The sequence below is a fragment of the Stenotrophomonas sp. FR010 genome (assembly GCF_047520755.2).
Taxonomy (GTDB): domain Bacteria; phylum Pseudomonadota; class Gammaproteobacteria; order Xanthomonadales; family Xanthomonadaceae; genus Stenotrophomonas; species Stenotrophomonas sepilia.
In genome coordinates, this window is the sequence record NZ_JAXBQT020000020.1 from 1 (window position 1) to 57,671 (window position 57,671).

45 protein-coding genes (1 of these 45 running past the window's edge) are annotated in these 57,671 nt (G+C 67.2%); 30 read left to right on the forward strand and 15 right to left on the reverse strand.

Features of this window, described 5'->3' with window-relative positions; genetic code table 11:
• Positions 1-371: 371 nt before the first annotated feature.
• The 6 genes from ACM0PK_RS16520 (at position 372) to ACM0PK_RS16545 (ending at position 10,292) form a co-directional block, all read left to right on the forward strand.
• Complete coding sequence (locus tag ACM0PK_RS16520; RefSeq protein ID WP_111201762.1) at positions 372-2,837, forward strand: GH92 family glycosyl hydrolase; 2,466 nt, start codon at positions 372-374, stop codon at positions 2,835-2,837.
• Positions 2,838-2,933: 96 nt separating this feature from the next.
• A complete protein-coding gene (locus ACM0PK_RS16525; protein WP_005416345.1) occupies positions 2,934-3,983 on the forward strand; it encodes a LacI family DNA-binding transcriptional regulator in 1,050 nt (349 codons plus the stop codon).
• 60 nt (positions 3,984-4,043) lie between these two features.
• Positions 4,044-5,357 carry an L-fucose:H+ symporter permease gene (gene fucP / locus ACM0PK_RS16530; protein WP_414607487.1) on the forward strand — a complete coding sequence of 438 codons (1,314 nt, stop codon included), beginning with the start codon at positions 4,044-4,046 and terminating at the stop codon, positions 5,355-5,357.
• A 7-nt stretch (positions 5,358-5,364) separates the two neighbouring features.
• Positions 5,365-6,360 (forward strand): carbohydrate kinase family protein, encoded by a 996-nt coding sequence (locus ACM0PK_RS16535; protein ID WP_111201761.1) that lies wholly within the window; start codon positions 5,365-5,367, stop codon positions 6,358-6,360.
• Positions 6,357-7,583, forward strand: coding sequence for an AGE family epimerase/isomerase (locus ACM0PK_RS16540; RefSeq protein ID WP_065177594.1), 1,227 nt, complete (start codon positions 6,357-6,359; stop codon positions 7,581-7,583). Before ACM0PK_RS16535 ends, ACM0PK_RS16540 begins: the two co-directional genes overlap by 4 nt.
• Before the next feature lie 90 nt (positions 7,584-7,673).
• Positions 7,674-10,292, forward strand: a complete 2,619-nt coding sequence (locus ACM0PK_RS16545) for a beta-mannosidase (RefSeq protein ID WP_111201760.1) — start codon at positions 7,674-7,676, stop codon at positions 10,290-10,292.
• Positions 10,293-10,373: 81 nt separating this feature from the next.
• On the opposite strand, the gene mtnC is transcribed toward ACM0PK_RS16545, so the two are convergent.
• The 5 genes from mtnC to ACM0PK_RS16570 all read right to left on the reverse strand — a co-directional run bounded on the left by mtnC (position 10,374) and on the right by ACM0PK_RS16570 (position 15,901).
• Positions 10,374-11,069 (reverse strand): acireductone synthase, encoded by a 696-nt coding sequence (gene mtnC, locus ACM0PK_RS16550; RefSeq protein ID WP_061479251.1) that lies wholly within the window; start codon positions 11,067-11,069, stop codon positions 10,374-10,376.
• Positions 11,070-11,072: 3 nt separating this feature from the next.
• Positions 11,073-11,630, reverse strand: coding sequence for a 1,2-dihydroxy-3-keto-5-methylthiopentene dioxygenase (locus tag ACM0PK_RS16555; RefSeq protein WP_065177596.1), 558 nt, complete (start codon positions 11,628-11,630; stop codon positions 11,073-11,075).
• 92 nt (positions 11,631-11,722) lie between these two features.
• Positions 11,723-12,364: a methylthioribulose 1-phosphate dehydratase gene (locus tag ACM0PK_RS16560; protein WP_111201759.1), complete on the reverse strand. Its 642-nt coding sequence runs from the start codon at positions 12,362-12,364 to the stop codon at positions 11,723-11,725.
• A gap of 551 nt (positions 12,365-12,915) precedes the next feature.
• Positions 12,916-14,343: an amino acid permease gene (locus ACM0PK_RS16565; RefSeq protein WP_053500013.1), complete on the reverse strand. Its 1,428-nt coding sequence runs from the start codon at positions 14,341-14,343 to the stop codon at positions 12,916-12,918.
• Positions 14,344-14,431: 88 nt separating this feature from the next.
• The gene (locus ACM0PK_RS16570) at positions 14,432-15,901 is read right to left on the reverse strand and encodes an amino acid permease (protein WP_111200478.1); all 1,470 of its coding nucleotides are present in this window, start codon (positions 15,899-15,901) and stop codon (positions 14,432-14,434) included.
• A gap of 132 nt (positions 15,902-16,033) precedes the next feature.
• Here ACM0PK_RS16570 and ACM0PK_RS16575 point away from each other — a divergent pair, with 132 nt between their 5' ends.
• Complete coding sequence (locus tag ACM0PK_RS16575; protein ID WP_111008329.1) at positions 16,034-16,648, forward strand: NUDIX hydrolase; 615 nt, start codon at positions 16,034-16,036, stop codon at positions 16,646-16,648.
• Between the two features lie 94 nt (positions 16,649-16,742).
• Here ACM0PK_RS16575 and serA read toward each other — a convergent pair whose 3' ends face one another.
• Positions 16,743-17,984 carry a phosphoglycerate dehydrogenase gene (gene serA / locus ACM0PK_RS16580; RefSeq protein ID WP_033833465.1) on the reverse strand — a complete coding sequence of 414 codons (1,242 nt, stop codon included), beginning with the start codon at positions 17,982-17,984 and terminating at the stop codon, positions 16,743-16,745.
• Positions 17,985-18,153: 169 nt separating this feature from the next.
• Here serA and ACM0PK_RS16585 point away from each other — a divergent pair, with 169 nt between their 5' ends.
• The 3 genes from ACM0PK_RS16585 (at position 18,154) to ACM0PK_RS16595 (ending at position 21,741) form a co-directional block, all read left to right on the forward strand.
• The gene (locus ACM0PK_RS16585) at positions 18,154-19,542 is read left to right on the forward strand and encodes a D-2-hydroxyglutarate dehydrogenase (RefSeq protein ID WP_049441183.1); all 1,389 of its coding nucleotides are present in this window, start codon (positions 18,154-18,156) and stop codon (positions 19,540-19,542) included.
• A gap of 62 nt (positions 19,543-19,604) precedes the next feature.
• On the forward strand, positions 19,605-19,904 hold the full coding sequence (locus ACM0PK_RS16590; protein WP_065196996.1) for a DUF2388 domain-containing protein: 300 nt from the start codon (positions 19,605-19,607) through the stop codon (positions 19,902-19,904).
• 40 nt (positions 19,905-19,944) lie between these two features.
• Positions 19,945-21,741 carry a DUF7844 domain-containing protein gene (locus ACM0PK_RS16595; RefSeq protein ID WP_414607486.1) on the forward strand — a complete coding sequence of 599 codons (1,797 nt, stop codon included), beginning with the start codon at positions 19,945-19,947 and terminating at the stop codon, positions 21,739-21,741.
• Here ACM0PK_RS16595 and ACM0PK_RS16600 read toward each other — a convergent pair.
• Positions 21,719-22,795 (reverse strand): ATP-binding protein, encoded by a 1,077-nt coding sequence (locus tag ACM0PK_RS16600; protein WP_065177603.1) that lies wholly within the window; start codon positions 22,793-22,795, stop codon positions 21,719-21,721. The genes ACM0PK_RS16595 and ACM0PK_RS16600 overlap by 23 nt on opposite strands.
• Positions 22,795-23,511: a response regulator gene (locus ACM0PK_RS16605; protein ID WP_005416361.1), complete on the reverse strand. Its 717-nt coding sequence runs from the start codon at positions 23,509-23,511 to the stop codon at positions 22,795-22,797. The genes ACM0PK_RS16600 and ACM0PK_RS16605 overlap by 1 nt, the downstream gene beginning before the upstream one ends.
• A 129-nt stretch (positions 23,512-23,640) precedes the next feature.
• Here ACM0PK_RS16605 and ACM0PK_RS16610 point away from each other — a divergent pair, with 129 nt between their 5' ends.
• The 4 genes from ACM0PK_RS16610 to ACM0PK_RS16625 all read left to right on the forward strand — a co-directional run bounded on the left by ACM0PK_RS16610 (position 23,641) and on the right by ACM0PK_RS16625 (position 29,124).
• Positions 23,641-24,789, forward strand: a complete 1,149-nt coding sequence (locus tag ACM0PK_RS16610) for an efflux RND transporter periplasmic adaptor subunit (RefSeq protein WP_065196766.1) — start codon at positions 23,641-23,643, stop codon at positions 24,787-24,789.
• 36 nt (positions 24,790-24,825) lie between these two features.
• Positions 24,826-27,975 carry a multidrug efflux RND transporter permease subunit gene (locus tag ACM0PK_RS16615; RefSeq protein ID WP_414607485.1) on the forward strand — a complete coding sequence of 1,050 codons (3,150 nt, stop codon included), beginning with the start codon at positions 24,826-24,828 and terminating at the stop codon, positions 27,973-27,975.
• Positions 27,956-28,348 (forward strand): nuclear transport factor 2 family protein, encoded by a 393-nt coding sequence (locus tag ACM0PK_RS16620; RefSeq protein ID WP_065184948.1) that lies wholly within the window; start codon positions 27,956-27,958, stop codon positions 28,346-28,348. The genes ACM0PK_RS16615 and ACM0PK_RS16620 overlap by 20 nt, the downstream gene beginning before the upstream one ends.
• Before the next feature lie 83 nt (positions 28,349-28,431).
• Positions 28,432-29,124: a COG3650 family protein gene (locus tag ACM0PK_RS16625; protein WP_414607484.1), complete on the forward strand. Its 693-nt coding sequence runs from the start codon at positions 28,432-28,434 to the stop codon at positions 29,122-29,124.
• Between the two features lie 162 nt (positions 29,125-29,286).
• Here the strand turns inward: ACM0PK_RS16625 and yeiP are convergent, their stop codons facing one another.
• The 5 genes from yeiP to ACM0PK_RS16650 form a co-directional block, all read right to left on the reverse strand.
• The gene (yeiP, locus tag ACM0PK_RS16630; protein ID WP_005409468.1) at positions 29,287-29,853 is read right to left on the reverse strand and encodes an elongation factor P-like protein YeiP; all 567 of its coding nucleotides are present in this window, start codon (positions 29,851-29,853) and stop codon (positions 29,287-29,289) included.
• 48 nt (positions 29,854-29,901) lie between these two features.
• A complete protein-coding gene (locus ACM0PK_RS16635; RefSeq protein WP_065196763.1) occupies positions 29,902-30,672 on the reverse strand; it encodes an SDR family oxidoreductase in 771 nt (256 codons plus the stop codon).
• A gap of 100 nt (positions 30,673-30,772) precedes the next feature.
• On the reverse strand, positions 30,773-31,669 hold the full coding sequence (locus ACM0PK_RS16640) for a hydroxymethylglutaryl-CoA lyase (protein WP_414607483.1): 897 nt from the start codon (positions 31,667-31,669) through the stop codon (positions 30,773-30,775).
• Positions 31,666-32,067, reverse strand: a complete 402-nt coding sequence (locus ACM0PK_RS16645) for a VOC family protein (RefSeq protein WP_072169000.1) — start codon at positions 32,065-32,067, stop codon at positions 31,666-31,668. Before ACM0PK_RS16645 ends, ACM0PK_RS16640 begins: the two co-directional genes overlap by 4 nt.
• A gap of 2 nt (positions 32,068-32,069) precedes the next feature.
• Complete coding sequence (locus ACM0PK_RS16650; RefSeq protein ID WP_414607482.1) at positions 32,070-32,858, reverse strand: enoyl-CoA hydratase/isomerase family protein; 789 nt, start codon at positions 32,856-32,858, stop codon at positions 32,070-32,072.
• 119 nt (positions 32,859-32,977) lie between these two features.
• Here ACM0PK_RS16650 and ACM0PK_RS16655 point away from each other — a divergent pair, with 119 nt between their 5' ends.
• Genes ACM0PK_RS16655 through ACM0PK_RS16665 form a run of 3 tightly spaced genes read left to right on the forward strand, consistent with a single transcriptional unit; the run spans position 32,978 to position 35,339 of the window.
• Entirely contained in the window at positions 32,978-33,232 is a 255-nt protein-coding gene (locus tag ACM0PK_RS16655) for a FeoA family protein (protein WP_049464336.1), read from the forward strand.
• Positions 33,229-35,094, forward strand: coding sequence for a ferrous iron transporter B (feoB, locus tag ACM0PK_RS16660; RefSeq protein ID WP_414607481.1), 1,866 nt, complete (start codon positions 33,229-33,231; stop codon positions 35,092-35,094). The genes ACM0PK_RS16655 and feoB overlap by 4 nt, the downstream gene beginning before the upstream one ends.
• Complete coding sequence (locus ACM0PK_RS16665; protein ID WP_065177612.1) at positions 35,094-35,339, forward strand: DUF6587 family protein; 246 nt, start codon at positions 35,094-35,096, stop codon at positions 35,337-35,339. Before feoB ends, ACM0PK_RS16665 begins: the two co-directional genes overlap by 1 nt.
• Before the next feature lie 87 nt (positions 35,340-35,426).
• On the opposite strand, the gene ACM0PK_RS16670 is transcribed toward ACM0PK_RS16665, so the two are convergent.
• Positions 35,427-35,888 (reverse strand): DUF4304 domain-containing protein, encoded by a 462-nt coding sequence (locus ACM0PK_RS16670; protein ID WP_072168998.1) that lies wholly within the window; start codon positions 35,886-35,888, stop codon positions 35,427-35,429.
• A gap of 143 nt (positions 35,889-36,031) precedes the next feature.
• Between ACM0PK_RS16670 and dapB the strand changes: the two genes are divergently transcribed.
• The 5 genes from dapB (at position 36,032) to ACM0PK_RS16695 (ending at position 42,974) form a co-directional block, all read left to right on the forward strand.
• Positions 36,032-36,751 carry a 4-hydroxy-tetrahydrodipicolinate reductase gene (gene dapB / locus ACM0PK_RS16675; protein WP_414607480.1) on the forward strand — a complete coding sequence of 240 codons (720 nt, stop codon included), beginning with the start codon at positions 36,032-36,034 and terminating at the stop codon, positions 36,749-36,751.
• A gap of 308 nt (positions 36,752-37,059) precedes the next feature.
• Positions 37,060-38,187, forward strand: coding sequence for a glutamine-hydrolyzing carbamoyl-phosphate synthase small subunit (gene carA / locus ACM0PK_RS16680; protein ID WP_111176715.1), 1,128 nt, complete (start codon positions 37,060-37,062; stop codon positions 38,185-38,187).
• Positions 38,188-38,336: 149 nt separating this feature from the next.
• On the forward strand, positions 38,337-41,579 hold the full coding sequence (gene carB / locus ACM0PK_RS16685; protein WP_414607479.1) for a carbamoyl-phosphate synthase large subunit: 3,243 nt from the start codon (positions 38,337-38,339) through the stop codon (positions 41,577-41,579).
• Positions 41,580-41,587: 8 nt separating this feature from the next.
• The gene (greA, locus tag ACM0PK_RS16690; protein WP_026347191.1) at positions 41,588-42,052 is read left to right on the forward strand and encodes a transcription elongation factor GreA; all 465 of its coding nucleotides are present in this window, start codon (positions 41,588-41,590) and stop codon (positions 42,050-42,052) included.
• 4 nt (positions 42,053-42,056) lie between these two features.
• Complete coding sequence (locus tag ACM0PK_RS16695) at positions 42,057-42,974, forward strand: phosphoglycerate mutase (RefSeq protein WP_065184938.1); 918 nt, start codon at positions 42,057-42,059, stop codon at positions 42,972-42,974.
• 95 nt (positions 42,975-43,069) lie between these two features.
• Here ACM0PK_RS16695 and ACM0PK_RS16700 read toward each other — a convergent pair whose 3' ends face one another.
• On the reverse strand, positions 43,070-44,110 hold the full coding sequence (locus tag ACM0PK_RS16700; protein WP_065196760.1) for a DUF1176 domain-containing protein: 1,041 nt from the start codon (positions 44,108-44,110) through the stop codon (positions 43,070-43,072).
• Positions 44,111-44,268: 158 nt separating this feature from the next.
• On the opposite strand from ACM0PK_RS16700, the gene recJ reads away from it, so the two are divergent.
• The 8 genes from recJ to rpfG form a co-directional block, all read left to right on the forward strand.
• Positions 44,269-46,026, forward strand: a complete 1,758-nt coding sequence (gene recJ / locus ACM0PK_RS16705; protein ID WP_065185237.1) for a single-stranded-DNA-specific exonuclease RecJ — start codon at positions 44,269-44,271, stop codon at positions 46,024-46,026.
• Between the two features lie 143 nt (positions 46,027-46,169).
• Positions 46,170-49,082 (forward strand): DUF2135 domain-containing protein, encoded by a 2,913-nt coding sequence (locus tag ACM0PK_RS16710; RefSeq protein WP_414607478.1) that lies wholly within the window; start codon positions 46,170-46,172, stop codon positions 49,080-49,082.
• A 252-nt stretch (positions 49,083-49,334) separates the two neighbouring features.
• A protein-coding gene (prfB, locus tag ACM0PK_RS16715) for a peptide chain release factor 2 (RefSeq protein WP_111008336.1) occupies positions 49,335-50,460 on the forward strand; the annotation gives its coding sequence in 2 pieces (ribosomal slippage) (positions 49,335-49,409 and positions 49,411-50,460; 1,125 coding nt in all).
• A gap of 153 nt (positions 50,461-50,613) precedes the next feature.
• A complete protein-coding gene (locus ACM0PK_RS16720; RefSeq protein WP_414607477.1) occupies positions 50,614-51,396 on the forward strand; it encodes a helix-turn-helix transcriptional regulator in 783 nt (260 codons plus the stop codon).
• A gap of 859 nt (positions 51,397-52,255) precedes the next feature.
• Positions 52,256-53,641, forward strand: coding sequence for an NAD-dependent succinate-semialdehyde dehydrogenase (locus ACM0PK_RS16725; protein WP_414607476.1), 1,386 nt, complete (start codon positions 52,256-52,258; stop codon positions 53,639-53,641).
• A gap of 63 nt (positions 53,642-53,704) precedes the next feature.
• Positions 53,705-55,345, forward strand: coding sequence for an acetolactate synthase large subunit (locus tag ACM0PK_RS16730; protein ID WP_111200496.1), 1,641 nt, complete (start codon positions 53,705-53,707; stop codon positions 55,343-55,345).
• A 146-nt stretch (positions 55,346-55,491) separates the two neighbouring features.
• Positions 55,492-57,003 (forward strand): lysine--tRNA ligase, encoded by a 1,512-nt coding sequence (gene lysS / locus ACM0PK_RS16735; protein WP_053499438.1) that lies wholly within the window; start codon positions 55,492-55,494, stop codon positions 57,001-57,003.
• A 204-nt stretch (positions 57,004-57,207) separates the two neighbouring features.
• Positions 57,208-57,671 carry the start of a cyclic di-GMP phosphodiesterase response regulator RpfG gene (rpfG, locus tag ACM0PK_RS16740; RefSeq protein ID WP_049435901.1) on the forward strand. The gene runs 682 nt beyond the window's last position, so the window shows 464 of its 1,146 coding nt (coding positions 1-464); it begins with the start codon at positions 57,208-57,210; its stop codon lies off the right edge, out of view.

Consider the following 57,671-nt stretch of genomic DNA (forward strand, 5'->3'; position numbering starts at 1 on the left):
GGCGGCGCCAGCCGGAATGACGGCGGCGGCCAAGCCCCCAGGGACGGGTTTACGGCGTCCCCCGCAACCGGACCCACCCCGACTCCCCACAGGAAACCGGCTTCTGCTGTTGCTTCTGCTGTTGCGGTTGCTGTTGCTCCAGCTCGTAGCAGGTGCAGGGCGCAGCCCTGCCGAACACCCCCTCTCATGCTGCGCCGCAGAATGCATTCGGCTGAACCTGCATGCTCTACTTGAATCGATCTAAATTCACGGTCTGGTGGGTCGGGCGTCATTCCAGGGGGAGCTCTCTGCAGGTCAGGGCAGGGCTCAGCGGAACGGTGCCGAACGCCCCCGGCCGTCTGCCTCCGCGTCATCGACTACAGGAACCCGACATGCGCCCAGTGCCGTCCGCTCCCGCCGTCCCATTGTCCTCGCGCCCGCTGGTGCGCCTGGCCTGCCTGCTCGCGCTGTCGTCAGTGCCGGTGCTGCTGCAGGCTGCCCCGGCAGCGCTGGAGCGCGAGGTCAACACCTTCATCGGCAGCAAGGACGACGGCAATACGTTCCCGGGTGCGTCGGCACCGTTCGGCCTGATCCAGGTCAGTCCGATCGGCAGCCACTACTCGGGCTGGCGCTATGACGACGAGAAGATCCGCGGGTTCGGCCACTCCTTCCTGTCCGGCGCGGGTTGCTGGGAACAGGGCGGGCAGGTGTCGGTGCTGCCGGTGACCGGCTCGATCGGTCCGGGTGGCGATTTCGATACCGGCAACGCCAAGCAGTTCGACCACAAGGCCTATGCGTCGGCTTACACCCACGATGGCGAGGTCGGCCAGGCCGGCTACTACAAGGTGCGCCTGACCAGCTACGGTGGCATCGATGCCGAGGCGACCGCGCGTACCCGTGCCGCGGCCGAGCGCTACACCTTCAGCCAGCGCAGCGGCGATGGCCACGTCCTCGTCAACGTCGGCCAGGCCAACGAGCGCCATTCGGTGATCGGCAGCGTGGTCGATGTGGTCGGCGATCGTGTGGTGGAAGGCAAACTGGTCACCAAGAGCTTCTGTGGCGGCCACCAGTACACCACCTGGTTCCGCATCGAGTTCGACCGTCCCTTCAAGGCGCATGGCACCTGGGGTGAGGGCGGTGGCCTGCCGGGCGCGCGCCACAGCATGGAAGGCGAGCAGAAGCCGAACGGCGCCTGGCTCAGCTTCGACCTGGCCAAGGGCCAGTCGGTGACGGCGGTCAGCGCGATCTCGCACGTGGATGCCGAAGGCGCGCGCACCAACCTGCGCGCAGAAGGCATGCAGAATGGGGTGCTGCTCGGCTTCGACCGCATGCGTGCGCTGTCCCAGCAGTCCTGGCGCGAGCAGCTGGGCCGGGTGCGTGTTCAGGGCGGCACTGCCGACGACCGCGCGGTGTTCTACAGCGCGGTCTATCACGCACTGCTGCAGCCGATGACCGGCAACGACGCCGACGGCCGCTACCGCGGTTATGACGACGGTATCCACCGCGCCGATGGCTGGACCTATTACGAGTACTTCTCGCTGTGGGATACCTACCGCGCGCAGAACCAGTGGCTGGCGCTGACCCGCCCGGACGTGGCGCGCGACATCGGCCGTACCCTGCTGGCGATCGACGAACAGGTCGGTTGGCTGCCGCGCTGGGGTTATGCCAACTTCGAGACCAACATCATGACCGGCGATCCGGTCACGCCGTTCATGGTCGACCTGTGGCGCTTCGGCGCGCTCAAGGGCCGTGAATCGCAGGCCTGGGATGCACTGCGCCGCAATGCCTTCGGCACGCCGCCACTGAACTCGCGCATGGCCGGACGCTCCGGCAACCCGACCTACCTGGACAAGGGCTATGTGGCCTACGACCGCGCGTTCCCGTCCAAGGGCATGGATGTCGATCCACACCATGGTGGTTCGGCCACGCTGGAATATGCGTTGGCCGACTGCGCGCTCTCGCAGATGGCCGATGGCCTGGGCCATGCGCAGGATGCGGCGACGCTGCGTGAGCGTGGCCGCAACTGGCGCAAGGTGTGGGACCCGCAGGTCCGGGATGCCGAGACGGGTTTCACCGGCTTCCCGCGCCCGCGCACCGAGGATGGCCAGTGGTACACGCCGGCCGATGGCCACTACAGCCCGCGTTCGCACCACGGTTTCCATGAGGGCACGGCGTGGCAGTACCAGTGGCTGGCGCAGCAGGACGTGCCGGGCCTGGTCGAAGCGATGGACGGCCGCGAACAGGCCGGTCGCCGCCTGGATGCGTTCTTCGCGATGGACGCGCTGCAGGCCGATCCGCTCAATGCCGCCCGCAAGGCGTGGGTGGTGGGGCCGTACAGCTACTACAACCAGTTCCGCTACAACCCGAACAACGAGCCGGACCTGCACTCGCCGTGGCTGTACACGCTGATCGGCCAGCCGTGGAAGACCGCCGCCGTGGTGCGTGCCGCGCAGCAGTTGTTCACCAATGCCCCTAATGGCGTGACCGGCAACGATGACCTCGGCACGATGTCTGCCTGGTACCTGTTCAGCGCCATCGGCGTGTACCCGGCGGTGCCGGGCAGCGGCCAGTTCCTGCTGCACACGCCGCGCTTCAGCAAGGTCGAAGTGGATATGGGCAATGGCCGAACCCTGCGCATCGACGCGCCGGGTGCCGATGGCCGCCGCCTGCAATACGTGCAGGGTGTGCGGGTCGACGGCCAGGCGCATGCACCGGTGTGGCTGGACTGGGACCGCCTGCAGCAGGGCCCGCGCCTGCAGTTCGCGCTCGACGCGAAGGCGCCGGAGCAGGGCTGGGGCACCGCGGTGAAGGACCTGCCGGTGTCCTGGTGCGCGGCACCGGGCAGCCAGCTGCGCTGAGCCGGACTGTGCCGTTCGCGCTGACCCAGCGAACGGCACGGCACGACACGGCCCTGATCCATTAGGCTTGAGCCTCCAGCGGAGTCCGGGAAGACGATGAACGACAACGGCAACAGTCCCAGCAAGCGCGCCGGCAAGGCGGTGACGGTGACCGACATCGCGCGCGCGATCGGCGTGTCACGGGCAACCGTGTCGCTGGTGCTGCGTGGGAGCCCGCTGGTCAACGTCGATACCCGCGCCAAGGTCGAGGCCGAACTGCGCCGCCAGCGTTACGTCTACAACCGCGCGGCGGCCAACCTGCGCCGTCGTACCTCGTCGAGCATCGCGCTGGTGATCAACGATCTCTCCAACCCGTTCTTCGCCGAGTTCGCATCGGGCGTGGACGAGGCGTTGGGCGGGCGTGGCTACGTGACCCTGCTCGGCAGCACGGGTGAATCGCCGGAGCGGCAGCAGGCGGTGCTGTCCACGCTGATGGAGCACACCCCGGCCGGCCTGATCCTGTCGCCGGCCGAGGGCAGCGATACCGCGCAGCTGCGGCAGGCACTGGGTGCCAATGCCAACGTGCTGCTGTTCAACCGCGAACTGGCCGGGGCCGACTGGGACTTCCTGACCCTGGACAACCAGCACGGCGCCTATCTGGCCACGCGCCACCTGATCGAGCGCGGCCACCGCCAGATCGCGTTCTTCGGGGGCCACGCCGCATCCAGTTCCTGCCACCAGCGCCGCGCGGGTTTCCAGCAGGCGCTGGCCGAGGCCGGTCTTTCGCTGCCGCCGGGCTGGATGATCGAGTCGGCCCCGAACCGCCTGGAAGCGGCAGCGCGCACCGATGAACTCTTCGCCGACGGTCATCGGCCGAGTGCGGCGGTCTGCTACAACGACACCGTCGCGCTGGGCCTGATGCTGGGCTTGAACTCGCGCGGCATCCGTCCGGGCGGCGATTTCGCCGTCACCGGCTTCGATGATATTTCCGAGGCGGCGGTGGCCGTACCGCCGTTGACCACGCTCACCGCCGACCCGCGCGAGCGTGGCCGCCAGGCTGCGGCGCTGCTGTTGCAGCGGCTGGACGAACCCGACGCGCCGCCTCGGCGCACGGTCGCGCCGGTGCAGTTGCGCATCCGCGAAAGCAGTGCCGCACGACCGAACTGATTCCTTCCGCATACCCCTTCCACGCAACAACGACCTTCCGCGCATCGAGGCGCGTACCGCATGCCGATCTCCGCAACGCCCCGTCCATCGGGTTCTTCGGGCAACGCACCCGCCGTCACCAACGGCAAGGCGTTGGCTGTCGTGACCACGATCTTCTTCATGTGGGGCTTCCTGACCTGCCTCAATGACATCCTGATCCCGCACCTGAAGGCGGTGTTCGAACTGAACTACGCCAAGGCGATGCTGGTGCAGTTCACCTTCTTCGGTACTTACTTCCTGATGTCGCTGCCGGCGGGCCGCCTGGTGGCGGCGCTGGGCTACAAGAAGGGCGTCGTGGCTGGACTGGTGATCGCCGGCATTGGCGCGCTGGGCTTCTGGCCGGCGGCCGAACTGCGCGTGTACGGCGCCTTCCTCGGTGCGTTGTTCGTACTGGCCACGGGCATTACCGTGCTGCAGGTCGCCGCCAACCCGTACGTCGCGCTGCTGGGCCCGGAACAGACCAGTTCCAGCCGCCTGACCCTGGCGCAGGCGCTGAACTCGCTGGGCACGGCCATCGCGCCGATCTTCGGCGGCATGCTGATCCTGTCCAACACTGTCAAGAGCGCTGACGACATCGCGGCGCTGCCGGCGGCCGAGCAGCTGGCCTACCGTGCCGCCGAGGCGCAGGCCGTGCAGGGACCGTACGTGGGCCTGGCCGTGGCGCTGGTGCTGCTGGCGCTGTTCGTGTTCCTGTTCCGCCTGCCGGCGCTGAGCGACGCCACCGAGCAGGCCGACCAGGGCCACCACCACAGCTACCTGGATGCGCTGCGCAAGCGCCACCTGCTGCTGGGCGTGCTGGGCATCTTCTTCTACGTCGGCGCTGAGGTGTCGATCGGCAGCTTCCTGGTCAACTACCTGTCGATGCCCAACATCGGTGGCTTCAGCGAACAGGAAGCCACGCACTACGTGTCGGCCTACTGGACGATGGCGATGATCGGCCGCTTCGCGGGTTCAGCGCTGCTGGCGCGCTTCTCGCCCAGCCGCCTGCTGGCGATCTTCGCGCTGGTCAACGTGGCGCTGCTGGTCACGACCATGCTGAGCTCCGGCAACATCGCGCTGTACTCGGTGGTGGCGATCGGCCTGTTCAACTCGATCATGTTCCCGACCATCTTCGCGCTGAGCATCGAGCGCCTGGGGCCACTGACCAACAAGGGCTCCAGCCTGCTGATCATGGCCATCGTCGGCGGTGCCGTGGTGCCGTACCTGCAGGGCGTCCTGGCCGACCACATCGGTGTGCAGGCCAGCTTCATCCTGCCGCTGCTGTGCTACGGCTACATCATTTTCTACGGACTGGTCGGCGCGCGTACGCCGGCCTCCGCAACGCAGGGAGGCTGAGTCCGGAATGGGTGCCATCGTTTGCTTCGGCGAAATTTTGATCGATCTACTAGCGCAGCCGCCGGCCTCGGCCGACACGCCGCGCGCCTTCCTGCAGTACGCCGGTGGTGCACCGGCCAACGTTGCCGTTGCGGCCGCACGGTTGGGTGCGAAGACGCAGTTCGTCGGCACGCTGGGCCGCGACATGTTCGGCGACTTCCTGGCCGACAGCCTGGTCGAGCACGGCGTGGGCACGGATTACATCGTGCGTACCGATGCGGCCAAGACCGCACTGGCCTTCGTCGCACTGGATGCCAGCGGCGAGCGCAGCTTCAGCTTCTATCGCCCGCCGGCAGCCGACCTGCTGTTCCGTGACAGCGACTTCCAGGCGGCGTGCTTCGACAGCGCACAGTGCTTCCATGTCTGTTCCAACAGCCTGACCGAAGCGGCCATCGCCGAGGCGACCTTCGCCGGCATGGATCGCGCGCGTGCGGCTGGCGCGGTGGTCAGCCTCGACCTCAATCTGCGTCCGGCGCTGTGGCCGGCGAACGAGGACCCGACACCGCGCCTGTGGCAGGCGCTGGAACGCGCCGACCTGGTCAAGCTGTCGCGCGAGGAGCTGGACTACCTGGCCGCGCCGCTGGGTGCCGATGGCGAGGCAGCGGTACTGCGGCGCCTGCTCGCTTCGCGCGCGCGCTGGGTGATCGTCACCGACGGTGCGGCCACGCTGCACTGGTACACGCGCGACAACCACGGCACGATCACAAGCTTCCGCGTGGCTACCGTCGACACCACGGCGGCTGGCGATGCTTTCGTCGGTGGCGTGCTGGTTGGGCTGCTGGAGCGCGGCGGCGCCGGTGCCGGTTTTGCCGCCTTCTGCAAGGACCCGGAGGCGATCACCGCCACGCTGCGCTTCGGTGCTGCGGTCGGTGCGCTGGCTGTTACCCGCAAGGGCGCGTTCGCCGCGATGCCCTCGCTCGATGAAGTGCAGCAGCTGCTGCAGGCCCAGGACATTACCGCATGAGCACCTCCCCCGACTTCCGTTCGCCCGCGTTCCTGCGCGCGCACATCGCCGACACGATGGCGTTCTACCACCCGCGCTGCATCGACCCGAACGGTGGCTTCTTCCACTACTTCCGTGACGACGGCAGCATCTACGACGCCAACCATCGCCATCTGGTGAGCAGCACGCGTTTCGTCTTCAACTATGCGATGGCCTACCGCGAATTCGGCAACGCCGAATACCGTGAGGCAGTCGAGCACGGCGTGCGCTACCTGCGCGAGGTGCACCGCAACCCGGCCACCGGCGGTTACGCCTGGACCCTGCGCGATGGCAAGGTCGAGGATGACATGAACCACTGCTACGGCGTGGCGTTCGTGCTGCTGGCCTACAGCTGCGCACTGAAGGCCGGTCTCGAACAGGCCCGCGCATGGATGGACGAGACCTGGCAGCTGCTGGAAGCGCGCTTCTGGGAGCCGCAGCACGGCCTCTACAAGGACGAAGCCGATGGGCAGTGGAATTTCACCGGCTACCGTGGCCAGAACGCCAACATGCACATGTGCGAGGCGATGCTGGCCGCCTTCGAGGCCAGCGGCGAACAGCGCTATGTGGAGCGCGCGCTGCAGCTGGCCGACAACATGACCCGCCGCCAGGCCGCCAAGGCCGGTGGCCTGGTGTGGGAGCACTACGATTCCAACTGGGAGATCGACTGGGACTACAACCTGGACGACCCCAAGCACCTGTTCCGCCCGTGGGGCTTCCAGCCGGGCCACCAGACCGAATGGGCCAAGCTGTTGTTGATCCTGGACCGCCATGTGCAGGTCGACTGGCTGGTGCCGACCGCGCAGCACCTGTTCGACGTGGCCGTGGCGCGCAGCTGGGACGAGGCGCGGGGTGGCCTGTACTACGGTTTCGCGCCGGAGTCGCGCCGGCAGCCGGGCATGGATGGCGCCCCGATCGGTGGCGACAGTTTCGTCTGCGACGACGACAAGTATTTCTGGGTGCAGGCGGAGACGCTTGCGACCGCCGCACTGATGGCCAAGCGTACCGGCGATGACCGCTATTGGCAGTGGTACGAGCGTATCTGGGCGTATTCGTGGGAACACTTCGTCGATCACCGGTACGGCGCCTGGTTCCGCATCCTCGATGCCGACAATCGCAAGTACAGCGACGAGAAGAGCCCGGCCGGCAAGGTGGATTACCACACCATGGGTGCGTGCTACGAAGTGTTGAACGTGGTGCGTTGAGGTTGGCGCGCCGGGCATGGCCCGGCGCTGCCGTGAACTGGACTTGCAGGTAGCGCCGGACCATGCCCGGCGGAAAGACAGGAGCATCCCGTGCATCGCCTTCCCCTCGTTGTCCGCCTGCTCCTGCTGCTGATCGCGGCGTCCGCCTTCCCGGTCGCTGCCACGCCGCTGCAGGCACAGTGGGAGTTCCGTATGCTGCCCGGCGACGCGCAGGGCGCCGCTCATCCAGGTCTGCAGCAATGGCGGGCGGCGACGGTGCCGGGCAGCGTGCACACCGACCTGCTGGCTCACGAACTGATCCGTGATCCGTATGTCGGCGCACCAGAGGCCGAACTGCAATGGATCGGCCTGGCCGCCTGGGAGTACCGCGCCCGCTTCGACGTGGATGCGGCGACGCTGGCCAAGCCCAATGCCGAGCTGCGCTTCGACGGTCTGGATACCTACGCCGACGTCAGCCTCAACGGCAAGCCGCTGCTGCGCGCGGACAACGCGCACCGGACCTGGCGCGCGCGCGTGAATGGGCGCCTGCGGGCCAGGGACAATGAACTGCAGATCGTGTTCCGTTCGCCTATCCGCACCCTGCTGCCGGGCGTGCAGGCAATGCCGCACAAAATCGCTGGCAACTACCCGTCGCCGTATGGCGATGAGCCGAAGGAGGCGATGGTCGGCAACTTCGCGCGGAAGCCGGCCTACCACTTTGGCTGGGACTGGGGGCCTCGCTATGTCACCGCCGGCGTCTGGCGCGGGGTTGACCTGCAGGCCTGGGAGGCTCACCGCCTGACCGATCTTGCGGTGCGTACAGATGCATTGAGCGCGGAGCAGGCGAAGCTGGCCGTGCTGCTGCAAGTGGAGCAGGGCGCGGCGGCGGGCTCGGCCGTGGTGAATGTGGATGTGCGCGATCCGCAGGGCCGCAACGTGGCCCAGGTGCAGCGCACGGTGCTGCTGAAGCCCGGCCAGAACAGCATCGAGGTTCCGGTTGAACTGGCCGATCCGCGGCGCTGGTGGCCAGTCGGCCACGGTGCGCAGGACCGCTACATGGTGCAGGCCCGCCTGGACCAAGGTGGCACGCCGGAGCTGGCGCGCGAACAGCGCATCGGCCTGCGCACGGTCGAACTGCGCCGCGAGGAAGACCGCAAGGGCGGGCAGGGCTTTGCCTTCGTCATCAACGGCGTGGAGATCTTCGCCAAGGGCGCTAACGTCATTCCGTTCGATGCCTTCCCCGCGCGCGTCGATGCCGCACGCCTGCGCCAGGTGCTGACGGCCGCGCGCGACGCAAACATGAACATGCTGCGCAACTGGGGCGGCGGCTACTACGAGGAGGACGCGTTCTTCGACATCGCCGACGAACTGGGCCTGCTGGTGTGGCAGGACTTCATGTTCGGCGGCGGCATGCAGCCGGGCTACGATCCGGCGTTTCGTGCCAACGTGGTGGCCGAAGCACGCGACAACGTACGTCGTCTGCGCCATCACCCCAGCATCGTGCTGTGGTGTGGCAACAACGAGGAAGAAACCGCCTGGAAGGACTGGGGCCACGGCCGCGACCTGAAGGCGGCCGACCCGGCATTTGCGGCGAAGGTCTGGCAGGGCTACGTCGACCTGTTCGGCAACGACCTGCGCCAGGTTGTGGGCGAGGAGGGGCTGGGCGTGCCGTACTGGTCCAGCTCACCGAGCAACGACTTTGACGAGAAGGCCAACGATTCAACGCGTGGCGACAAGCACTACTGGCAGGTCTGGGGCAATCCGGCGTTGCCGGTGCAGGCCTACCTGCGCGAGACGCCGCGCTTCATGTCCGAGTACGGGCTGCAGGCGTGGCCGTCGGTGGCGACAGTGGACCAGATCGCCACCCGCGCCGAACAGCGCATCGACAGCCCGGTGATCCGCGCGCACCAGAAATTCATGGCCGGCGAGGGCAACAGCCGCCTGCTGCACTACATCGAACTGGGTTACGGCACGCCGAAGGACTTCGAGGACTTCGTCTATCTCAGCCAAGTGATGCAGGCCGATGGCATCGCACTGGCGGCGCTGCATCATCGCGCCTCGCGGCCATACACGATGGGTTCGCTGTACTGGCAGCTCAACGATGTCTGGCCCGGCGCCTCGTGGTCCAGCGTGGACTATTTCGGCCGCTGGAAGGCGCTGCACTTCGCCGCGCGGCGTTTCTTCGCGCCAGTGACGGTGGCAGCGCTGCGCGACGAGGGCAGCACGCGGGTGCGCCTGATCAATGATGGCGCCTCACTGGAAGCGCGCTGGCGTCTGCGGGTGATGGACGTGGAGGGGAAGGTGCTGCGTCGTCGCGAGGAAACGGTGACGTTGGTGGCGGCGGGTGTCACCTCGATGGGCGATTTCAGCGATGCAGAGCTGCTGGCCGGTGCCGACGCGACGCGTACGGTGGCGGTGTTCGAGTTGCTGCAGCACGGCGACGTGAGCGCGCGGCAGGTGGTCGGTTTCGTTGAGGCCAAGGACCAGCTGTTGCCGCGGCAGAAACTCAAGGCCACGTTGTCCATCGAAGGGGACCACTATCGTCTGCGGCTGGAAAGCGCGGCGTACGTGCGCGCGGCGTGGATCGACTTCGGCGCGCTGGATGTGCAGGTCGAAGACAACCTGCTGGACCTGCTGCCGGGCGAAACACGTGATATCGCGGTGCGCGGCCCGGTGGATCTGGTTACCCTGCGCGAAGCGCTGAAGGTGAAGACCCTCAACGACCGTTGAGGGGTTTCCCGCTTTGGTAGGTGCCAACCTTGGTTGGCACACCAGCAGCATGCCAACCAAGGTTGGCACCTACCATTTTGCTTACAGCTGGATCTGCTGGAAATTCTCGACCCGTTCGTGGCCGTTGGCGGCCTGGCCGGTACGCGGCATCGGGTAATCATCCAGGCGATCGATCAGGCGGGTCTGCAACCCGGCTTCGCGGGCGGCATCCAGTTCTTCCACCACATCGGACAGGAACAGGATCTCGCCGGCCGGTACGCCGATGGCCTGCACGATGCGGCGGTAGCTGTCGGCCTCGCGCTTGCCGCCGACTTCGGTATCGAACCAGCCCGACACCAGCGGGCTGAGGTCGCCGGCGTCGCTGAACCCGAAGAACAGCTTCTGCGCCGGCACCGAGCCGGAGGAGTACACGTACAGCGGCAGGCCGGAAGCGTGCCAGCCCTTCAGCACCGGCGCTACTTCCGGGTAGAAGTGCGCGGTGTAGTCGCCACGGCGGTAGCCTTCGTCCCAGATCAGCCCCTGCAGCGCCTTCAGTGCGGTGTGCTTGCGGTCCTGGTCGATCCAGCCCTGCAGCGTCTCGGCCACGAGGCTGTCCTGGCAGGCACCGCCGATCTCGGTAGCCACCGCATCCAGCCAGCGGCGGACGTCCGGCTGCTGGCCATGCTCGGCGACAAACGCGGGCAATGCCTTGCGCGCATAGGGGAACAGCACGTTCTTGACGAACGAGATGCTGCTGGTGGTGCCTTCGATATCGGTCAGGATGACGCGGGCTTGCATGGATCAGGACGCCTGGGTGGGTACGTAACGAGGGAACTTCTGCGCGATGTCGGTGCCGGTGAAGTGACCGACCCAGCCATCCGGCTCGGTGAAGAAGCGGATCGCCACGAAGCTGGGTTCCTCGCCCATGTCGAACCAGTGGGTGGTGCCATCGGGCACGGCGATCAGGTCATCCTTCACGCACTCGATCTCATAGACCTTGTCACCCACGTGCAGGGTGAACAGGCCCGAGCCGGCGACGAAGAAGCGCACTTCGTCTTCCTTGTGGAAGTGCTCGTCGAGGAACTTCTTGCGCAGCTCGGCGCGATTCGGGTTGTCCGGGGCGATCGAGGCCACGTCCACGCTCTTGAAGCCGCGCTCGGCGACCAGGCGGTCGATGTCAGCGCGGTAGGCGGCGAATACTTCCTCCTGGCTGGCGCCCGGTGCGACGGGCGCGGTGGCCTGCCAGCGCTCGAAGGTGACGCCGATCTTCTGCAGCTCGGCAGTGATGACCGCGCCGTCCTGGGTGTCCAGCAGCGGCGAATCGGGGCGGGTGTCGTCGTAGATGCGCAGTCGGCTCATGGCGGCAGCTTGAACGTCTCGGGGGGAAGACAGGGTAGCAGGGTGGGTGTAGGGCGCAGATTCCGGATCGGCATCTGCACCTGCGCGCCGGTTCAGCCGCGCAGCCTGCGCAGCTCCAGTTCGCAGTGGAACAGGAACTCGAACGCTTCCAGGTGGCGGCGTGCCTCGGCCATGTCGCGGCCCCAGGCGTACAGGCCGTGGCCATCGATCAGATAGCCCCACAGGTTCCGCCGGTCGAGCAGGTCATCGACCTGCTTCGACAGCACGTTCATGTCCTGGGTGTTGGCGAACACCGGCACATCGATGGCCATTTCGTGGGTACTGTTGCCGGCGAAGGCCTTCAACAGCTCGTAGCCTTCCAGGCGGATATGACCCTGCGGCGCGTACAGGCGCGAGGCGATGGTCTGCACCGGAGAGTGCGTATGCAGCACGCAGCCGACCTCCGGGAAGCGGCGGTACAACTGGGTGTGCAGCAGGGTCTCGGCGGACGGGCGCAGCGGACGGCCGACGGCCTGGCCGTCGAAGTCCACCACCATGATGTCGTCCTCGATCAGGCGGCCCTTGTCCTTGCCGGACACCGTGATCGCCGCGTGGCGATCGTCCAGGCGGTGGGAGAAGTTGCTGCTGGTGGCCGGGGTCCAGCCGGCATGGGCCAGTTCGCGGACGTTGTCGATCAGCAGCTGGGCCAGTTCGCTCAGGCGCGCGGTGTCGTAGGGGAAGGTGGGGGCGTTCATGCCGACGATTTTACTGGATTCGGCCAACGGCTGAGCCCCTCGTGGCGGGTCGTGTAGAGCGGTTCATGGGGTTGGCGGGGCGGGCGGGTCGTGCAGGGGACGCTGCAAGTACGTCCCTGTAAGCTCGGTCGCCGCATCCATGCGGCTCACGCCCCTGCACGGCCCACCCGCCCCGCCTCGGACAGGTTCCGGCGTGCGGCCGGCCACGGAGTGAAGAAGGAAGAGCGAAAAGCGGGTCGCGGCGCTGCGCTTGCTCGGAGCCGAGCATGGCTCGGCTCTACAGAAGATTCGTCCCGATACATTCGTTTCCGGGAACGCTTCATCCACGCATGGCGTGGATCTACCGGACGCGCCGGGAGACTGTCAGGGGCGGGGAGGCATGGGTTCGCGGGGGTGTCAGCCGCATGGATGCGGCTGCCAAGCCTACATGGACGTACTTGCGGCGTCCCCCGCGAACCCATGCCTCCCCGCCAAACCCACAGTCCCGCTCTTGCCGTTGCTCCGGCTTCAAAGGCGGGTGCAGGGCCGCAGGCCCTGCAATGCAGAAAACCTCACTTACCCCGCAGACGGCTGTGCCTGAAGCCGTAGCAGAAATAGATCACGAAACCGACGAAGGTCCAGACGCCCATCAGCATCCAGTTGTGCATCGTCATCGCCGACAGCAGGGCCAGGCAACTCAGCACGCCCAGGCTGCAGATCAGCCAGGCCATCGGCATGCGGAACGGGCGCGGCAGGTCCGGCTGGGTGCGGCGCAGGATCAGCACGCCGGCACACACCGCCGCGAACGCGATCAGCGTGCCCATCGAGGTCAGCTCGCCAAGGATGTCCAGTGGGAACAGCGCCGCCAGCAGCGCGATGCCGATGCCGGTGATCACCGTGTTGATGTGCGGGGTGCGGTACTTCGGGTGGATCCTGGTGAACACCGGCGGCAGCAGGCCGTCGCGGCCCATGATCATGAAGATGCGCGGCTGGCCGATGATCATCACCAGGACCACCGAGGACAGGCCGACCAGCGCGCCGACCTCGACCACCCAGCGCAGCCAACCCAGCTGCGGATGCGCGGCCACCGCGGTCACCACCGGTTCGTCGGTGCCCAGCAGCTGGAACGGCACCAGGCCGGTCATCACCGCGGCCATCGCGATGTACAGAACGGTGCAGACCACCAGCGACAGCATCATGCCGATCGGCATGTCGCGCTGCGGATTCTTCGATTCCTGCGCCGCCACCGATACCGCCTCGAAGCCGATGTAGGCGAAGAACACCATCGCCGCGCCACGCAGTACGCCTTCCATGCCGTACTTGCCGGGGCCTTCGTTGGCGGGAATGAACGGGGTCCAGTTGCTGGTGTCCACATACTTCCAGCCGACCACGATGACCAGCAGGATCAGGCCGGTCTTGAGCACGACCATCGCCATGTTCATTGCCGATGACTTGCTGATGCCGACGTAGCACAGCCAGGTCAGCAGCAGTACCAGCGCAGCGGCCGGCAGGTTGGCGATCGCGCCGGTGGGGCGCAGCTGTGCATCGAGTGGGGCACTGACCAGCGCCGCCGGTAGATGGATGTCGAACTGGCTGAGCAGGCTGAGGAAATAGCCGGTCCAGCTGACCGCCACCGCCGACGCAGAGACGCCGTATTCGAGCACCAGCATCCAGCCGATGAACCAGGCCGACAGTTCGCCGAAGGTGGCGTAGGTATAGGTATAGGCGCTGCCGGAGACCGGCACCATCGAGGCGAACTCGGCGTAGGCCAGCGCGCAGAAGGCGCAGCAGATGGCGGCCAGCACGAACGACAGCATGATCGCGGGGCCGGCGTGGTTGGCGGCGGCCTGGCCGGTGATGACGAAGATGCCGCCGCCGATCACGGCACCGATGCCGAGGGCGGTCAGGCCCCAGGGGCCGAGGTGGCGGCGCAGGCTCAGGCCGTTGGCGTCTTCATGGGCGGCATGCGGGTGCTTGGTGGCCCACAGTTGCTTGAACATGTGTGGTGGTCTTGTCGAAGCGCGCCGTGTCTGGCGCGCGGGGAAAACGGACGGGCCGGCACAGGGCCGGCCCGTAGGCGGATCAGGGTTACTGGGCCAGCTTGCTGTTGCGCATGCCATAGCCGAGATAGATCAGCATGCCCAGCACGGTCCAGCCGACGAACAGGTGCCAGTGCACCACGAACGCCTGCCAGAACAGGAACAGGCAGGCCGCAGCGCCAAGCGGGCAGATGATCCACACCGCCGGCACGCGGAACGGGCGATGGATCTCCGGCTTGGTATAGCGCAGCACCAGCACGCCGATGCAGACCGTGGCGAAAGCCAGCAGGGTACCCATCGAGACCAGTTCGCCCAGCACGTTCAGCGGCACCAGGCCGGCCAGTGCGGCGGCGATCACGCCGACCACGATCGTGGCCCAATAGGGCGTGCGGAAACGAGCGTGGACCTTGCCGAAGAACTTCGGCAGCAGGCCGTCGCGGGAAATGGTGTAGGCGATGCGGGTCTGGCCCATCATCATCACCAGCACCACCGAGGACAGGCCGGCGATGGCGCCGATCTCGACCAGGGTCTTCAGCCAGGACAGGGTCGGGTAGGGCTCCAGCGCGGTGGCCACCGGCTTGTCGGTGCCCAGCAGGTGGTACGGCATCATGCCGGTCAGCACCGCGCAGACGATGATGTAGACGATGGTGCACACGGCCAGCGAGCCGAGCAGGCCGATCGGCATGTTGCGCTGGGGATCCTTGGTTTCGCCGGCGGCGGTGGAGACCGCATCGAAACCAATGTAGGCGAAGAAGACGATGGTGGCCGCGCGGAAGATGCCGCTCCAGCCGAACTCACCCGGCACGCCGGTGTTTTCCGGAATGAAGGGCTGCCAGTTGGCCGGATCGATGTGGGCCGCGCCGATGCCGATGAACAGGCAGATGACGGTAACCTTGATCGCCACGATGATGGCGTTGACGAACGCCGACTGGGTCACGCCCACGTACAGCAGGCCGGACACCGCCGCCACGATCAGCACCGCCGGCAGGTTGAACAGCTTGCCGGAGGAGACGAACTCGCTGCCGGTCCAGGCGATGGGCGCGGCGCTGAGCAGGTCCGGGAACGGCATGTGCAGCGTGGTGGTGATGAAGCTGATCAGGTAGGCCGACCAGCCCACCGCGACCGACGCCGAGGCGAACAGGTACTCCAGCACCAGGCACCAGCCGATGAACCAGGCCATGCCTTCGCCGAGGGTGGCATAGGAATAGGAGTAGGCACTGCCGGAGACCGGCATCATCGCCGCGAACTCGGCGTAGCACAGGCCCGCCAGGGCGCAGGCGAAGCCGGCCAGCACGAACGACAGCATCACCGCCGGGCCGGCGTGGTTGGCTGCGGCCTGGCCGGTCAGCACGAAGATACCAGCGCCGATCACCGCACCCACGCCAAGCAGGATGAGGTGTTTAGCCGTGAGGGTCCGTTTCAACGTGGCTTCGCCGTCCAGGCTGCCTTCGATGGGTTCGCCGGCATCGACGTGCCCGGCCGGCTGGACCGGCTTGACCCTCAACAGAGCTTTCAGCATGCAGTACTTCCTAATGATCGGATGGGGTGGGCCGCCGATACGTTGCCGGCAACCTTGAATGGTGAAGGCCGTGCGAACGGCCCGCTGTACCTTAGCCAAAGCTGAAGCCAACGCACAAGCGCAATCGCAACAATGAACGGCGATAATGAGCAGTATTTTTCCGAACCGCCCCCATTCATGCGCCAGACCGCCGAAACCCTTGCCGTGCTTGACGATCGCCTGCGCGGCCTGTTGCGGGACTATGCCCGCCGCGAGCCCGCCCACGACGCACTGGCTGCCGAATTCGGCACATTGCTGGACGATCCAGAAGATCCGTTCCGTCGCGAACGGCTGGCCGGGCATTTCACCGCCAGCTGCTGGCTGGTCAGTGCCGACGGCCAGCGCCTGCTGCTCACCCATCACCGAAAGCTGCAGCGCTGGCTGCAGCTGGGCGGTCACGCCGACGGCGACCGTGATCTGGCGCAGGTGGCGCTGAAGGAAGCCGAGGAGGAGTCCGGCCTGAGCGGCCTGGTACTGGAAGACCCGGCCATCTTCGATCTGGACAAGCACTGGATTCCCGAGCGCAAGGACGTGCCGGGGCACTGGCACTACGACGTGCGTTTCGTGATCCGGGCGCTGGGTGGCGAGGCCTTCGTGCTCAGCGAGGAATCGCTGGACCTGGCCTGGCGGGCGGTGACCGAAGTCGCGGCCGACCCCGAATCGGATGAATCGATGCAGCGCATGGCGCGCCGGTGGTTGGCGCGCTAGCAACCTGTAGAGCCGAGCCGATGCTCGGCTCGATGTGGGCCGGAACCGCAGCCGAGCATGGGCTCGGCTCTACACGTACAAGGCGGGACGCGCGTCAATACAGAATGCGCGTCCGCAACGTTCCTGGAATGGCGGCCAGTTCGTCGCGGACGGCGGCGGCCTGTTCCTCGCTGGCGGTGATGTCGATCACCACGTAACCCACCTTCGGGTCGGTGCGCAGGAACTGGCCGTCGATGTTGACGTTGTGGCGCGAGAAGATCTCGTTGACCTTGGACAGCACGCCCGGCACGTTCTGGTGGATGTGCAGCAGGCGCAGGCTGTCTTCGTGTTCGGGCAGGGTCACTTCCGGGAAGTTGACCGCCGACAGGGTGCTGCCATTGTCGCTGTAGCGCACCAGCTTGGCCGCCACTTCCACGCCGATGTTGTCCTGCGCTTCCAGCGTGCTGCCGCCCACGTGCGGGGTCAGGATCACGTTGTCGTGGCGCGTCAGCGGCGACTCGAAGATATCGCCGTTGCCCTTCGGTTCAACCGGGAACACGTCCAGCGCGGCACCACCGACGTGGCCGCTGGCCAGCGCAGCGTCCAGCGCATCGATGTCCACCACGGTGCCGCGGGCGGCGTTGATCAGGTGCGCGCCCTTGCGCATCTTCGCCAGCTCGGTGCTGCCGATCATCCACTGCGTGGCCGGCGTCTCCGGCACGTGCAGGGTGACAATGTCGGCGCGTGCCAGCAGGTCGTCCAGGCTGGCCGCTGCACGCGCATTACCCAGTGCCAGCTTGGTTTCCACGTCGTGGAAGATCACCTGCATGCCCAGCGATTCGGCAAGCACGCCGACCTGGGTGCCGATGTGGCCATAACCGATGATGCCCAGCGTCTTGCCGCGCACTTCATGGCTGCCGCTGGCTGACTTCGACCAGCCGCCGCGATGGCATTCGGCGTTCTTCTGCGGGATGCCGCGGGTCAGCATGATCGCCTCGGCGATCACCAGCTCGGCCACGCTGCGGGTGTTGGAATAGGGCGCATTGAACACCGGGATGCCGGCCAGTTCGGCCGCATCCAGGTCGACCTGGTTGGTGCCGATGCAGAAGCAGCCCACCGCGATCAGGCGCTTGGCCTCGGCCAGCACCTCGGCGCTGAGCTGGGTGCGTGAGCGGATGCCGACGATGTGCGCCTCGGCGATGCGTGCCTTCAATTCGTCCTCGGGCAGCGCCTTGGTGTGCGCTTCGATCTGGCTGTAACCGGCGGCGCTGAACACCTCCACGGCGGTCTGGCTGACCCCCTCCAGCAACAGCACGCGGATATCCTGCTTCGGGAACGAGGTCTTCTTCGGCGACATGGGGCAACACGGCCAGTGGGACAGGGGCCAACCAATATGCCAGATCACGGCGCTCATGGTGCAGTGCGCAATTGGTTGCATCCGTAGCTATCGGCCCGGCTGCGGGGCTGGACGCTGGCGCGTGCCGCTGGCACGCTTGCCCGTTCTTCACGCCCCGCGCTGGACCGTCATGACCGATTCCCGCATTGCCTCGCTGCAGCAGGCCTGTCCCGGCCTGAAGCTGAAGACCGACCCGGCCGACCTGGAGCATTACGGGCGCGACTGGACCCGGCGCTGGACGCCTGCGCCGTTGGCGGTCGCACTGCCGGCCACGGTCGAGGAGGTACAGGCGGTGATGCGCTGGAGTGCCGCCGAGGGCGTGGCGGTGGTGCCGTCGGGCGGCCGCACCGGCCTCTCGGGTGGCGCGGTGGCGGCCAACGGCGAGCTGGTGCTCAGCCTGGAGAGGATGAACAAGGCACTGGCCTACGACGCGGTCGACCGCACTCTGGTGGTGCAGGCCGGCATGCCGCTGGAAGCCGTGCACAACGCCGCGCTGGACCACGGCCTGATCTACCCGGTGGATTTCGCCGCGCGCGGCTCGTGCACGATCGGCGGCAACATCGCCACCAATGCCGGCGGCATCCGCGTGATCCGCTACGGCAACACCCGCGAGTGGATCGCCGGGCTGAAGGTGGTCACCGCCAGTGGCGAACTGCTCGAGCTCAACAAGGGCCTGATCAAGAACTCCAGCGGCTATGACTTCCGCCAGCTGCTGATTGGTTCGGAAGGTACGTTGGGGGTGATCGTCGAGGCGACGGTGAAGCTGACCGATCCGCCGCCGGCCAGCAACGTGATGCTGCTGGCCGTACCCAGCTTCGAAGTGCTGATGCAGGTGTTCGCCGCGTTCCGCGCGCGCCTGCAGCTGCAGGCCTTCGAGTTCTTCACCGACCGCGCGCTGGAACATGTGCTGGCGCACGGCGCGCAGGCGCCGTTCGACGAGGTGCACCCGTACTACGTGGTCACCGAGTTCGCCGCCAACGACGAAGCGCAGGAAGCGGCGGCGATGGCGGCCTTCGAGGACTGCATGGGCAACGGCTGGGTCAGCGACGGGGTGATCAGTGCCAGCGACGCTCAGGCCGCACAGCTGTGGCGCCTGCGCGAAGGCATCACCGAATCGCTGGCGCGCTACAAACCCTACAAGAACGACGTCTCGGTACGGATCTCGGCGATGCCGGCGTTCCTGGCCGAGACCCAGGCGCTGATCGGGCAAGCCTACCCGCACTTCGACGTGGTCTGGTTCGGCCACATCGGCGACGGCAACCTGCATATCAACGTGCTCAAGCCCGACGACACCAGTGACGCCGATTTCGTGGCGCAGTGCGAGCACGTCACCAAGCTGCTGGCGCAGGTGCTGGCGCGTTTCGATGGCAGCATCTCGGCCGAGCATGGCATCGGCCTGGTCAAGAAGGGCTACCTGGACAGCACCCGCGGCCCGGCCGAAATCGCGCTGATGAAGGCGGTCAAACGCGCGTTCGATCCCCAAGCGCGGCTGAATCCCGGCAAGCTGTTTGACGCCTGAGCCGGGCAAATCCTTCACGCACCCGTTACGCTCCACGCATCCTCACAACCGGCTTCGAACCGATGACCCGTCCGCTTCTACTGCTCGCCCTGCTGTCCCTGCCGCTGGCCGGCTTTGCTTCCAGCTTCGCCGGCACCTCGGCCGGTTCTGCCACCGGTGCTTCCTCCGGCTCCTCGGGCAGCAGCTCGGGTGACGACAAGGTGGTGCTGGCCGCGCGCGACGATGCCGCTGCGTTCGTTGCGAGCGACGGCCAGATCCGTGGCGCCCGCCTGCAGGCCGCACTGGCCCACCTGCGTGAGCAGAGCGCCGCCGCGCAGCAGCAGAGCGACCTGGAACTGGCCCGCACACTGCTGGCGCGTTGATCCGGCCTTCGGGTAGTGCCGGCCGCTGGCCGGCAATTCCATGACATCTGCACGGAACGCCGCCACGCTTGGCGTGGCTCTACTGCTGACCGCCCACGTCGCGTCTGCAGCTGATCGCCTGCAGCTTGATCCGTCCGGTCTCGATCCGGCGCAGCAGCGGCTCGCCAGCCAGACCCTGGCCGACGTGCAGTCACTATTGCCGGACGGCCTGCTGGCTGCGTTGCCGGCGCAGGTACGGGTGCGCTGGACGGATGACCTGCCGGCCGATGTGCATGGCCGCACCTTCGCTGGCCGTATCGCGTTGCGCCGGAGTCTGCTGGGCGACAGTGCGCCGGGCGCCCGGCGCGCACGCCGCAGCGCGCTGGTACACGAACTGACGCACGTCGCCGACCGTGGCGGTGCGAACTGGTCGCAGAGCATGCGATGGCGTGACCTCGCGGGTTGGCAGCGCAAGCCCTGGCATCTCGGCCGTGGCGACAACGACTTCCGTGACCGCAGCCCCGATGCGTATGAACTGAAGGACCCGGCCGAGTACCTGGCAGTGAACGCCGAGCATTTCGTGCTCCACAGCGAGTTCGCCTGCCGGCGCCCGGCACTGGCGCGGTGGTACCAGGCCCATTTCGGAAGCCCGCCATCGCTGCCGCAGTCGCACTGCGCGACCGCGTTGCCCTTGCTGCAGGCCGAATCGGAAGAGGGGGCGGCATCGCTGCTGCAGCTCGACCCCGCGCGTGTCTACGCCGTGGATTACCTGTTCGCCGAAGGCAGCGCGCAGCCGATGAGCCGCTGGGGCCACAGCATGCTGCGATTGGTGATCTGCAGGCCCGGGCGCGCGCCGGGACCGGACTGCCGGCTGGATCTTGAATACCATCGCGTGCTGTCCTTCCGCGCGTTCGTGGGCGACGTACAGATATCCAACTGGCGCGGCTTGACCGGCGGCTACCCGTCGCGGCTGTTCGTGCTGCCGCTGCAGCAGGTGGTGGACGAGTACACCAAGGTCGAACTGCGCGGCCTGCAGTCGCTGCCATTGCGGCTGCAGCGCGATGAGATCGCCAGCCTGCTCGAGCGCACCGCCCAGGTGCACTGGAGCTATGACGGGCGCTATTACTTCGTCAGCAACAACTGTGCGGTGGAGACCGCCAAGCTGCTGCAGGCCGGAGTGCCGCGGCTGGGCGAGGCCGGGCTGGCCCAGCTGAGTCCGCGTGGTCTCAAGCGCCGGCTGGCGCGGCTGGGCATGCTCGACGAGCGGGTACTCACGGACCGCAACGCCGCGCAGGCACAGGGGTATTACTTCGCTTCCGCGCGCGACCACTACCAGCAGTTGTTCACAGTGGCGGCGACCCAGCTGAGCCTGCCCGCCCGCGATGTGCGCGGCTGGTTGAAGCTGCCGGCGGAACAACGGGCGCCGTGGCTGCTGAAGGGCGACCTGCGCGCCAGTGCCGGCCTGCTGTTGCTGGAACAGGCCGCACAGCGGCGTGCCGAGCTGCGGGCACGCGATGTGCTCAAGCGGCAGCTGCTGGCTGCTGCGGACAGCGCGGAAACCCGCAGCCTGCGCGGCCTGCTGGCGCAGAGTGGGCAGTGGTTGCGCCCGGGGACGCTGCTGCAGGACGGCGGCTATGGGTTGCCGCTGGGCGACGAGCAGGTACTGCTGTCTGCGGCCGTGGCCACTGCCAGTGCGCAGGCGGTACCGGCATGGCAGGCATTGCGTGTGCAGCTTCGCCAGCAGTTGCCGGCGCAGCAGCGTGAGGAAATGGATGCGATCGACGCCAATCTGGCCGCGCTGGGAGCACACCTGCGCACGCAGGCCGCTGGTCCGGCTACTGGCGCGGCAGTTCGATGACGAAACGGCTGCCGCCGCAGCTGCCGGGCGTGCAGCAGGCACGGCCACCATGTGCATCGGCGATGGCCTTGACCACCGCCAGGCCAAGCCCGCTGCCACCGCCCTGGCGCGAACGTGAGCCGTCGGCGCGCATGAACGGAGTGAAGATGTCGGCATGCAGTCCGGGATCGATCCCCGGGCCTTCATCCTCGATGGCCACCTGCACATGGCCCGGCGTGTCATGCACGGCGATGCGCACCTTGCCTGGGCTGGCATAGCGACGCGCGTTTTCCAGCAGCGCCAGCAGCGCCTGGCGCAGGCGCGTGGGATCACAGTGCGCGTTGTGTTCCTCGCGGCTGGTTTCCAGTTCCAGCACGAAGCCCGCAGCGCGGAACTGCGGGTCGACCAGCGTCATCACCGAATGCACCTCGGCCACCACGTCGGTGCGTGCGCGACGCACGTCCAGCCGCGCATTGTCGGACAGGCTCAGCACGCGCAGATCTTCGATCAGTCGCGACAGCCCTTCGACCTGGGCGAGCAGGCTGCGGAACTGCGACTCGTCCGGCTGGAACACGCCCTCGGCCAGTCCCTGCAGGCGGCCGCGCAGGATCGTCACCGGAGTACGCAGCTCATGTGCGATGGCCGCATGCCACATCGCGCGCTCGCTCTCCATGTGCTGCAGGCGGCGCGCCATCGCATTGAAGTCCTCAACCAGGGTTGCCACTTCGCCCGGCGAATTCTCCTCGACGTTGGCGCGCGCCCCAAGGTCACCGCTGGCGAGCGCACGCACGCTGTCCACCAGCGAATTCAACGGCGACAGGATGCGGTGGGCGAGGCGGAACGAGGCGGCGATGGCCAGCGCCAGGCCGGTCAGGATCACGCCCACCATCCATGCCAGCTCCGGCCCGGTCGGCAACCAGCTTTCCGGCTCTTCGGTACTTCCGGGGAAGAACTCGACCAGCACCGCGTACAGCAGCCACGACGACAGGATCATCATCACGATGACGCCGATCACCATCAGCGACATCGAGACGATGATGTGGCGGCTGAGCCCGGAACGGCGCAGTCGGGCCATCAGCGGTCAGCCATCAACCGGTAGCCGACGCCGCGCACACTGGCCGGAACATTGACCATGCCCACTTCGTCCAGCTTGCGGCGCAGCTTGCTGACATGGCTGTCGACAGTGCGCTCCAGCGCTTCGCTTTCCGGCAGGCATTCGTGCATCAGCTCGCTGCGGCTGAAGATGCGGGTCGGTGCCAGCGCCATGCAGTGCAGCAGCTTGAACTCGGTGAGCGTGAGCAGCACTTCGTGACTATAGCCTTCGCCCTCCACGTGCACGGCGTGGGTGGCCGAGTCGATCAGCAGCGGGCCGACGCGCAGCGCAGTGGGCGCGTCCACGCGCGAGGCGCGCAGCGTACGCCGCAGCACCGCGCGCACGCGCGCCGCCACCTCGGCCGGGTTGAACGGCTTGACCACGTAGTCGTCGGCACCCATGCGCAGCGCGGTCAGCTTGTCCAGGTCCTGGTCCAGCGCGGTCAGCATGATCACCGGCGTCTCACCACGCTGGCGCAGCTGGGTCAGCACGCTCCAGCCATCCAGGCGTGGCAGCTGTACATCGAGCAGGACCAGGTCGGGGCGGGCGCTGCGATGCAGGTCCAGTGCGCTATGGCCATCGGCCGCGCGCAGCGTGCGCAGTCCTTCGCGTTCCAGGTAGGCGCTGAGAATATCGGCGATCTCGGCCTCATCCTCGACGATCAGGACCAGGGCGGCGAGGGCGGGGGAGGCATGCATGCAGGGGCGGGGCCGTAAGGTGCTTGCCTCCATCGTATCTCCACAGTTCCTCCATCGAAACCCCATCATTGCCACGCACACTGCGCGCTTCAGAACCTATCCGCCGCCTGCGCGGCATTGTGCACAGCAATGAGAACCTTCAGGACTCCGGTCGCGTTGATCGCGGCCCTCGCCCTGGCCATGACGGCCTGCTCAACCCCCGAAGCCACTCCCGAAGCCGCACCGCGTGTCAGCGTGGTCACCGTCGGCCCGCAGGTGGTACAGCGCGATGACGAACTGCCCGGCCGCGTGGCTGCCGTGCGCACCGCACAGATCCGTGCCCAGGTGGGCGGCATCGTGCAGCGCCGCCTGTTCGACCAGGGCGCAGAAGTGAGCGCCGGCCAGGCCCTGTTCCAGATCGATCCGGCGGCGTTCCGTGCAGATGTTGATTCGGCACTGGCAGCCCTTCAGCGCAGCGAAGCGGCGCTGGGCCGCAGCCGCGTGCAGTCGCAGCGCCTGCATGCACTGGCCGCCGCACAGGCCGTCAGCCAGCAGCATCGCGACGATGCCAGTGCCGAGTACGAACAGGCCCGTGCCGCGGTGAACGAAGCGCGCGCGATCCTGGCCCGTCGCCAGCTTGACCTGCGCTATGCCACGGTCAGCGCGCCGATTGCCGGCCGCATCGACCAGGCGCTGGTGACCGAAGGCGCACTGGTGGGCGTGGCCGATGCCGAGCCGATGGCGGTGGTGCAGCAGATCGACCAGGTCTACGTCGATGTGCGCCAACCGGCGGCGCAGCTGGAGTCTCTGCAGCGCAGTGCCGCCGGTGGCGGCGAGCTGCCGGTGACGATCATCGGTGCCAGCGGCAAGCCACTGCCCGAACGCGGCCAACTGCTGTTCTCCGGCATCAATGTCGATGCGCGAACCGGTGATGTCATCCTGCGTATCCTGGTCGACAACCCGCAGCGGCAGCTGCTGCCCGGCATGTACGTGCGCGCGAGGGTGCCACGTGGCGCGCCGGCCAGTGCATTGACCGTGCCACAGCAGGCGGTGCTGCGCAGCGCCGGTGGCCAGGCCTATGCCTGGGTGATCGGCGCCGACGGCAAGGCGGTGATCCGCACGCTGGAAGTGGACGGCAGTGTCGATCGCCAGTGGCTGGTGCGCACGGGCCTGAAGGCCGGCGAGAAGGTGGTGGTCGAGGGCCAGGAGCGCCTGCAGGAAGGCGTGGTGGTCGATGCGCGCGACTGGCAGATGCCGGTCGCCAGCGCCGGTGCAGTGCAGGCCGGCAGCAAGGGCTGAGCCTTTCCGGGGCCGGTCCCTCCAGGGAAATCCAACATGGCACGTTTCTTCATCGATCGCCCGGTGTTCGCCTGGGTGCTGGCGATCTTCATCATCCTGGCCGGCGTGCTGGCGATCCCACGGCTGGCGGTGGAGCGCTATCCAGCAGTCGCCCCGCCCAGCGTCAGCATCTATGCCAGCTACCCGGGTGCCAGCCCGCAGACGCTGAATGATGCCGTGGTTGGCCTGATCGAGCGCGAGCTGTCCAGCGTCAAGCACCTGCTGTACTTCGAGTCGTCGGTGGACGCGTCCGGCGAAGCGTCGATCACTGCCACCTTCAAGCCCGGCACCAATCCGGAGCTGGCGCAGGTGGACGTGCAGAACCGGATCAAGGCGATCGAACCGCGGCTGCCGCGCAGCGTGCGCCAGAACGGGCTGTTCGTGGAGGCCGCTGATTCCGGCTTCCTGATGCTGGTCGGCCTGCGTTCGCCCGATGCCAGCGTCAGCGAGGCGGCGCTGGGCGATTTCATGGCGCGCAACATCATCGAAGAGCTGCGCCGTATCGATGGCGTCGGCCGCGTGCAGTTGTTCGGTGCCGAGCAGGCGATGCGCGTGTGGCTGGACCCGACCCGGTTGACCGGCTACGGCCTGACCATGGGCGATGTGGCAACCGCCATCGAACAGCAGAACCTGGAGATTTCGCCAGGACGCATTGGTGATTCGCCGGGTGTTCCAGGCCAGCGCATCACCGTGCCGCTCAGTGCCGACGGCCAGTTGTCCACGCCGGAACAGTTCGCGGCGATCGTACTGCGTGCCGGCGCCGACGGTTCACGGGTGGTGCTGGGTGATGTCGCCCGCGTCGAGCTGGGCGCGCAGAGCTATGCCTGGGGCACCCGCGAGGACGGCCATCCAGCCACCGCCGCCGGCGTGCAGCTGCGCCCGGGCGCGAACGCGGTGCGTACCGCCGCGGCGGTGCGTGAGCGCATGGCTGAGCTGGCGCCGCTGCTGCCACGCGGGGTGGAAGCGAGCATCCCGTTCGACACCGCGCCGTTCGTGAAGATCTCGATCCAGAAGGTAGTGCAGACCCTGCTGGAGGCGATGCTGCTGGTGTTCGCGGTGATGTACCTGTTCCTGCAGAACTGGCGTTACACGCTGATCCCGGCGCTGGTCGCACCGATCGCGCTGCTGGGTACGTTCGCGGTGATGCTGGCGCTGGGCTTCTCGATCAACGTGCTGACCATGTTCGGCATGGTGCTGGCCATCGGCATCATCGTCGACGACGCGATCGTGGTGGTCGAGGGCGTGGAACGTATCATGGCCGAGGAGGGCCTGCCGCCGCGCGAGGCCACCATCAAGGCGATGCGTGAACTGACCGGCGCAGTGATCGGCATTACCCTGGTGCTGACCGCGGTGTTCATCCCGATGGCGTTCGCCAGCGGTTCGGTGGGCGCGATCTACCGTCAGTTCACCGTGGCGATGGCGGTGTCGATCCTGTTCTCGGCGCTGCTGGCCCTGAGCCTGACGCCGGCGCTGTGCGCGACCCTGCTGCGCCAGGCCAACCACGGCCATCACGGTCGCGGCGGGCTGTTCGGCGCCTTCAACCGCGGCTTCGAGCGGATGACCGGGCGTTACCAGCGTGGTGTGGCGACGGTGCTGCAGCGGAGCGGGCGGGTGATGGGCGTGTTCGCCGCGCTGGTGGCGGCGTTGCTGCTGGGCCTGCACTGGCTGCCGGGCGCATTCCTGCCGGAAGAAGACCAGGGCTATTTCATGACCTCGATCCAGCTGCCCGCCGAGGCGACGGCCGAGCGTACGCTGGCCGTGGTCGAAGCCTACGAACGGCACGTGGCCTCGCGTCCGGGCATCGGCTCCAATCAGTCGATCCTCGGCTACAGCTTTTCCGGTTCCGGCCCGAGTGCGGCGCTGACTTACACCATGCTGAAGGACTGGGGTGAGCGCGCAGGCGCAACTGCGGCCGGTGAGGTGGAGGCCGCGCAGAAGGCGATGGCCACGATTGCCGAGGGCGAGGTGATGAGCGTGATGCCGCCGGCGATCGACAGCCTGGGACGTTCGTCCGGCTTCTCGCTGGCGCTGCAGGCGCGCACCGGGCAGGGCCAGGCCGAACTGCGCGCGGCCCTGCAGCAGCTGCTGAAGCTGGCCGAAGCCAGCCCGCTGCTGTCGGAGGTGCATGCCGATGGCCTGCCGGCCGGCACCAGCGTGCGGCTGGACATCGACCGGGCCAAGGCCGAGGCAATGGGCGTGGGCTTCGAGCAGATCAGCAGCACGCTGTCGGCAGCCATGGGCTCGCAGTACGTCAACGACTTCCCCAACAAGGGACGGCTGCAGCAGGTGATCCTGCAGGCCGATGCGCCGCACCGGATGGAGCTGGAAGACGTGCTGAAGCTGTACGTGCGCAACAGCGAGGGCGGCATGGTGGCGTTGTCCGAGCTGGTCACCCCGCACTGGACCGAAGCGCCGTTGCAGCTTCAGCGCTATCTTGGCTTCCCGGCGCTGAACCTGTCCGGCGCCCCGGCCTCTGGCGTGTCGACCGGCCAGGCCATGGCGGAGATGGAGCGGTTGGCCGAAAAGCTGCCGTCCGGTTTTGCCCTGCAGTGGACCAGCCAGTCGCTGCAGGAGCGTGAGTCGGGGGCGCAGGCGCCGTGGCTGCTGTTGTTGTCGATGCTGGTGGTGTTCCTGGTGCTTGCCGCGCTGTACGAGAGCTGGTCGATTCCGTTGGCGGTGCTGCTGGTGGTGCCACTGGGCCTGCTTGGCGCGGTCGCCGCGGTGCTGTTGCGCGGCATGCCCAACGACGTGTTCTTCAAGGTCGGCATGATAACCGTGATCGGGCTGTCGGCGAAGAACGCGATCCTCATCGTCGAATTCGCGCGCCAGCTGCAGCAGCAGGGGCGCGGTCTGGTTGAAGCAGCGCTGGAGGCGGCGCGGCTGCGCCTGCGCCCGATCGTGATGACCTCGCTGGCGTTCGCGCTGGGCGTGGTGCCGCTGATGCTGGCGCAGGGCGCGTCGAAGGAAACCCAGCAGGCGATTGGAACCGGTGTGTTCGGCGGCATGGTCAGTGCGACCGTGCTGGCGGTGTTCTTCGTGCCGGTCTTCTATGTAGTGGTGCAGGGCGCGCGGCAGTGGATCGCGCAGCGCCTGCGCAGGCGCCGGCCGATGCCGGGAGGAACCGTGGATGGAACGGAACATCGTTGAAGATCTGCATGAGCAGCAGTTGTTGGCGCTGGAACAGCGCCTGTGCGCAGCGCTGCTGGAGAACAATCACGATGCGTTGAACGCGCTGGTATCGCCGGCCCTGTTCCTGATGGACGGCCACGGTGGCCGCATGCTCGATCTGCCGTGGCTGGGTGATTGGTTGGCCGGAGACCTGCAGGTACGAAGCCTGCAGCTGCACGCGGTGGAAACGCTGCTGTGTGGCCGTCTGGCGTTGCTGTCCAGCGACGTGCGGATGTCGGTGTGGCGGCAGGGCTTGGAGCGCGAACTGAAGCTGCGCCTGTTGCGGGTCTGGACCTGCAGTTCCGGCGGCAGTGGCGCGCAGCTGCTGTCGATGGCGGTGCTGGCCGCATGAGTGCGGTCAGGCCGTTTTCAGGCCCCGCTCACCGCGAGGTGGTAGGGTCGAGCATTCCTGTAGTGTCGACAAGGAGTCGAGCCATGCGTGTAGTACCCAGTCTGTTGGCAGCCTCCCTGGGGTTGGTCCTGGCCGCGTGCCAGCCGGCCCAGGCACCCGCGGCGGGCAGCAATGACGCCCCGCCTGCCACGCCGCAGCCGAGCGCCAACACGGAAGGTGGCAGCGAGACCGCCTACCAGTGTGGTGATCTGAGTGTGGTCGCGACCTTCAATGGCGAGGATGCTGCCACGCTGGTGATCGGCGAGCGTGGCTTCGCCATGACCTCCGAGCGCGCGGCATCGGGCGCCAAATACAACGATGGCCTTGGCAACAGCTTCTGGACCAAGGGTAGCGATGATGGCCTGCTGAGCCTGAAGGGCGAGCCGGATCGCGAGTGCCATGCGGTGGAAGCCACCGAAGGCGATGGCAGCGCCGGCAATGCCGCGTTCCGTGCCACCGGCAATGAACCCGGATGGCTTGCAGTCGTCGATGGCGATATGCCGGGCCTGCAGGTGGAAGTTGACTACGGCGAGCGCCGCTTTGACGTGGCCAAGCCCACCCAGGGCGCTGATGGATGGAGCGGAAAGGCGTCCGACGGCACCGACGTCAAGCTCAGCTTCCAGCGCACCAGCTGCCAGGATGACATGAGCGGCCAGGCATTCGAGGCCAAGGCGATGCTGACCGTCGGTACCCGCCAGTACCACGGCTGCGGCAATTTCGGCGCGAAGCAGCCGTAAGTTACCTGTAGAACCGAGCCCACGCTCGGCTGTAGTACCTGTCCAACCCACCGCAGCCGAGCGCGGGCTCGGCTCTACACAACTGCTGTCAGCGATGCGCTGCTTGCTGCCTGCGGCGAACGTGCCGCAGGCAGTGATCGGCAGACGATCGGCGCAGGGTGCTTAGTCGGCACGGCCGGCGAATTCGCCGGTGGCGGTGTTCACCAGCACGCGCTCGCCGTTGACGATGTACTCCGGCACCATGATCTCGATGCCGGTGTTGAGCTTGGCCGGCTTCGGGCGCTTGGTGGCGGTGCCACCCTTCAGTTCCGGCGGCGTCTCGATCACTTCCAGCACCACGGAGGCCGGCAGCTGGATCGCCACCGGCTGCTCGTCGATCACCTGCACGTAGATGCCGGTCAGGCCGTCGGTGATGTAACCGGCGTCGTCGCCGATCACGTCCGCGTCCAGGGTGTACGGGGTGTAGTCCTCGTCATCGAGGAACACGAAGGCATCGCCGTCCTTGTACGAATAGGTGGACTGGCGGCGCAGCAGTTCGACCTCGACCAGGTTGTCGTCGGCATCGAAGCTGGCGTCGAGCTTGTTGCCGCCCGGCACGCTGTACATGATGAAGCGGAAGCGGACGTTGCCGCCGCGACCCTGCGGCGAGCTGCGCTCGATGTCGCGGATCTGGTACACGCCGTTGTTGTACTCGACGACGTTGCCCTTCTTGATGTCGTTGGCTTTCATGGTGATCTAGGTCGTTGGGGGAGGGCGCCGTCCCGGCGCCCGGGGGAATCACTTCGGAGCGAGGCGGGTAGCGCCGTCCAGGCGGATGGTCTCGCCGTTGAGGTAGGTGTTGCCAAGGATGAAGCCGACCAGGCTGGCGAAGTCTTCCGGCTTGCCCAGGCGCGACGGGAACGGGATCGAGGCGGCCAGCGACTGCTGCACGGCTTCGGGCATGCCATCGACCATCGGCGTCCAGAACACGCCCGGGGCGATGGTATTGACGCGGATCCCGAAGCGCGACAGTTCGCGTGCCATCGGCAGCGTCATCGACACCACGCCGCCCTTGCTGGCGGCATAGGCGGCCTGGCCGATCTGGCCTTCATAGGCGGCGATGCTGGCGGTGTTGATGATCACCCCGCGCTCGCCATCGATGCCGGCCTCGTTGTGCTGCATGCGGTTGGCCGCGGCCTTGGCGACATTGAAGCTGCCGACCAGATTGACCATCACCGTGCCCTGGAAGCCGGCCAGCGGCATCGGGCCGTCCTTGCCCAGCACGCGGCCGGCGCCGAGGATGCCGGCGCAGTTCATTGCCACGTTCAGGCCGCCGAGGAAATCGTGGGCCTGGTCGATGGCCGCAGCCACGGCGGCCTCATCGCTGACGTTGACGTTGAAATAGCGGGCGTTGTCGGCACCCAGCCCGGCAACGGCGGTCGCACCCTTGTCGTCGTTGAGATCGAACAGGGCCACCTTGCCGCCCTGGGCGACGAGGTGCTGGGCCACGGCCAGGCCGAGGCCGGAGACGCCACCAGTGATCACGGCACGTACGGAAGACAGCTGCATTGAACGGTCCTGCAGGTTCGAGAACCGCCGATTCTAACGGAAGCCGCGACCGTCGCTGTTGTGCACTGCGCCGCCGCAGCAGGGCGACGCAGTGCGGCGGTCAACCTGCGGCGGCCAGCGCCTGCCCGGTGCGGCTGGCGGTGGCGCGACCGAGCAGGCCGGCCAGCCAGCGGCCGGTCTCGGCCAGTGCCGGCAGGTCCACGCCGCTGTCCAGGCCCAGGCCCTGCAGCAGGTAGACCACGTCTTCGCTGGCCACATTGCCGCTGGCGCCCTTCGCATACGGGCAGCCACCGGCGCCGGAGACGGCACTGTCGACCACGCGCACGCCTTCTTCCAGGCAGGTGGCGATGTTGGCGATGGCCTGGCCGTAGGTGTCGTGGAAGTGCACGGCCAGTGCCGTCATCGGAATCTCGGCCGCCACCGCCTGCAGCATCGCCCGTGCCTTGCGCGGGGTGCCGACGCCGATGGTGTCGCCCAGCGAGATTTCGTAACAGCCCATCTGGTGCAGCGCGCGCGCCACGCGCACCACGTCGGCCAGCGGCACCTCGCCCTGGTAGGGGCAGCCGAGCACGGTGGAGACGTAGCCGCGCACGCGCACGCCATCGGCGGCGGCGCGGCGCAGGATGGGCTCGAACCGGGCGAGCGACTCGTCGATGCCGGCATTGGTATTGGTGCGGTTGAACGCCTCGGACGCGGCAGTGAACACCGCCACCTCCTCGACGCCGACCGCACGGGCGCGGTCGTAGCCCTGTTCGTTCGGTACCAGCACCGGGTACTGGACACCCGGCCTGCGCTGGATGCCGGCATAGACCTCGGCGGCGTCGGCCAGTTGCGGGATCCACTTCGGGCTGACGAAGCTGGTCGCCTCGATGCTGCGCAGGCCGGTGGCCGACAGGCGGTTGATCAGTTCGATCTTGTCGGCGGTGGACACCGACTGCTTTTCGTTCTGCAGGCCGTCACGCGGGCCGACCTCGACGATGCGGACGTAATCGCTCATGCGGCGGCCCCATCGGCGGGGCGGTGGCAGACCGCTTCGATGTTGTTGCCGTCCGGGTCGAGCACGAAGGCCGCGTAGTAATCCGGGTGATACCACGGGCGCAGGCCCGGCGCGCCGTTGTCGCGGCCGCCGGCGGCGAGCGCGGCGGCATGGAAGGCATCCACCTGCGCACGGCTGGCGCAGGCGAAGGCCACGTGTACGCCGTGACTGGCGGTGCCGCCATTGCCGAGCCAGAAGAACGGCTTGCCGTCGCTGCCGAAGCCGACGTGGTCGTGGTCGCCGGTCTGTTCGGCGGTCACTTCCATCACCACGCCGATCTGCAGCGGCGCCAGTGCCTGCAGGAAGAAGGTCCTGCTGCGCGCCAGGTCGGCGCTGGTCAAACCAAGATGATCGAGCATGTTCAGGCTTCCGTGACCCAGTGGGGGGCGCGCTTGTCGAGGAAGGCGCCCAGGCCTTCCTGGCCCTCGGCGGAGACCCGCAGGCGCGCGATCAGGGCGGCATTGTCGCGATCCAGGGCGTCGCGGTCATGGCTGTCGCGGACCTGCCGCACCAGCTGCTTGGCGGTGGACGAGGCGATCGGGCCGGCCTTGTCGAGCAGGGCCAGCTGGCGTTCCAGCGCCTCGTCCAGGCGCTCGGGTTCGACCAGCTGGTGGACCAGGCCGATGCGCAGCGCGGTGTCGGCATCGAAGTGCTCGCCGGTGGCGAACCAGCGACGGGCCTGGCGCGGGCCGATGGCCTCGATCACGTAGGGCGAGATGACGGCGGGCAGCAGGCCCAGGCGGCTTTCGGTCAGGCCGAAGCGGGCCGCGGTGCTGGCGATGGCAATGTCGCAGCAGGCAACCAGGCCGACGCCGCCACCGAAGGCCGCGCCGTGGACCCGGGCCAGGGTCGGCTTGGGCAGCTCGTCCAGGGTGCGCATCAGCCGCGCCAGGGCAAGCGAGTCCTCGCGGTTGTCGGCCTCGCTGGCGGCGGCCATGCCGCGCATCCACTGCATGTCGGCACCGGCCGAGAAGGAAGCGCCGTGACCGGCGACCACCACGGTCCGGACCGAATCATCGCCGCCGGCGGCTTCCAGTGCGGCAGTCAGCCGGGCGATCAGGCTGGCGTCAAAGGCGTTGTGCAGCTCCGGCCGGTTCAGCCAGAGGGTGAGGACAGCGCCACGGCGCTCGATCTGCAAAGCATCGTTCATGGGATTCCAGGGTCACTCCATACCTGTATGGATCATAGCGGGCCATTGGTCATGGGCCATGACGCGACGCGGGAATGTTAGAATCGAGAACCATTTACATCCAGCAGAGAACACGCTAGATGACGCTGTCCGAACTGCCGCTGCACACCTCGGCCGTGGTCGAGTCCGTGCAGGACCTGCATGCCAACGATGCCATTGCCCGCCGCCTGCGCGAGCTGGGTTTCGTGAATGGCGAGGAAGTACGCCTGGTGGCCAAGGGCCCGGTGGGGGGCGAGCCGCTGCTGGTGCAGGTCGGGTTCACCCGGTTCGCGCTGCGGATCAGTGAAGCCAAGCGCGTCGTGGTCGACGCCGTCAGTCAGGAACGACGCGCATGACCGCCATTGTCTCCGCCTCACCGCTGCGCATCGCGCTGGTCGGCAACCCCAACAGCGGCAAGACCGCGCTGTTCAACCAGCTGACCGGCAGCCGGCAGAAGGTCGCCAACTACACCGGCGTCACCGTCGAGCGCAAGGAAGGCCGCCTGCGTGCGCCGTCCGGCCGCGAATTCGCCGTGCTCGACCTGCCGGGCGCCTACAGCCTGCATCCGGCCAGCCTGGACGAGGCGATTACCCGTGACCTGTGCCGGGGCTTCTACCCGGGCGAAGCTGCGCCGGACGTGCTGTTGTGCGTGATCGACGCCACCAACCTGCGCCTGCACCTGCGCTTCGCGCTGGAGCTGCGGGAGCTGGGCAAGCCGATGGTGGTGGCGCTGAACATGGTCGACGCGGCCCAGCGCCGTGGCATCCAGGTGGACGTGGCCGCGCTGGAGCGCGAGCTGGGCGTACCGGTGGTGGAGACCGTGGCGGTGCGCAAGCAGGGTGCCAAGGCCCTGGTCGAGCGTCTCGATGCGATGGTGCCGCACCTGGATGCGCCGGTGCCGGGCCCGGAAGGTGGCATCGACTACCACGCCAAGGTGCGCGAGATCCTGTCGGTCGCCGTGCGGATGCCGGCACGAACCGCGAAGATCGACGACGCGCTGGACCGCTGGCTGCTGCACCCGGTGTTCGGGCTGATCAGCCTTGCAGTGGTGATGTTCCTGATCTTCCAGGCGGTGTACGCGTGGGCGACGCCGTTGATGGATGGCATCGAGGCTGGCTTCGCCTGGCTCGGTGCTCTCGTTGGCAGCGTGTTGCCGGAGGGTCCGCTGGCCAGCCTGCTGACCGACGGCATCATCGCCGGCGTCGGTGGCGTGGTGGTGTTCCTGCCGCAGATCCTGATCCTGTTCTTCTTCATCCTGGTGCTGGAGGAATCCGGCTACCTGCCACGCGCGGCGTTCCTGCTCGACCGCATGATGGCCGCCGCCGGCCTGTCCGGCCGCTCGTTCATCCCGCTGCTGTCCAGCTTCGCCTGCGCGGTGCCGGGCATCATGTCCACGCGCAGCATCCAGGACCCGCGTGACCGCCTGGCCACCATCCTGGTCGCACCGCTGATGACCTGCTCGGCGCGCCTGCCGGTGTACGCCCTGCTGATCGGTGCATTCATTCCGCAGAAGACGGTGTGGGGGGTATTCAACCAGCAGGGCCTGGTCCTGTTCGGCCTGTACACCGCCGGCATCCTCAGTGCGCTGGCTATGTCCTGGATCATGAAGAAGTGGCGCCGCGACAAGAGCGAGCATCCGCTGATGCTGGAGCTGCCGTCGTACCGCCTGCCACATGTGCGTGACCTGGCGGTGGGCCTGTATGAGCGCGGCATGATCTTCCTCAAGCGTGTCGGCGGCATCATCCTGGCGCTGACCATCCTGCTGTGGGTGTTGCTGTCGTTCCCGGCGGCCCCGGCCGATGCCACGATGCCGGCCATCGACTACAGCTACGCCGGCCGGATCGGCCATGCGATGGCGGTGTTCTTCGCACCGCTGGGCTTCAACTGGCAGATCTGCATCGCGCTGATTCCGGGCCTGGCCGCGCGTGAGGTGGCGGTGTCGTCGCTGGCCACCGTGTATGCGCTGTCGGCCGCCGATGATGATGCCGCCAGCCAGGCGCTGACCCCGTTGATCAGCGATGGCTGGTCGCTGGCCACGGCCCTGTCGCTGCTGGTCTGGTACATCTACGCCCCGATGTGCATCTCGACGCTGGCCACCATCAAGCGCGAGACCAACTCGTGGAAGCAGATGGGCTTTGCCGCGTTCTACCTGTTTGCCGCGGCTTACGTGGCCGCGCTGATCACCTACCAGGTGACCAAGGCGCTGGGAGGCGGCTGATGGATACCGGCCTGCTGATCCAGTACCTGATCATCGCGGTGGCCGTGCTGGTCAGTGCCTGGGTGGTGCTGAAGAAGCAGTTCCCGGGCACCGTGCGCACGCTGCGCGGGGCCTTGGCGCTGGCCCTGCTGAAGCCGGGTCGCGCGGCCTGGCTGCAGGCGCTGGGGCGGAAGATCGCGCCTCCGGCCAGCGGTGGTGGCGGTGCCTGTGGGGGGTGCGACAGCTGCGGGCCGACCAAGAAGTAGCGTCGAGCCATGCTCGACGGCGGCTGTCCGGAGGGTGCGAACGTTCGACCTGTGGGTGCGAACCCTGGTTCGCACGCTTTCCGGGGTTCAGACCTCTCTGCGGATGATCGCGCGGAAGTTCCCGTCCTGATTCAATCGCCGCACCGATTCGCGGTTTCCATGGGCTGCTGCGAAACCCGCCACGTCGGCCAGGGCATCGAGCAGCAGGGCCTTCAATGCGTCGCGGTTGCCGGCCTCCAGCAGATCTTCAAGGTCCTGCTGGATGAAGGTCCGGCGCAGGCCTGGCGTTTCTTCGATCCGCCAGTCGACATGGGGCGTGGGAATGCTGGAGCGGTACCGGAAAGCCGTTTCAAGATCGTCAGGCGCGAGGGGATACGCGAGCAGCTCTGGAAAGTAGAGTCCAGCATTCACATAGAAGCCCCGGCTTTCGCTGGCGCGCTGGTGATTCACGACAAGCAGGGCGGCATCCAGCAAGCGGTAGCGCGTGGTCGACGTCCCGGCATAACCGGTCTTCCTGGCGCATTTGCTGAAGACGGTCGAGGATTTCATGGGTTTTGCCCGGGCTGAGGGAAGGGCCACAGACTTGAAGGGGAGCGTTGCCGCGTCCAGTGGCAAACCCGTCACCGCAGGGGCATGCAGTATCGCAGCGATGGCGCTTGCCGGAGCGGGCGTGCTGCCGCTAGCCTGCAGGCATGAACCTGACTCCCCTGCGATTGCTCATTCACGGTGCCTCCGGGCGCATGGGCCAAGCCCTGCTGCGGCTGGCCGCCGAACATTCCGAAACCCTGCAGATCGTGGCCGCCGTGACCGGTCGCGCGCCGGCCCAGCGCGTAGTCGACGGTGTGCCGTTCTTCGCGGCCAGCGAACTGCCCGGTGCGCCGGTGTTCGACGCGGCCATTGACTTCAGCCTGCCGGAGGGCTTCGACCCGCTGCTGGCGCTGTGCGTGGATCGCGGGGCAGGGCTGGTGTCGGGTACCACCGGCATTTCCAGCACGCAGCGCCAGGCGTTGGATGCGGCAGCGGCGAAGATCCCGCTGGTATGGGCCTCGAACTTCAGCCTGGGCGTGGCGGTACTGGACGAACTGGTGGAGCGCGCGGCGCAGGCGCTGGCCGGCTGGGACTGCGACATCGTCGAATCGCACCACACCCAGAAGAAGGACGCGCCATCGGGCACTGCACTGACCCTGGGCGCGGCCGCGCAGCGGGGCGGGGCGGAGCCGCATTACGCCAGCTTGCGCGCCGGCGACATCGTCGGCGAGCACCTGGTGCAGTTCACCGGGCTGGGCGAGCGCATCGAGCTGGTACACCGGGCCACCAACCGCGACATCTTCGCCCGCGGCGCCCTGTTTGCCGCCCGCCAGCTGCGGGGCCGGGCCCCGGGTAGCTACCGGGTGCGGGACCTGCTGACGTAAGGCGGTAGTGCCGGCCGCTGGCCGGCAACCTTGGGTGACGGGACGCCATTGGATTGCCGGCCAGCGGCCGGCACTACCGGGTAGCGGGTGCCGCATACCCGGCCGGATTGAAATGAATGCGCAATCGCCTGTTCATGAAGCGCGATAACCGCTGGCGTGAGCGCCCCGGCAGCGCTACAATTCGCACTCGCCGAATCACGAAAGCCGGACCGGTCCCAGACCGTACGTCCGCGCTTTTTTGCAACCGGATTTCCGTGAAGCGCAGGCGTGACTTCGGCAGCCCCCTCGGTAGCCAAAGTGAGATTCCCGTGACCCAAGCCGCAATCCTCGTCCTCGAAGACGGCACCGTATTCGAGGGCGAATCCGTAGGCGCGCCCGGCCTGTCCGTCGGTGAAGTGGTGTTCAACACCGCCATGACCGGCTATCAGGAAGTGTTGACCGACCCGTCCTACGCCCGGCAGATGGTCACGCTGACCTATCCGCATATCGGCAACACCGGCATGACCGACCAGGACGATGAAGCGTCCAAGGTGTGGTCGGCCGGCCTGATCGTGCGAGACGTTCCGCGCCGTCCCAGCAACTGGCGCAGCCAGGTGTCGCTGCAGGACTGGCTCATCCAGCGTGGCGTGGTCGCCATCGCCGGCATCGACACCCGCAAGCTGACCCGCATCCTGCGCGAGAAGGGCGCGCAGAACGGTGCGCTGATGGCCGGCGACATCGACGTGGAAAAGGCACTGGAAGCCGCCCGCAAGTTCCCGGGGCTGAAGGGCATGGATCTGGCCAAGGTCGTCACTACCGAGAAGACCTACACCTGGACCGAGGGCCAGCTGGACCTGGATGCCAACGCCTTCGTCAGCGTGCCGGCCAAGTACAAGGTCGTGGCCTACGACTTCGGCGTGAAGACCAACATCCTGCGCATGCTGGCCGAGCGCGGCTGCGAAGTGACCGTGGTGCCGGCGCAGACCCCGGCCGCCGAGGTGCTGGCACTGAAGCCGGACGGCGTGTTCCTGTCCAACGGCCCGGGTGACCCGGAGCCGTGCGACTACGCCATCGAAGCGATCAAGACCTTCATCGACGTGAAGATCCCGACCTTCGGCATCTGCCTGGGCCACCAGCTGCTGGGCCTGGCCTCGGGCGCGCAGACCATGAAGATGGGCCACGGCCACCACGGTGCCAACCACCCGGTGCAGGACCTGGACAGCGGCCGGGTGATGATCACCTCGCAGAACCACGGTTTCGCGATCGATGAAGCAACCCTGCCGCCGACCCTGCGCGTGACCCACCGTTCGCTGTTCGACGGCACCAACCAGGGCGTCGCCCGCACCGACGTGCCGGCGTTCTCGTTCCAGGGCCACCCGGAAGCATCGCCGGGCCCGCACGACGTCGGTCCGCTGTTCGACCGTTTCGTGGCGCTGATGGAGCAGGCCAAGGCGTGATCAGTACGCCGCCGGCCCCCCGGTGGCGTCGCGATGGACCGTAAACCCCGTATCGCTGCTGCCACTGGCGCGGCGCTGCGGATCAAGATTCCTGATCGACAGCGTGCGATCACTCCCCCTTGTCACGCTGTACTGACTTAGAGAAGAAAATGCCCAAGCGCACTGACCTCAAGACCATCCTCATCATCGGTGCTGGCCCGATCGTCATCGGCCAGGCCTGCGAGTTCGACTACTCCGGTGCCCAGGCCTGCAAGGCCCTGCGTGACGAGGGTTACCGCGTGGTGCTGGTCAACAGCAACCCGGCCACGATCATGACCGACCCGGAGATGGCCGACGCCGTCTACATCGAGCCGATCAACTGGCAGACGGTCGAGAAGATCATCGCCAAGGAAAAGCCCGATGCGCTGCTGCCGACCATGGGTGGCCAGACCGCGCTGAACTGCGCGCTGGACCTGGCCGACAACGGCGTGCTGGAGAAGTACAACGTCGAGCTGATCGGCGCCAAGCGCGAAGCGATCCGCATGGCCGAAGACCGCGAGCTGTTCCGCGTGGCCATGGGTGAGATCGGCCTGGAGTGCCCGACCGCCGCCGTCGCCCACACCCTGGACGAAGCGCTGGAAATCCAGACCCGCGTCGGCTATCCGACCATCATCCGCCCCAGCTTCACCCTGGGCGGCAGCGGTGGCGGCATCGCCTACAACCGCGAAGAGCTGGTCGAGATCGTCAGCCGCGGCCTGGAGCTGTCGCCGACCACCGAAGTGCTGGTGGAAGAGTCGGTGCTGGGCTGGAAGGAATTCGAGATGGAAGTGGTCCGCGATACCGCGGATAACTGCATCATCGTCTGCTCGATCGAAAACCTGGACCCGATGGGCGTGCATACTGGTGACTCGATCACCGTGGCGCCGGCGCAGACCCTGACCGACAAGGAGTACCAGCGCCTGCGCGATGCCTCCATCGCCGTGCTGCGCAAGATCGGCGTCGATACCGGTGGCTCGAACGTGCAGTTCGGCATCAACCCGAAGACCGGCCGCGTGGTCGTCATCGAGATGAACCCGCGCGTGTCGCGTTCCTCGGCGCTGGCTTCCAAGGCCACCGGCTTCCCGATCGCCAAGGTCGCCGCCAAGCTGGCCGTGGGCTACACCCTGGACGAACTGAAGAACGAGATCACCGGCGGCCTGACCCCGGCCTCGTTCGAGCCGTCCATCGACTACGTCGTCACCAAGATCCCGCGCTTCGCCTTCGAGAAGTTCCCGGCCGCCGATGCCCGCCTGACCACCCAGATGAAGTCGGTGGGCGAGGTGATGGCGATGGGCCGCACCTTCCAGGAGTCGGTGCAGAAGGCCCTGCGTGGCCTGGAAACCGGCAAGGTCGGCTTCGACCCGACCGGTCTGGACCTGGCCAACGAAGACGACCTGCAGACCCTGCGTCGCGAGCTGAAGGCCCCGGGCCCGGAGCGCCTGTTCTATGTGGCCGATGCGTTCCGCGCCGGCATGAGCGTGGAAGAGATCTACGCACTGTCATTCATCGATCACTGGTTCCTGGACCAGATCGAGGAAATCATCGCGGCGGAAGGCGAAGTCGCCGCCGGTGGCATCGACGCACTGGACGCTGCGCGCCTGCGCAAGCTGAAGCGCGCTGGCTTCTCCGACGCGCGCCTGGCGCAGCTGACCGGCACCAACGAGGCCGCCATCCGCGCGCTGCGTCGTGCGCACAAGGTGCGCCCGGTCTACAAGCGCGTGGACTCCTGTGCCGGTGAATTCTCCACCGGTACCGCCTACCTGTACTCGACCTACGAGGACGAGTGCGAGGCCGCGCCGAGCAACCGCGACAAGATCATGATCCTGGGCGGTGGCCCGAACCGCATCGGCCAGGGCATCGAGTTCGACTACTGCTGCGTGCACGCGGCACTGGCGCTGCGCGAGGATGGCTATGAAACCATCATGGTCAACTGCAACCCGGAAACCGTGTCGACCGACTACGACACCTCCGACCGCCTGTACTTCGAGCCGCTGACCCTGGAAGACGTGCTGGAAATCGTCGAACTGGAACAGCCGAAGGGCGTGATCGTGCAGTACGGCGGCCAGACCCCGCTGAAGCTGGCGCGCGCGCTGGAAGCCAACGGCGTGCCGGTGATTGGCACCAGCCCGGACTCGATCGACCTGGCCGAAGACCGCGAGCGCTTCCAGCAGCTGGTGGACAAGCTGGGCCTGAAGCAGCCGCCGAACCGCATCGCCCGCAATGATCAGGAAGCCCTGCTGCTGGCCCGCGAGATCGGCTACCCGCTGGTGGTGCGCCCGAGCTACGTGCTGGGCGGCCGTGCCATGGAAATCGTCTACGGCGAAGCCGACCTGGCCCGTTACGTGCGCGACGCTGTGAAGGTGTCCAACGATTCGCCGGTGCTGCTGGACCGCTTCCTCGACAATGCTGTCGAGTGCGACGTCGACATCATTGCCGACAAGGATGGCAACGTCCTGATCGGTGGCGTGATGGAGCACATCGAAGAAGCTGGCGTGCACTCGGGCGATTCCTCGTGCTCGCTGCCGCCGTATTCGCTGTCGGCTGAAACCCAGGCCGAACTGCGCCGCCAGGTGGTGGAGCTGGCCAAGGCCCTGAACGTGGTCGGCCTGATGAACACCCAGTTCGCGATCCAGACCAGCGACGAGGGTGCCGACACCGTCTACCTGCTGGAAGTGAACCCGCGTGCCTCGCGCACCGTGCCGTTCGTGTCCAAGGCCACCGGCATGGCGCTGGCGAAGATCGCCGCCCGTTGCATGGCTGGCAAGAGCCTGGCCGAGCAGGGCGCGACCAAGGAAATCGTGCCGGACTACTACTCGGTGAAGGAAGCGATCTTCCCGTTCGCCAAGTTCCAGGGCGTCGATCCGATCCTCGGGCCGGAGATGCGCTCCACCGGCGAGGTGATGGGCGTCGGCCGCACCTTCAACGCCGCCTTTGCGCGTGCGCAGGAAGCCGGTGGCATCAAGGCACCGCCGGTCGGCAAGGCCTTCGTCTCGGTCCGCGACCCGGACAAGAAGCGCGTGCTGCCGGTGGCCAAGGCGCTGCTGGCGCGTGGCTACAGCCTGGTCGCCACCCGTGGCACCGCCGCGTGGCTGCAGCAGCACGGCATGGACTGCGAGATCATCAACAAGGTGGTCGAAGGCCGTCCGCACATCGTCGACTCGATCAAGAACGGCGAGATCGTCTACATTGTCAACACGACCGAAGGTCGTTCGGCGATCAACGACTCGTTCTCGATCCGCCGCGAGGCGCTGCAGCATCGCGTCACCTACTCAACCACCATTGCCGGCGCCAAGGCGCTGGTGGATTCACTGGAATTCCGCGGCACCGGCCCCGTCTGGTCGCTGCAGGAGCTGCACAAGGAGTTGAATGCATGAGAGCCCCCATCACCATGAAGGGCGCGCAGAAGCTGCGCGACGAACTGGATCACCTGAAGTCGGTCAAGCGCCCGAAGGTCATCGCCGCCATTGCCGAAGCGCGTGAGCACGGTGACCTGAAGGAGAATGCCGAGTACCACGCCGCGCGCGAGGAACAGGGCTTCATCGAAGGCCGCATCAAGCAGCTGGAGGGCGAGCTGTCGCACGCCGAGATCATCGACGTGAGCAAGCTCAATGCCGGCTCCAAGGTGGTGTTCGGCGCCAGCGTGACGCTGGCCGACGTGGAAACCGACGAAGAGAAGAAGTACCAGATCGTCGGTGACCTGGAAGCGGACATCAAGCTGGGCCTGATCGCGATTTCCTCGCCGGTGGCGCGGGCGATGATCGGCAAGCTGGAAGGCGATTCGATCGTGATCGACGCCCCGGCCGGCCAGCGCGAGTACGAGATCGTCAGCGTCAGCTACGTGGACTGACCGCGTGGCGACGGCGACCCTGCTGTTGCCTGCACGCAGCCGCTTTGCCGCGGCTGCGCTGCCGGACGATGTGGCACGCGCGCTCGGCCGTGCCACGACGGTGCAGGTCGTGCCGGGCGAGCGCGCGCAGCTGACACGCCATTTCTCGGTTGCCGCGCCGCACTGGCCGGTGGCCGCGTTGACCCGCCAGCGCGACGTCGGCGATGCCGCCGGCGCCAGCTGGCTGCGTGCCGATCCGGCCTGCATGGTGCCGGACATGCACGGCGCGCGGATGATGGCCTACGGCGAAACACTGCGGCCGACGCTGGCCGACAGCCTCGCGTTGCTGCCGGTGCTGCAGCCATTGTTCGCCGATGCCGGCTTCGTGCTCGACGCACCCGATCCCTCGCGCTGGTACCTGCGGCTGCCGATCGACAGCGAGCTGCCGGACTTCGACAGCCCCGACGAGGTCCTCGGCGATGACCTGTTCTCGCATCTGCCCGAAGGCGAGGGCGGTCGTCGCTGGCGGGCGCTGATGACCGAGGCGCAGGTGCTGCTGCACAACCATTCCTGGAACCAGCAGCGTGCCGCACAGGGACAACAGCCGATCAATTCGCTGTGGTTCTGGGGCGGTGGCGTGATGCCGGTGTCGGTCAGCACGCCGCACGCGCAGGTGCGCAGCCGGGACGCGCTGCTGCAGGGCCTGGCCCTGGCGGCTGGTGTGGCCGTGGATGGCGAGCAGGCGGTGGATGCGCTGGTCGACCTGCGCCAGCTGCGCTCTTTGCAGCAGCTCGGCAATGATGCGATCCGGCCGCTGCTGGCCGCGCTCAAGCGTGGCGAACTGCAGCGGCTGGTACTGGACTTCGAGGACGGCCTGCAGTTCCAGCTGGACCGTGGCCAGCGCTGGCAGTTCTGGAAGAAGCCGCGCCAGCTGCACGACTGACCGGGGTCGGATCCGTTTTCGGAAAACGGCTCTGACCCCCCAGGGTTTGTCGGGCTTGCCGGCCAGCTGCCGGCACTACCGCAGGTAGCGGCGCCTCAACGGACCTCGCTGACCACCGTGGGCAGCGTCCAGTGCCCGCCCGCGACGCCCCGGCACTGCCCGGTAGTGAACTCGCTGCTCTTCACGAATCGCGCGCCATCCCAAGCCCAGTCGTGGCCGGAGAAGCAGTCACCGATGCCGCGCCCACGGAAGCGCCCGCGCAGCGTCGCGTCATCGCGATCAAAGTCCTCCGCGCTGGAGGTCACGAACTTCGCCTGGTACGGCGCTTTGTCCTGCACTACCCAGTAGCCGCTGCTGAAGTTGTAGGCACCCACGAAGCAGCTGGTGCTTGCCAGCACATGTTGGGTGTCCAGTCGCTGGATCTCGATTTCATCTGTCCCGCCCTCGCTCAGGCGGCCGCACTCATCCGGCTTGGGCAGGCTGGCGATCAGTGCCTTGCGCAGGCCCGGTGCTTTCGCCAGTGCCGCGTCCGAGGCGCGCGGTGCCACCAGCGTGCCGCGCACGATCACTGGCACCGGCAACGCCGCAGGCACGCTTGCTTCGGGCTTGTCGCCACGCCGCACCAGCGCACCGGGGGTGCCCAGCCGGCCCTGTGCCTCGTCCATCTTCAGCAGTACGGCCGCTGCACCGCGGTCGGAGATCGGCCAGGCCTTGCCCTTGCCGTCGATGATCTCGATGCGTGCCTGGCGCGGCAGTGCGGCGACCAGTGCATCGGTCTGTGCCTGCTGCAACAAGACTTTGTCCCCGTCGCCGGTGTCGCGCACCGGGCCCAGGTCCTTGCCGTTCAGGCGCAGGCGCAGTGCCCCGGTCGGCGTCGGGCTTTCGCCATCCTCGCCATTGCGCAGCCGCGCGATCACCTTCGCACCCGGGCCGCCGGCGCGCTCAAGCATCAGGCTGAGCAGGTTGCCGGGTTCTTCCGGACTGTAGCCGGCGGCGCGGCAGGTGCGGGTGTTGTCACAGGCCAGCGACCAGTCGTTGTGTTCGAATTCGACCCCGGGCCTGGGCTCAGGCGTCGCGGAGTGGGCGGCCGGGGCCACGGTGAGTGCCATCAGCGCGGTCAGCAGGGTGCGGGTCATGGATGGAAGTCCGTTCCAGGGCAGGCAAGCATGGAAGATGCGGTCGTGAAATCCAAATGCTGCTGGCCGAAGAGCCAGGTTGCCTCGTCAGCAGCGGCAGCCGACCGGGGGAGCGGTGCACGTTATGATGTGCGGGTCTTTCGTAACCGGCGATGCCGATGTCCCTTGCCGCCGATGCTGCGCAGCCGCCCTCTGATACACCGCTGATCCGCCGCCGCGATGCGGTCGTGCCCGGCAGCTGGCCAGAGGGCACGCTGCCATTGCTGGCCCGACTCTATGCCAGCCGTGGTGCGGGAACGCCAGAGCTGGCGCTGCCGAAACTGGGCAGCCTACACGCGCCCGAGCTGCTGACCGGTATCGATGATGCAGTGGGCCTGCTGATCGAAGCCATCGCCAACGACAAGCGCATCCTGGTGGTCGGCGATTTCGATTGCGATGGCGCCACCGCCTGTGCGGTCGGCGTGCGTGGCCTGCGCATGCTCGGCGCGCAACACGTCTTCCACGCGGTGCCGAACCGCATGGTGCATGGCTATGGCCTGTCACCGTCGCTGGTGGAAGAGTTGGCCGCGCTGCAGCCGGACCTGCTGGTCACGGTCGACCACGGTATTGCCTGCCATGCCGGTGTCACCGCGGCCAAGGCGCGCGGCTGGCAGGTGCTGGTCACCGACCACCATCTGCCGGGGCCGCAGCTGCCGCCGGCCGACGTGATCGTCGATCCCAACCTGGATGGCGATGCCTTCCCCAGCAAATCGCTGGCCGGTGTTGGTGTGATCTTCTATGTGCTGATGGCGCTGCGCCGGCATATGCGCGAGGCCGGCGTCTTCGCAGATGGCAAGGGGCCGGACCTGACCACGCTGCTGGATCTGGTGGCGGTGGGCACCGTTGCGGACCTGGTAGCGCTGGACCCGAACAACCGTGCGCTGGTCAGCGCAGGCCTGCGCCGTCTGCGCGCAGGGCAGGGCTGTGTGGGCCTGCGTGCACTGATCGAAGCCAGTGGCCGGGATGCCGCGCGACTGACCGCCACCGACATCGGCTTCGCCCTCGGCCCGCGCCTGAACGCGGCGGGCCGGCTGGAAGACATGGCGCTGGGCATCGCGCTGCTGCTCACCGAAGATCCGCGCCAGGCGCGCGAGATCGCGCAGACGCTGGAGCAGATCAACGCGGAACGCCGCGCGGTGCAGCAGTCGATGACCGACGATGCCGAGCAGGCCCTGACCCGCGTGGTGCTGGACATGGCTGGGCAACGGCCGGTGGCCGCCTGCCTGTTTGATGCCGACTGGCATCCCGGAGTGGTCGGCCTGGTCGCTTCGAAGATGAAGGATCGCCTGCATCGTCCGGTGATCGCCTTCGCTCCGGCCGAACCGGGCGCCGACACGCTGCGTGGCTCTGCGCGCTCGATTCCCGGGCTGCACATCCGTGACGCGCTGGCGCTGGTCGATGCGCGCCATCCGGGCCTGATCGACCGCTTCGGCGGTCACGCCATGGCGGCCGGCCTCAGCCTGCGGCTTGACCACGTTGATGACTTCAAGGCCGCCTTCGTCGCCGTGGTGCTGGAAATGCTCGACCCGGCGGCACTGCAGCAGCAGGTGCTCAGCGACGGCGAACTGGCCGCGGACGAGCTCGATCATCGCCACGCCGATGCGCTGCGGTTGGCCGGCCCATGGGGCCAGGGCTTCCCCGAACCCCTGTTCGACGGCCACTTCGAAGTGGCCAACTGGCGCGTGCTGAAGGAGCGCCACCTGAAGCTGGAACTGCGCCTGCCGGGCGTGCCTGGCACGATCAACGCGATCCACTTCGGCGGCTGGCACGGCAATGCGCCCGGCCGACACGTGCACCTCGCCTACCGGCTGGCCTGCGACGACTATCGCGGCGGCAGCGCCATCCAGCTGATCGTGGAGCACTGCCTGCCCGCCTGAGAAAAAGGGGACGGAGGGGATTAAGTCGCAACTGGCAAACAGGGCATAAGCGACTTAATTCCCTCCGTCCCCTTTTTGGGTCTCCCAACCCCGTTACGGCTGCTGGTGCGTTCAAGGGTCCACGATCCCACTGGAGTCCGGTCATGGTCTTCGCCCGTTGCTGCATTGTGTTGTTGCTGGCCCTTGCGGCCTGGCCCGCTGGCGCGCAGTCGCCGCCGATCTCCCGGCCGCAGGCCGCCACGCCGCTGCTGATCGCACCGGCGGCTGAGCAGGCGGTCCAACTGCGACACGCCCGCATCGAGGGCGGGGTCCAGGCGGGCATCGCCCAGACCCGGATCATCCTGGAATTCCACAACCCGAACCGGCGCGTGCTGGAGGGTGAGCTGCAGTTCCCCCTGGCCGATGGCCAGCAGATCAGCGGCTTCGCGCTGGATATCAACGGCGAGATGCGTGACGCGGTGCCGGTGCCGAAGGACCGCGGCCGCCAGGTGTTCGAGGAGATTGCCCGCCGCGGCGTTGACCCGGGCCTGCTGGAACAGACCGCCGGCAATCAGTTCCGGCTGCGCATCTACCCGCTGCCGGCCGGTGGTAGCCGGCGCGTGCAGCTGGTGATCCGCGAGCCATTGGCCTTCGCCGGCCAAGGCTGGCAGTGGACGCTGCCGCTGCAGTTTGCCGCCGGTGCAGCCTCGGTTGAACTGAAACTGCAGGCACCTGGCACGACCACCGCAGGTACGGCGCCATTCCGCATCAGCGCGGGCCAGCTGCAGTGGCAGGGCAAGGGGGCGCAGCTGCCGAAGCAGCTGCAGTGGGATCTGCCGGCGACCCGCCAGGCACAGGTGCAGGTGGCGCCCTGGCAGGATGGCCACTATCTGCTGGCGCAGCTGCCGGTGGCGGCCAGCAGCACGCCGCGCAAACTGCCGAGCGAAATCGGCCTGCTGTGGGATGGCTCCGGTTCGGCGGGCCAGCGCGATCACATACGTGAGTTCGCCCTGCTGGATCGCTATTTCGCTGCGCTGCGCGACGGCACCGTGGCCTTGACCGTGCTGCGCGATCGCGCCGAGCCGGTGCGTCGCTTCCGCATCCGCGCCGGCAACTGGAGTGAACTGCGCGCAGCCCTGCAGGCCGTGCGCCCGGACGGTGCCAGCGCGCTGGCACAGTGGCAGCCGCAGCCGGGCGTGAAGGAATACCTGCTGGTCAGCGATGGCCTGCTGACCTATGGCCCGGAACAGCTACCGGCGATGGCACCCGATCAGCGCCTGTTTGCGGTCAGCAGTGCCGGTGCGCGCACCGATGCCGTGCGACTGCGTGGTTGGAGTGAGGCGCATGGTGGTCGCTTCATCGCGCTGGGCAAGGATGTCGATGCGGCGGCGCACGCGTTGCTGGCATCGCCGCTGGATGTGCAGGTCGATGCGGGACGCGGCGTGCAGGATGTAGTGATCGATCGCCGCAGTGAAACCGACGGCTGGCTGTGGCTGCACGCACGACTGGCAGCCGACGGTGTGCCGATGCGGGTGCGCGTGGGCGACGGCGAGTGGGAAGCGCTGCCAGCGACGCAGAAGAGCAAGGACGGTGAACTGCTGGCCGGTTTGTGGGCGCAGGCGCGCATGCAGCAACTGGCCGTCGACCGCCGTGGCAACCGCGAGGCGATGCAGCGGCTGTCGCAGCAGTTTGGCCTAATCGGCCCGGACACCTCGCTGATCGTGCTGGAGACGCTGGAGGACTACCTGCGCTATGCGATCCGCCCTTCGGGCACGCTGCGCGCGGACTACGATGCGCGGTTCGCACGGCAGGTGACAGACCGCGCCGCTGCTGATCGCGAGCGTCTGGACCAGGTGGCTGCGCGCTGGAAGGAGCGCCAGCAGTGGTGGAGCCGCAGCTGGCCGAAGGGTGCGCCGCCGCGGGCCAAGGAAGCAGCGCTGGACGTTGCTTCGGCCGACTATCCTGCCGAGTCAGCGCCGATGGCGATGCTCGTCGCACCGGCGCCCGCGGCACCGCCCGCCCCTGCACCGATGGCCGCGGCGGCAGAACAGCGCATGCAGGCCAGCAGCGCACGCGCGCGTCGTCCGGCGCCCGCGTCGGAGAATGCACTGGATGCGATTGTGGTCACCGGCGGCACGGTCGATGCCGCTGCGGCCGCCAACGATGGCCAGCTCGGCATCCAGCTGGCGGCCTGGCAGCCGGACTCGGCCATCGCCCGGCGCCTGCGCCAGGGCCCGCCGTCGCAGCTCTATGACCGCTATCTGGCCGAGCGCGATGCCCACGCCGACAGCAGCGCGTTCTTCCTCGATGTGGCCGACCTGCTGCTGGAGCAGGGCCAGCGTGAGCTGGCACTGCGGGTGCTGTCGTACCTGGCCGAAATGGATCTGGACAACCGCCACCTGCTGCGCGTGCTCGGTTACCGACTGATGCAGGCCGATGCTCCCGCACTGGCGGTGCCGGTGTTCGAGCAGGTGCTGGCGATGGGTCAGGAAGAACCGCAGAGCTTCCGCGACCTGGGCCTGGCGCTGGCAGCGGCCGGCAAGCCACAGCAGGCACTGGCGCCGCTGTACCAGGTGGTGGTGCGGCCGTGGGACAGCCGCTTCGATGGCATCGCCCTGATCGCGCTGGATGAGCTGGCCAACCTGGTGGCCGGCAGCACGCCCCGGCTGGATACCACCGGCATCGACCCGCGCCTGTTGCAGGCGATGCCGCTGGACCTGCGCGTGGTGCTGTCGTGGGACGCCGACAACAGCGACATGGACCTGTGGGTGACCGACCCGAACGGCGAGCGCGCCTACTACGGCAACCGGATGACCTACCAGGGCGGGCAGATGTCGCAGGACTTCACCGGCGGCTATGGCCCCGAGCAGTTCTCGCTGCGCAACGCCAAGCCGGGCAAGTACAAGGTGGAGGCGAACTACTTTGGCAGCCGCCAACAGCTGGTGACCGGTGCGACAACCCTGATGCTGCGGCTGACCACCCACTGGGGCACGCCGAAGCAGAAGGATCAGATGGTGACGATGCGGCTGAAGGACCGTGCTGAGACCGTGCTGGTGGGTGAGTTCGAGGTGAAGTAGTCAACTGCCCCAAGTGGCCGTCCGAGGGTGGGCCAAGGAAGACCCTCGTCGACGCCGCTCTGGGCAAGGAGGTCCTGTGTGGGGTCGGCCGCGGCCCGGCCGGCTCCCCGCGCCAAGGCGGGCATCGCCTGCCTGAATGCAGCGCCGACGTATCACGCTCGAGCCTCCCCAGCGCAGGCCCAGGCCCTCATTCCGGGCGCCCACGGCCTGCGGTATCATTACCAGTCATCTTTTGAATGCATAATCGCCGACATGATCGAACTGAATCCTGTCCGCCAGCGCATCACCGATCTGACCGATCGCGTGCTGTCGCTTCGGGGGTATCTTTGACTACGACGCCAAGAAAGAGCGTCTTGAAGAAGTAACGCGGGAGCTGGAAAGCCCCGATGTTTGGAACAACGCCGAGTACGCCCAGAACCTGGGCCGCGAGCGTTCCAGCCTGGAAAAGACCGTGGGCGGCATCGCCTCGGTGCTCGATGGCCTGAACGACGCCACTGAACTGCTGGAGCTGGCCGAGTCTGAGCAGGACGAGGAGACCGCACTGGCGGTGGTCGCCGACCTCGACAAGCACCAGGCGCACGTGGAGAAGCTGGAGTTCCAGCGCATGTTCTCCGGCGAGATGGACAATGCGGCCGCGTTCGTCGACATCCAGGCCGGTGCCGGTGGCACCGAAGCCCAGGACTGGGCCGAGATCCTGCTGCGCATGTACCTGCGCTGGTGCGAGTCGCGCGGCTGGAAGACCGAGCTGATGGAAGTCTCCGGTGGCGACGTCGCCGGCATCAAGTCGGCCACGCTGCGCGTGGAAGGCGACTATGCCTACGGCTGGCTGAAGACCGAGACCGGCGTCCACCGCCTGGTGCGCAAGTCGCCGTTCGACTCGGACAACCGCCGCCACACCAGCTTCACCTCGGTGTTCGTGTCGCCGGAAATCGATGACAACATCGACATCACCATCAACCCGGCCGACCTGCGTACCGACGTGTACCGTTCGTCCGGTGCCGGTGGTCAGCACGTCAACAAGACCGAGTCGGCGGTGCGTATCACCCACATCCCGACCAACATCGTTGTGGCCTGCCAGACCGGCCGCAGCCAGCACCAGAACCGCGACAACGCGATGAAGATGCTGGCCGCCAAGCTGTATGAACTGGAGATCCAGAAGCGCAACGCCGAGAAGGACGCGGTGGAAGCCACCAAGTCCGACATCGGCTGGGGCAGCCAGATCCGCAACTACGTGCTGGACCAGAGCCGTATCAAGGACCTGCGTACCGGCATCGAGCGTTCGGATACGCAGAAGGTGCTGGACGGCGACCTGGACGAGTTCGTCGAGGCCAGCCTGAAGGCCGGTTTGGCCGTGGGCTCCAAGCGCGCCGATGCCTGATCGACGCGCCTGCGCGGATTTCCTCACCCTCGTGCGCAACGCCGAGGGTGGCTGATCACGCTTCCGGTAGAGCCGAGCCCATGCTCGGCTGCTGTTGGCGCAGTAGCAGACGCGTCGAGCATGGCTCAACGCTACAAAGGGTAGGACGGGCCGATGATGCGCAGCGAAAGTGAACGCAAGGAACTCGGCGGCTTCCTCAAGGCCTGCCGCGCCCGTGTCGACCCCGCCACGCTCGGCCTCCCGGCCGGGCGCCGTCGCACCCCGGGCCTGAAGCGCGAGGAAGTGGCGCTGGCGATCGGGGTCAGCGTCAGCTGGTACACCTGGATCGAGCAGGGCCGTGAAGTGCGCGCCTCGCCCGAAGTGCTTGAGCGCCTGGCGCAGGTGCTGCGCATGAGCGACGACGAGCGCGCCTACGCGTTCGCGCTGTCCGGCTACGGCGTGCCGCTGGAATCACCGGACGAGAGCGTGACCGATGGCCTGCGCCAGCTGGTGGAGGCGATGCAGCCGATCCCGGCCTACGTACGCAATACCCGCTTCGACATCCTGGCCTGGAACCCGGCCATCGCCGATCTTTTCGTGGACTACAGCCAGCTGGCGCCGTATGAGCGCAACACGCTGCGGCTGATGTTCCTGTACCCGCCGTATCGCACGCTGATCCTCAACTGGGAAGAAATGACCCGCGGGCTGCTGGCGGGCTTCCGCGCGGCGATGGCGCAGGCCCCGGACAAGGCCCCGTTCCTGGCGCTGGTGGAAGACATCGCCGCGCACAGCGAAGAGTTTCGCCAATGGTGGCCGGAGCACGACGTGCGTCGGTTCGATGAAGGTGCGAAGAAGCTCAACCATCCCACGCGGGGGTTGCTGGACCTGCAGTACGTGGCGCTGGTGCCGGAGAGCCGGCACGACCTTTCCCTGGTGACCTACCTGCCGCGAGGGTAGGGGTTTACGGCAGGGCTTGCAGCCCTGCACCTGCTCAACGCAACGGCCAGAGCCAGAGCTGGATTCCGTGGTTTGGCGGGGCGGTGTCGGGGTGCGGGGACGCCACAAGTACGTCCGTGTAGGCTTGGCAGCCGCATCCATGCGGCTGACACCCCGCACTCCGACACCGCCCCGCCTTCGACAGGTTCACGCGGCTGTTGGCAACTGCGGCTTTGTTCCGCGCGGCTGTTGGTAGGTGTCGACCTTGGTCGACACGATTTTTCTCTCAGATATCGAATGAGTCATCCACGCATGGCGTGGATCTACTGTGTCGACCAAGGTCGACACCCACCAACAGCAACGCAGAGCGCCGTCCCGACAGATCGCAGAACTCTGTCGAAGGTGGGGTGGGTCCGGTTGCGGGGGCGTGAGCCGCATGGGCCCGAGGCATGCCTCGGGCGGGTTGGGCAGGATGCCCAACCCCGGTCTTGCCGTGTGCGCAGGACAGCGCACACGAGCAAGCGGCGACCGAGCTTACATGGGTAAGGGCGCTTTGCTTGCGAAGCACTGCTTCGCAAGCGCCCGAACGCACAGCCGCCAGCGGCTGGGCCGGGCCCCGGAGGGGTACTTGCAGCGTCCCCCTCAACCGGACCCACCCCGCCAACCCACGGAATGCCAGCTTCTGCCGTTGCCGTTGCCGTTGCCTCGGCTTGGCTTGAAGCCTCTGCGGGTGCAGGGCGCAGCCCTGCCGATAACCCCATTCACACAGGTAAGTGCAGGTCACAGGATAAGCAGACGCCTTGTTGCCTCCGCCAATCGGGTCCACATTCCTGTGCAGAAGACGGGCCGCTGCCCGTTGCCGAGACAACAGGAGCCCTGCATGTCCGCTGCCCCCACCACCGCCATTTCCCGCGATCCGGCCACCGGCCAGCAGATCGCCAGCCATCCCTTCGCCACCGATGCCGAGCTGGAAACAATCCTCGATCGCGGCCAGGTCGGCTTTGCGGCCTGGAGCGTCAAGAGCCTCGAACAGCGCGCAGACGTACTGCGTGCGATGGCCGCCGTACTGCGGCGTGACCGTGAGAAGCTGGCCGCACTGGCCACTGCCGAGATGGGCAAGGTACAGGCCGAATCGCTGGCCGAGATCGAGAAGTGTGCCGTGCTGTGCGACTGGTATGCCGACCACGGCGCGCAGTTCCTGCGCGACGAACCGACCCAGGTGCCCGACGACAAGGCCTACGTGTCCTACCTGCCGCTGGGCGTGGTGCTGGGCATCATGCCGTGGAACTTCCCGTACTGGCAGGTGATGCGTGCGGCGGTGCCGATCCTGATGGGCGGCAACGGCTTCCTGCTGAAGCCGGCCGAGAACATCGTCGGTACCGCGCAGCTGCTCGACGCGGCCTGGCGCGATGCCGGGCTGCCGGAAGGCACCTTCATCGCCGCCAACATCAGCCGCGAGGGCACCAGCCGCGCGATCGCCGATGATCGCATCGCCGCAGTGACCCTGACCGGCAGCGTGGCCGCAGGCCGCAGCATCGCCGCCCAGGCCGGGCAGGCGCTGAAGAAGGTGGTGCTGGAGCTGGGGGGCTCGGATCCGTTCATCGTGCTGGCCGACGCCGATCTGGACGCCGCCGTTGATGCGGCGGTAGCCTCGCGCTTCCAGAACACCGGGCAGGTCTGCATCGCCGGAAAGCGCATCATCGTCGAAGACGCGGTCTACGATCGTTTCGTGGCGCAGTTCTGCCAGAAGGTGCAGGCACTGACCATCGGCGATGGCCGCGACCCGGCCAACCGCATCGGGCCGATGGCACGCCAGGACCTGCTGGAACAGTTGGACGTGCAGGTGCGCGCCTCGGTGGACGCAGGCGCGGAGCTGCTCGTCGGTGGCCATCAGCTCGATCGCCCGGGCGCGTTCTATGCGCCCACCGTGTTGGCGGACGTGGAACCGGGCATGCAGGCCTTTGATACCGAGACCTTCGGGCCGGTGGCCTCGATCAGCCGCGCCCGCGATGCCGACCATGCAGTGGAACTGGCCAACCAGAGCGAGTTCGGCCTGAGCGGCAACCTGTGGACCGGCGACCGCGCGCGGGCCATGCAGCTGGCGCGCCGGCTGCAGACCGGCGGCGTGTTCGTCAACGGCTTCTCCGCTTCAGACCCGCGCGTGCCGATCGGCGGCGTGAAAAAGAGTGGCTTCGGTCGTGAGCTCTCGCACTTCGGCATCCGCGAATTCGTCAACGCGCAGACGGTGTGGTTCGACAAGCGTTGACGCGCAGCTTCCCTCCTTCCTGCAACGATCCACCATCAGTCCAGCGAAAAGGACGGCATTCCAATGTCCAAGGGTTCAGATCTGCTTGTCGCCGCACTTGAGAACGAAGGCGTCGAGCGCATTTTCGGTATTCCCGGCGAGGAAAACCTCGACGTGGTCGAGTCGCTTCGTCATTCCAGCATCGAGCTGGTCATCACCCGTCACGAGCAGGCAGCGGTGTTCATGGCCGCCACCTATGGCCGCCTGACCGGCAAGCCCGGCGTGTGCCTGGCCACGCTCGGTCCGGGCGCGCTCAACTTCACCACCGGCGCCGCCTATGCGCTGCTCGGTGCGTGGCCGGTGATCATGATCACTGGCCAGAAGGGCATCGTCGCCAGCAAGCAGGCGCGCTTCCAGATCGTCGACATCGTCGGCACGATGAAGCCGCTGACCAAGCAGGCACGGCAGATCGTCTCGGCGCGCACGATCCCGACCATCGTCCGCGAGGCGTTCCGTGTCGCTCAGGAGGAGCGCCCGGGCCCGGTGCTGCTGGAGCTGCCCGAAGACATCGCGGCCGATGAGGTCGAGGGCGTGGCGCTGATTCCGCCGCATGCGGTGGACCGTCCCATTGCCAGCCCGGAGGCGCTGGATCGGGCGGCTGAGATCATCCGCAATGCCAAGCGGCCGTTGTTGATGATCGCATCGGCGGCGTCGCGACCGCAGTCCAGTGAAGCGCTGTCGGCCTTTGTGTTGCGCGCCGGCATCCCGTTCTTCACCACGCAGATGGGCAAGGGCGCGGTGGCCGGAGGTTCGGGCCTGTACATGGGCACCGCCGCGCTGACCGAGCGTGACTACGTGCACATGGCGATCGACCAGGCTGACGTGATCGTGACCATCGGCCACGAGGTGACCGAAAAGCCGCCGTTCGTGATGCGCCCGGGTGGCCCGACCGTGATCCATATCGGCTACTCGCAGGCGGCGGTGGAACAGGTGTACTTCCCGCAGGTGGAGGTGATCGGCGACATCGGCCGTTCGCTCACCCAACTGGCCGACCGCATCGAAGGCGCGGTGCCGAACGCCGATGCTTTGCTGCCGCTGCGCGCGACCATCCTCGAGCATCTGGCCGACCGCGCCGAAGAGGCCGGGTTCACACCGCAGCGGCTGGTGCACGACGTGCGCCAGGTGATGCCGCCGGACGGCATCGTGGCGCTGGACAACGGCATGTACAAGATCTGGTTCGCCCGCAACTACCGTACCCAGGTCGCCAACACATTGCTGCTGGACAACGCGCTGGCGACCATGGGCGCGGGCCTGCCATCGGCGATCATGGCCTCGATCCTGTATCCACAGCGGCGGGTGCTGGCGGTGTGTGGTGATGGTGGTTTCATGATGAACAGCCAGGAGCTGGAGACAGCGCGCCGGCTGGGGCTCAACCTGGTGGTGCTGATCCTCAATGACGGCGCCTACGGCATGATCCGCTGGAAGCAGGCGGTGGATGGCTTCACCGACTACGGCATGACCTTCAGCAACCCCGACTTCGTGAAGTACGCCGAGGCCTATGGCTGCAAGGGGCATGAGGTGACCGCCATCGAGCAGTTCATCCCGACCCTGCAGGCGGCCTTCAACGAGGGCGGGGTGCACCTGGTGTCGGTACCGATCGATTACTCGGAGAACCAGCGGGTGCTGGTGGACGAGCTGCGGCAGGCGTTCCCCGGGAACGCGTAGGCGCCGATCCGCTGATGGGGTCAGATCCGTTTGCTGCGCAAAGGGATCTGACCCCTCTCCAGGCCTGGGCAGGGCGGTTTTGGTATGCTGTGGAGCCGGCCGCGCCGGGCGCAAGATCCCCCTCACTACACGATTCCCGCAGATCCATGAGCGAAGCTACCGATACCCCCCCCGTCGACGAGAACAAGTTGATCGCCGAGCGCCGTGAGAAACTCAAAGCGCTGCGTGGGCAGGGCATCGCGTACCCGAACGATTTCCGTCGTGAGGACTTCGCCGGCCGCCTGCAGGACGAATTCGCCGATGCCGAACAGTGGACCGCCGAGGCGCTGGAAGGCAACGGCCGCCAGGTGAAGATGGCCGGCCGCCTGATGGCCAAGCGCATCATGGGCAAGGCGAGCTTCGCGCAGATCCAGGACGAGTCCGGCCGCATCCAGCTGTTCCTGCAGGGGGCCGTGCTGGGCGATGCCTACACCGCGTTCAAGGGCTGGGACGTGGGCGACATCATCGCCGTAGAAGGTGGCCTGACCCGCACCAAGACCGGCGAGCTGTCGGTCAAGGCCGAGTCGATCCGCCTGCTGACCAAGTCGCTGCGTCCGTTGCCGGACAAGTGGCATGGCCTGGCCGACGTCGAGCAGCGTTACCGCCAGCGTTACGTCGACCTGATCGTCACCCCGGAGTCGCGCGCGGTCTTCATCAAGCGCTCGAAGATCATCCGCGCCATGCGTGCGTGGCTGGACAACCGCGACTTCCTGGAAGTCGAGACGCCGATGATGCATTACATCCCCGGCGGCGCGGCGGCCAAGCCGTTCACCACCCACCACAACGCGCTGGACCTGGACCTGTACCTGCGCGTGGCGCCGGAGCTGTACCTCAAGCGCCTGACGGTGGGCGGCCTGGAGCGCGTGTACGAGATCAACCGCAACTTCCGCAACGAAGGCGTCAGCACCCGCCACAATCCAGAATTCACCATGATGGAGCTGTACGAGGCCTATGCCACGTACAACGAGATCATGGACCTGACCGAAGGCGTGATCCGTGACGTGGCCAGGACAGTCAACGGCAGCACCGAGGTCGAGTGGGACGGGGCGAAGATCGACCTGGGCCCGGCGTTCCGCCGCTGGCGCATGGACGAAGCCGTGCGCCACCACAACCCGGAAATCTCGGTTGCCGACTGCACCGACCGTGACGCGCTACTGCGCCATTGCGAGCGCTTGAACATCCGCGTCAAGCCGTCCTACGGCTGGGGCAAGCTGCTGCTTGAGATCTTCGAGGCCACCGTCGAGCACACCCTGATCCAGCCGACCTTCATCACCGACCATCCGGTGGAAGTCTCGCCGCTGGCCCGTGCCAACGACAATGATCCGGGCTACACCGACCGCTTCGAGCTGTTCGTCAACGGCAAGGAGCTGGCCAATGGCTTCTCCGAGTTGAACGACCCGGAAGACCAGGCCCAGCGCTTCCAGGCCCAGGTGGCCGCGAAGGAAGGTGGCGACGACGAGGCCATGCACTACGACGCCGACTACATCCGTGCGCTGGAGTACGGCATGGCCCCGACCGGCGGCCTGGGTATCGGCGTCGATCGTCTGGTGATGCTGCTGACCGGCAGCAGCTCGATCCGCGATGTGCTGCTGTTCCCGTACATGCGTCCGGAGCAGTAAGTCACCTTTTTGACTCCCGATTGTGCGCGCCGTCCCGAAACGAGACGGCGCGATTGACGCGTCCCGCACTCGGCGTATCGTAATTGCACTACCTTGACGCCTGCTATGGCTTGATCGGCGTTAGGGGAGGGCACGGTGTGGGGAGTCCGCTTCACATTGTGATGACGATCATGAATCGGGATGCACGACACGGGAGTCAGGCCGATGCAGGGTGCGAGCGTTCGCAGCGGCAGAGTATCCTCGCCTGCTGATGATCCAGCGTGGTCGAAAAACCAGGCAGAGTACGCGTTGAACATCGTCATCGTTGATGACCAGACTTCCGCCCGGACGATGCTGCGTCACGTCATCGAAGACATCGCGCCGGAACTGAGCGTGTATGACTTCGGCGATCCGCTGACCGCATTGGCCTGGTGCGAAGCCCATCCGGTCGACCTGCTGCTGCTCGATTACCGCATGCCGGAGATGGACGGGCTGGAATTCGCCCGTCGTTTCCGTCGACTGCCCAAGCACCGCGACATTCCGGTGATCCTGATCACCGTGGTCGGTGACGAGCCGATCCGGCAGGCGGCACTGGAAGCAGGGGTCATCGACTTCCTGGTCAAGCCGATCCGCCCGCGCGAACTGCGTGCGCGCTGCTACAACCTGCTGCAGCTGCGCCAGCAGACCGA

Bases quoted from the DNA above. Each gene is read 5' to 3' on its own strand.
- ACM0PK_RS16520 (WP_111201762.1), top strand. From the start codon at position 372: ATGCGCCCAGTGCCGTCCGCTCCCGCCGTCCCATTGTCCTCGCGCCCG.
- ACM0PK_RS16525 (WP_005416345.1), top strand. From the start codon at position 2,934: ATGAACGACAACGGCAACAGTCCCAGCAAGCGCGCCGGCAAGGCGGTG.
- fucP (WP_414607487.1), top strand. From the start codon at position 4,044: ATGCCGATCTCCGCAACGCCCCGTCCATCGGGTTCTTCGGGCAACGCA.
- ACM0PK_RS16535 (WP_111201761.1), top strand. From the start codon at position 5,365: ATGGGTGCCATCGTTTGCTTCGGCGAAATTTTGATCGATCTACTAGCG.
- ACM0PK_RS16540 (WP_065177594.1), top strand. From the start codon at position 6,357: ATGAGCACCTCCCCCGACTTCCGTTCGCCCGCGTTCCTGCGCGCGCAC.
- mtnC (WP_061479251.1), bottom strand. From the start codon at position 11,069: ATGCAAGCCCGCGTCATCCTGACCGATATCGAAGGCACCACCAGCAGC.
- ACM0PK_RS16555 (WP_065177596.1), bottom strand. From the start codon at position 11,630: ATGAGCCGACTGCGCATCTACGACGACACCCGCCCCGATTCGCCGCTG.
- ACM0PK_RS16560 (WP_111201759.1), bottom strand. From the start codon at position 12,364: ATGAACGCCCCCACCTTCCCCTACGACACCGCGCGCCTGAGCGAACTG.
- ACM0PK_RS16565 (WP_053500013.1), bottom strand. From the start codon at position 14,343: ATGTTCAAGCAACTGTGGGCCACCAAGCACCCGCATGCCGCCCATGAA.
- ACM0PK_RS16570 (WP_111200478.1), bottom strand. From the start codon at position 15,901: ATGCTGAAAGCTCTGTTGAGGGTCAAGCCGGTCCAGCCGGCCGGGCAC.
- ACM0PK_RS16575 (WP_111008329.1), top strand. From the start codon at position 16,034: ATGAACGGCGATAATGAGCAGTATTTTTCCGAACCGCCCCCATTCATG.
- serA (WP_033833465.1), bottom strand. From the start codon at position 17,984: ATGTCGCCGAAGAAGACCTCGTTCCCGAAGCAGGATATCCGCGTGCTG.
- ACM0PK_RS16585 (WP_049441183.1), top strand. From the start codon at position 18,154: ATGACCGATTCCCGCATTGCCTCGCTGCAGCAGGCCTGTCCCGGCCTG.
- ACM0PK_RS16590 (WP_065196996.1), top strand. From the start codon at position 19,605: ATGACCCGTCCGCTTCTACTGCTCGCCCTGCTGTCCCTGCCGCTGGCC.
- ACM0PK_RS16595 (WP_414607486.1), top strand. From the start codon at position 19,945: ATGACATCTGCACGGAACGCCGCCACGCTTGGCGTGGCTCTACTGCTG.
- ACM0PK_RS16600 (WP_065177603.1), bottom strand. From the start codon at position 22,795: ATGGCCCGACTGCGCCGTTCCGGGCTCAGCCGCCACATCATCGTCTCG.
- ACM0PK_RS16605 (WP_005416361.1), bottom strand. From the start codon at position 23,511: ATGCATGCCTCCCCCGCCCTCGCCGCCCTGGTCCTGATCGTCGAGGAT.
- ACM0PK_RS16610 (WP_065196766.1), top strand. From the start codon at position 23,641: ATGAGAACCTTCAGGACTCCGGTCGCGTTGATCGCGGCCCTCGCCCTG.
- ACM0PK_RS16615 (WP_414607485.1), top strand. From the start codon at position 24,826: ATGGCACGTTTCTTCATCGATCGCCCGGTGTTCGCCTGGGTGCTGGCG.
- ACM0PK_RS16620 (WP_065184948.1), top strand. From the start codon at position 27,956: ATGGAACGGAACATCGTTGAAGATCTGCATGAGCAGCAGTTGTTGGCG.
- ACM0PK_RS16625 (WP_414607484.1), top strand. From the start codon at position 28,432: ATGCGTGTAGTACCCAGTCTGTTGGCAGCCTCCCTGGGGTTGGTCCTG.
- yeiP (WP_005409468.1), bottom strand. From the start codon at position 29,853: ATGAAAGCCAACGACATCAAGAAGGGCAACGTCGTCGAGTACAACAAC.
- ACM0PK_RS16635 (WP_065196763.1), bottom strand. From the start codon at position 30,672: ATGCAGCTGTCTTCCGTACGTGCCGTGATCACTGGTGGCGTCTCCGGC.
- ACM0PK_RS16640 (WP_414607483.1), bottom strand. From the start codon at position 31,669: ATGAGCGATTACGTCCGCATCGTCGAGGTCGGCCCGCGTGACGGCCTG.
- ACM0PK_RS16645 (WP_072169000.1), bottom strand. From the start codon at position 32,067: ATGCTCGATCATCTTGGTTTGACCAGCGCCGACCTGGCGCGCAGCAGG.
- ACM0PK_RS16650 (WP_414607482.1), bottom strand. From the start codon at position 32,858: ATGAACGATGCTTTGCAGATCGAGCGCCGTGGCGCTGTCCTCACCCTC.
- ACM0PK_RS16655 (WP_049464336.1), top strand. From the start codon at position 32,978: ATGACGCTGTCCGAACTGCCGCTGCACACCTCGGCCGTGGTCGAGTCC.
- feoB (WP_414607481.1), top strand. From the start codon at position 33,229: ATGACCGCCATTGTCTCCGCCTCACCGCTGCGCATCGCGCTGGTCGGC.
- ACM0PK_RS16665 (WP_065177612.1), top strand. From the start codon at position 35,094: ATGGATACCGGCCTGCTGATCCAGTACCTGATCATCGCGGTGGCCGTG.
- ACM0PK_RS16670 (WP_072168998.1), bottom strand. From the start codon at position 35,888: ATGAAATCCTCGACCGTCTTCAGCAAATGCGCCAGGAAGACCGGTTAT.
- dapB (WP_414607480.1), top strand. From the start codon at position 36,032: ATGAACCTGACTCCCCTGCGATTGCTCATTCACGGTGCCTCCGGGCGC.
- carB (WP_414607479.1), top strand. From the start codon at position 38,337: ATGCCCAAGCGCACTGACCTCAAGACCATCCTCATCATCGGTGCTGGC.
- ACM0PK_RS16700 (WP_065196760.1), bottom strand. From the start codon at position 44,110: ATGACCCGCACCCTGCTGACCGCGCTGATGGCACTCACCGTGGCCCCG.
- recJ (WP_065185237.1), top strand. From the start codon at position 44,269: ATGTCCCTTGCCGCCGATGCTGCGCAGCCGCCCTCTGATACACCGCTG.
- ACM0PK_RS16710 (WP_414607478.1), top strand. From the start codon at position 46,170: ATGGTCTTCGCCCGTTGCTGCATTGTGTTGTTGCTGGCCCTTGCGGCC.
- ACM0PK_RS16720 (WP_414607477.1), top strand. From the start codon at position 50,614: ATGATGCGCAGCGAAAGTGAACGCAAGGAACTCGGCGGCTTCCTCAAG.
- ACM0PK_RS16725 (WP_414607476.1), top strand. From the start codon at position 52,256: ATGTCCGCTGCCCCCACCACCGCCATTTCCCGCGATCCGGCCACCGGC.
- ACM0PK_RS16730 (WP_111200496.1), top strand. From the start codon at position 53,705: ATGTCCAAGGGTTCAGATCTGCTTGTCGCCGCACTTGAGAACGAAGGC.
- lysS (WP_053499438.1), top strand. From the start codon at position 55,492: ATGAGCGAAGCTACCGATACCCCCCCCGTCGACGAGAACAAGTTGATC.